Origin of the sequence: Luteimonas sp. MC1825, from assembly GCF_014764385.1 — a bacterium.
Taxonomy (GTDB): domain Bacteria; phylum Pseudomonadota; class Gammaproteobacteria; order Xanthomonadales; family Xanthomonadaceae; genus Luteimonas.
The window spans coordinates 1,640,339-1,698,009 of sequence record NZ_CP061714.1 but is presented as its reverse complement, the minus strand read 5'-3'; the positions used below and the strand labels follow the sequence as shown (position 1 = coordinate 1,698,009).

At 69.2% G+C, this 57,671-nt stretch carries 49 protein-coding genes and 2 tRNA genes (2 of these 51 running past the window's edge); 45 read left to right on the top strand and 6 right to left on the bottom strand.

What is annotated here, in order from left to right; all coding sequences use genetic code 11:
- From aroC to pnp, 36 genes are all read left to right on the top strand, one after another.
- A protein-coding gene (gene aroC / locus IDM46_RS07775; RefSeq protein WP_182820779.1) for a chorismate synthase crosses the window boundary here: on the top strand, positions 1–853 show its 3' portion. Its footprint begins 257 nt before the window's first position; the window shows 853 of its 1,110 coding nt (coding positions 258–1,110); the start codon falls outside the window, past its left edge; the stop codon is at positions 851–853.
- Positions 846–1,850, top strand: a complete 1,005-nt coding sequence (locus IDM46_RS07770) for a D-glycerate dehydrogenase (protein ID WP_182820781.1) — start codon at positions 846–848, stop codon at positions 1,848–1,850. Before aroC ends, IDM46_RS07770 begins: the two co-directional genes overlap by 8 nt.
- A gap of 53 nt (positions 1,851–1,903) precedes the next feature.
- Positions 1,904–2,920, top strand: a complete 1,017-nt coding sequence (locus IDM46_RS07765; protein WP_182820783.1) for an aspartate-semialdehyde dehydrogenase — start codon at positions 1,904–1,906, stop codon at positions 2,918–2,920.
- Between the two features lie 106 nt (positions 2,921–3,026).
- Entirely contained in the window at positions 3,027–4,829 is a 1,803-nt protein-coding gene (locus IDM46_RS07760; protein ID WP_223877931.1) for a FimV/HubP family polar landmark protein, read from the top strand.
- 52 nt (positions 4,830–4,881) lie between these two features.
- Positions 4,882–5,700: a tRNA pseudouridine(38-40) synthase TruA gene (truA, locus tag IDM46_RS07755; RefSeq protein ID WP_182820785.1), complete on the top strand. Its 819-nt coding sequence runs from the start codon at positions 4,882–4,884 to the stop codon at positions 5,698–5,700.
- Between the two features lie 12 nt (positions 5,701–5,712).
- Positions 5,713–6,399, top strand: coding sequence for a phosphoribosylanthranilate isomerase (locus tag IDM46_RS07750; RefSeq protein WP_182820787.1), 687 nt, complete (start codon positions 5,713–5,715; stop codon positions 6,397–6,399).
- Entirely contained in the window at positions 6,396–7,610 is a 1,215-nt protein-coding gene (trpB, locus tag IDM46_RS07745) for a tryptophan synthase subunit beta (protein WP_185115375.1), read from the top strand. The genes IDM46_RS07750 and trpB overlap by 4 nt, the downstream gene beginning before the upstream one ends.
- 8 nt (positions 7,611–7,618) lie before the next feature.
- Positions 7,619–8,443: a tryptophan synthase subunit alpha gene (gene trpA, locus IDM46_RS07740; RefSeq protein ID WP_182823661.1), complete on the top strand. Its 825-nt coding sequence runs from the start codon at positions 7,619–7,621 to the stop codon at positions 8,441–8,443.
- A 46-nt stretch (positions 8,444–8,489) separates the two neighbouring features.
- Positions 8,490–9,380, top strand: a complete 891-nt coding sequence (gene accD, locus IDM46_RS07735; RefSeq protein ID WP_185115374.1) for an acetyl-CoA carboxylase, carboxyltransferase subunit beta — start codon at positions 8,490–8,492, stop codon at positions 9,378–9,380.
- Positions 9,377–10,777: a phosphoglucosamine mutase gene (gene glmM, locus IDM46_RS07730; RefSeq protein WP_182820793.1), complete on the top strand. Its 1,401-nt coding sequence runs from the start codon at positions 9,377–9,379 to the stop codon at positions 10,775–10,777. Before accD ends, glmM begins: the two co-directional genes overlap by 4 nt.
- Positions 10,778–10,852: 75 nt before the next feature.
- Entirely contained in the window at positions 10,853–11,806 is a 954-nt protein-coding gene (locus tag IDM46_RS07725; RefSeq protein WP_185115373.1) for an isopenicillin N synthase family oxygenase, read from the top strand.
- Between the two features lie 65 nt (positions 11,807–11,871).
- Complete coding sequence (tpiA, locus tag IDM46_RS07720) at positions 11,872–12,624, top strand: triose-phosphate isomerase (protein ID WP_185115372.1); 753 nt, start codon at positions 11,872–11,874, stop codon at positions 12,622–12,624.
- 24 nt (positions 12,625–12,648) lie between these two features.
- Positions 12,649–13,095: a preprotein translocase subunit SecG gene (gene secG / locus IDM46_RS07715; RefSeq protein ID WP_182820799.1), complete on the top strand. Its 447-nt coding sequence runs from the start codon at positions 12,649–12,651 to the stop codon at positions 13,093–13,095.
- Between the two features lie 63 nt (positions 13,096–13,158).
- Positions 13,159–13,243 (top strand) — tRNA-Leu (locus IDM46_RS07710).
- Positions 13,244–13,331: 88 nt separating this feature from the next.
- Positions 13,332–13,688, top strand: a complete 357-nt coding sequence (locus tag IDM46_RS07705) for an NADH-quinone oxidoreductase subunit A (RefSeq protein ID WP_182820801.1) — start codon at positions 13,332–13,334, stop codon at positions 13,686–13,688.
- Positions 13,679–14,266, top strand: a complete 588-nt coding sequence (locus IDM46_RS07700) for an NADH-quinone oxidoreductase subunit B (RefSeq protein WP_182820803.1) — start codon at positions 13,679–13,681, stop codon at positions 14,264–14,266. The genes IDM46_RS07705 and IDM46_RS07700 overlap by 10 nt, the downstream gene beginning before the upstream one ends.
- Positions 14,259–15,041, top strand: coding sequence for an NADH-quinone oxidoreductase subunit C (locus IDM46_RS07695; RefSeq protein ID WP_185115371.1), 783 nt, complete (start codon positions 14,259–14,261; stop codon positions 15,039–15,041). The genes IDM46_RS07700 and IDM46_RS07695 overlap by 8 nt, the downstream gene beginning before the upstream one ends.
- Entirely contained in the window at positions 15,038–16,348 is a 1,311-nt protein-coding gene (locus IDM46_RS07690; RefSeq protein ID WP_182820806.1) for an NADH-quinone oxidoreductase subunit D, read from the top strand. The genes IDM46_RS07695 and IDM46_RS07690 overlap by 4 nt, the downstream gene beginning before the upstream one ends.
- On the top strand, positions 16,345–16,872 hold the full coding sequence (nuoE, locus tag IDM46_RS07685) for an NADH-quinone oxidoreductase subunit NuoE (RefSeq protein ID WP_185115370.1): 528 nt from the start codon (positions 16,345–16,347) through the stop codon (positions 16,870–16,872). The genes IDM46_RS07690 and nuoE overlap by 4 nt, the downstream gene beginning before the upstream one ends.
- Positions 16,873–16,886: 14 nt before the next feature.
- Positions 16,887–18,254, top strand: coding sequence for an NADH-quinone oxidoreductase subunit NuoF (nuoF, locus tag IDM46_RS07680; RefSeq protein ID WP_185115369.1), 1,368 nt, complete (start codon positions 16,887–16,889; stop codon positions 18,252–18,254).
- Positions 18,251–20,503: an NADH-quinone oxidoreductase subunit NuoG gene (gene nuoG / locus IDM46_RS07675; RefSeq protein ID WP_185115368.1), complete on the top strand. Its 2,253-nt coding sequence runs from the start codon at positions 18,251–18,253 to the stop codon at positions 20,501–20,503. The genes nuoF and nuoG overlap by 4 nt, the downstream gene beginning before the upstream one ends.
- A complete protein-coding gene (gene nuoH / locus IDM46_RS07670) occupies positions 20,500–21,600 on the top strand; it encodes an NADH-quinone oxidoreductase subunit NuoH (protein WP_182820814.1) in 1,101 nt (366 codons plus the stop codon). Before nuoG ends, nuoH begins: the two co-directional genes overlap by 4 nt.
- Positions 21,600–22,088 carry an NADH-quinone oxidoreductase subunit NuoI gene (gene nuoI, locus IDM46_RS07665; RefSeq protein ID WP_182820817.1) on the top strand — a complete coding sequence of 163 codons (489 nt, stop codon included), beginning with the start codon at positions 21,600–21,602 and terminating at the stop codon, positions 22,086–22,088. Before nuoH ends, nuoI begins: the two co-directional genes overlap by 1 nt.
- Positions 22,089–22,091: 3 nt before the next feature.
- Positions 22,092–22,742: an NADH-quinone oxidoreductase subunit J gene (locus IDM46_RS07660; RefSeq protein WP_182820819.1), complete on the top strand. Its 651-nt coding sequence runs from the start codon at positions 22,092–22,094 to the stop codon at positions 22,740–22,742.
- Entirely contained in the window at positions 22,742–23,065 is a 324-nt protein-coding gene (gene nuoK / locus IDM46_RS07655) for an NADH-quinone oxidoreductase subunit NuoK (RefSeq protein WP_182820821.1), read from the top strand. The genes IDM46_RS07660 and nuoK overlap by 1 nt, the downstream gene beginning before the upstream one ends.
- A 3-nt stretch (positions 23,066–23,068) precedes the next feature.
- Positions 23,069–25,153, top strand: coding sequence for an NADH-quinone oxidoreductase subunit L (gene nuoL, locus IDM46_RS07650; protein WP_185115367.1), 2,085 nt, complete (start codon positions 23,069–23,071; stop codon positions 25,151–25,153).
- Between the two features lie 13 nt (positions 25,154–25,166).
- Positions 25,167–26,678 (top strand): NADH-quinone oxidoreductase subunit M, encoded by a 1,512-nt coding sequence (locus IDM46_RS07645; RefSeq protein WP_182820825.1) that lies wholly within the window; start codon positions 25,167–25,169, stop codon positions 26,676–26,678.
- A 28-nt stretch (positions 26,679–26,706) separates the two neighbouring features.
- Entirely contained in the window at positions 26,707–28,164 is a 1,458-nt protein-coding gene (nuoN, locus tag IDM46_RS07640; RefSeq protein WP_182820827.1) for an NADH-quinone oxidoreductase subunit NuoN, read from the top strand.
- A gap of 62 nt (positions 28,165–28,226) precedes the next feature.
- Positions 28,227–28,303: transfer RNA gene (locus IDM46_RS07635), tRNA-Met, on the top strand.
- A gap of 184 nt (positions 28,304–28,487) precedes the next feature.
- Positions 28,488–29,087 carry a ribosome maturation factor RimP gene (gene rimP / locus IDM46_RS07630; RefSeq protein ID WP_182820829.1) on the top strand — a complete coding sequence of 200 codons (600 nt, stop codon included), beginning with the start codon at positions 28,488–28,490 and terminating at the stop codon, positions 29,085–29,087.
- 7 nt (positions 29,088–29,094) lie between these two features.
- Positions 29,095–30,606 carry a transcription termination factor NusA gene (gene nusA, locus IDM46_RS07625; RefSeq protein ID WP_182820831.1) on the top strand — a complete coding sequence of 504 codons (1,512 nt, stop codon included), beginning with the start codon at positions 29,095–29,097 and terminating at the stop codon, positions 30,604–30,606.
- 94 nt (positions 30,607–30,700) lie between these two features.
- Complete coding sequence (infB, locus tag IDM46_RS07620) at positions 30,701–33,277, top strand: translation initiation factor IF-2 (RefSeq protein ID WP_185115366.1); 2,577 nt, start codon at positions 30,701–30,703, stop codon at positions 33,275–33,277.
- Positions 33,274–33,660 carry a 30S ribosome-binding factor RbfA gene (gene rbfA, locus IDM46_RS07615; RefSeq protein ID WP_182820835.1) on the top strand — a complete coding sequence of 129 codons (387 nt, stop codon included), beginning with the start codon at positions 33,274–33,276 and terminating at the stop codon, positions 33,658–33,660. The genes infB and rbfA overlap by 4 nt, the downstream gene beginning before the upstream one ends.
- Positions 33,661–33,669: 9 nt before the next feature.
- Positions 33,670–34,653, top strand: a complete 984-nt coding sequence (gene truB / locus IDM46_RS07610) for a tRNA pseudouridine(55) synthase TruB (RefSeq protein ID WP_185115365.1) — start codon at positions 33,670–33,672, stop codon at positions 34,651–34,653.
- Between the two features lie 178 nt (positions 34,654–34,831).
- Positions 34,832–35,095 (top strand): 30S ribosomal protein S15, encoded by a 264-nt coding sequence (gene rpsO / locus IDM46_RS07605; RefSeq protein WP_182820839.1) that lies wholly within the window; start codon positions 34,832–34,834, stop codon positions 35,093–35,095.
- Positions 35,096–35,219: 124 nt separating this feature from the next.
- Positions 35,220–37,328 carry a polyribonucleotide nucleotidyltransferase gene (pnp, locus tag IDM46_RS07600; RefSeq protein ID WP_185115364.1) on the top strand — a complete coding sequence of 703 codons (2,109 nt, stop codon included), beginning with the start codon at positions 35,220–35,222 and terminating at the stop codon, positions 37,326–37,328.
- Between the two features lie 297 nt (positions 37,329–37,625).
- On the opposite strand, the gene IDM46_RS07595 is transcribed toward pnp, so the two are convergent.
- From IDM46_RS07595 to IDM46_RS07585, 3 genes are all read right to left on the bottom strand, one after another.
- On the bottom strand, positions 37,626–39,164 hold the full coding sequence (locus tag IDM46_RS07595) for a DUF1501 domain-containing protein (RefSeq protein WP_185115363.1): 1,539 nt from the start codon (positions 39,162–39,164) through the stop codon (positions 37,626–37,628).
- A gap of 10 nt (positions 39,165–39,174) precedes the next feature.
- Complete coding sequence (locus IDM46_RS07590; protein WP_185115362.1) at positions 39,175–40,914, bottom strand: DUF1800 domain-containing protein; 1,740 nt, start codon at positions 40,912–40,914, stop codon at positions 39,175–39,177.
- A gap of 119 nt (positions 40,915–41,033) precedes the next feature.
- Positions 41,034–42,437, bottom strand: coding sequence for a GntP family permease (locus IDM46_RS07585; protein WP_185115361.1), 1,404 nt, complete (start codon positions 42,435–42,437; stop codon positions 41,034–41,036).
- A gap of 170 nt (positions 42,438–42,607) precedes the next feature.
- Here IDM46_RS07585 and IDM46_RS07580 point away from each other — a divergent pair, with 170 nt between their 5' ends.
- From IDM46_RS07580 to IDM46_RS07570, 3 genes are all read left to right on the top strand, one after another.
- Positions 42,608–44,950: a TonB-dependent receptor gene (locus IDM46_RS07580; protein ID WP_185115360.1), complete on the top strand. Its 2,343-nt coding sequence runs from the start codon at positions 42,608–42,610 to the stop codon at positions 44,948–44,950.
- A gap of 109 nt (positions 44,951–45,059) precedes the next feature.
- Positions 45,060–48,428 carry a PAS-domain containing protein gene (locus IDM46_RS07575; protein ID WP_185115359.1) on the top strand — a complete coding sequence of 1,123 codons (3,369 nt, stop codon included), beginning with the start codon at positions 45,060–45,062 and terminating at the stop codon, positions 48,426–48,428.
- A 75-nt stretch (positions 48,429–48,503) separates the two neighbouring features.
- Positions 48,504–48,992: an 8-oxo-dGTP diphosphatase gene (locus IDM46_RS07570; RefSeq protein ID WP_182820851.1), complete on the top strand. Its 489-nt coding sequence runs from the start codon at positions 48,504–48,506 to the stop codon at positions 48,990–48,992.
- Positions 48,993–49,016: 24 nt separating this feature from the next.
- On the opposite strand, the gene IDM46_RS07565 is transcribed toward IDM46_RS07570, so the two are convergent.
- Entirely contained in the window at positions 49,017–49,688 is a 672-nt protein-coding gene (locus IDM46_RS07565) for a response regulator transcription factor (protein WP_182820854.1), read from the bottom strand.
- 31 nt (positions 49,689–49,719) lie between these two features.
- Positions 49,720–50,523: a 3-hydroxybutyrate dehydrogenase gene (locus IDM46_RS07560; RefSeq protein WP_185115358.1), complete on the bottom strand. Its 804-nt coding sequence runs from the start codon at positions 50,521–50,523 to the stop codon at positions 49,720–49,722.
- A gap of 142 nt (positions 50,524–50,665) precedes the next feature.
- On the opposite strand from IDM46_RS07560, the gene IDM46_RS07555 reads away from it, so the two are divergent.
- From IDM46_RS07555 to IDM46_RS07530, 6 genes are all read left to right on the top strand, one after another.
- The gene (locus tag IDM46_RS07555; protein ID WP_223878065.1) at positions 50,666–52,531 is read left to right on the top strand and encodes a D-(-)-3-hydroxybutyrate oligomer hydrolase; all 1,866 of its coding nucleotides are present in this window, start codon (positions 50,666–50,668) and stop codon (positions 52,529–52,531) included.
- A 68-nt stretch (positions 52,532–52,599) separates the two neighbouring features.
- Positions 52,600–53,232, top strand: a complete 633-nt coding sequence (locus IDM46_RS07550) for a phosphatidylcholine/phosphatidylserine synthase (protein ID WP_182820858.1) — start codon at positions 52,600–52,602, stop codon at positions 53,230–53,232.
- A 58-nt stretch (positions 53,233–53,290) separates the two neighbouring features.
- Positions 53,291–54,709: a class III poly(R)-hydroxyalkanoic acid synthase subunit PhaE gene (gene phaE, locus IDM46_RS07545; RefSeq protein WP_185115357.1), complete on the top strand. Its 1,419-nt coding sequence runs from the start codon at positions 53,291–53,293 to the stop codon at positions 54,707–54,709.
- Position 54,710: 1 nt separating this feature from the next.
- Entirely contained in the window at positions 54,711–55,775 is a 1,065-nt protein-coding gene (locus IDM46_RS07540) for a class III poly(R)-hydroxyalkanoic acid synthase subunit PhaC (protein WP_182820862.1), read from the top strand.
- Positions 55,772–55,969 (top strand): PspC domain-containing protein, encoded by a 198-nt coding sequence (locus tag IDM46_RS07535; protein ID WP_182820864.1) that lies wholly within the window; start codon positions 55,772–55,774, stop codon positions 55,967–55,969. Before IDM46_RS07540 ends, IDM46_RS07535 begins: the two co-directional genes overlap by 4 nt.
- A 41-nt stretch (positions 55,970–56,010) precedes the next feature.
- Complete coding sequence (locus tag IDM46_RS07530) at positions 56,011–56,439, top strand: hypothetical protein (protein WP_223878064.1); 429 nt, start codon at positions 56,011–56,013, stop codon at positions 56,437–56,439.
- 240 nt (positions 56,440–56,679) lie between these two features.
- Here the strand turns inward: IDM46_RS07530 and IDM46_RS07525 are convergent, their stop codons facing one another.
- A protein-coding gene (locus IDM46_RS07525; RefSeq protein WP_182820868.1) for an alpha/beta hydrolase crosses the window boundary here: on the bottom strand, positions 56,680–57,671 show its 3' portion. It continues 427 nt past the right edge of the window; 992 of the gene's 1,419 nt are visible here — the last part of the coding sequence; its start codon lies beyond the right edge, outside the window — the gene reads right to left on this strand; the stop codon is at positions 56,680–56,682.

Below are 57,671 nucleotides of genomic sequence, written 5' to 3'. Positions count from 1 at the left end.
CGACGCGCGCAGCAAGGACTACGCGTCCATCGCCACGCAGTTCCGTCCGGGGCACGCCGACTACACCTACTGGCAGAAGTACGGCATCCGCGACCCGCGGGGCGGCGGGCGCAGCTCGGCGCGCGAGACCACGATGCGGGTGGCCGCCGGCGTGGTGGCGAAGAAATGGCTGGCCGCGCGCCACGGCGTGCGCGTGCGTGGCCACCTCGCGCAGATCGGCGAGATGCTGCCGCGCGGCCACGACTGGAGCGCGGTGGAGGGCAATCCGTTCTTCTGGCCGGATGCCGCGCAGGTGGACGAACTCGAGGCCTACATGGATGCGCTGCGCAAGTCCGGCGACTCGGTCGGCGCGCGCGTCACGGTGGTCGCCGACGGCGTGCCACCCGGCTGGGGCGAGCCGGTGTACGGCAAGCTCGATGCGGAGCTTGCCGCAGCGATGATGTCGATCAACGCCGTCAAGGGCGTGGAGATCGGCGACGGGTTCGCGTCGGTGGCGCAGGCGGGCAGCGTGCATCGCGACGCGATGACGCCGGGCGGCTTCGCGTCCAACCACGCCGGCGGCATCCTCGGCGGCATCAGCAGCGGCCAGCAGGTGGTGTGCTCGGTGGCCTTCAAGCCGACCTCCAGCCTGCGCCTGCCCGTGGCCGGGCTGGATGCCGGCGGCAACGTCGTCGACGTGGTCACCACCGGCCGCCACGATCCCTGCGTCGGCATCCGCGCCACGCCGATCTGCGAGGCGATGCTGGCACTGGTGCTGGTCGACCAGGCCCTGCGCCACCGCGCCCAGTGTGGCGACGTGGGCATGGTGTCGCCGCGCATCCCGGCGGGCACCGACCCGGCCGGCGATGTCTGAAGCCAGGCCGCGGGTGTGGGTGTCCCAGCCCCTGTACGGGGACATCGAGGCGCGGCTGGACGACTGGTTCGACGTCAGCCGCACGGCACGCGTCACCGACCATGCGCCGGGGGCGATCGCCGCCGCGCTGGCCGACGTCGATGGCGCCCTGGTCACGCTCAACGACCGCATCGGCGCGGCCGAGGTCGCCGGCGCACCGCGGCTGCGCGCCGTGGCCAATGTCGGCGTGGGCTACAACAACCTCGACATCGCGGCGCTGGACGCGCGCGGCATCGTCGCCACCAACACGCCGGACGTCCTTACCGAAACCACCGCCGACTTCGGGTTCGCGTTGATGATGGCCACGGCGCGACGGATCACCGAGGCGGAGCACTGGCTGCGCGCAGGCAACTGGCAGGGCTGGGGCTTCCACGAGCTGCTCGGCACCGGGATCCATGGCAGCACGCTGGGCATCCTCGGCATGGGCCGGATCGGCCAGGGCATCGCGCGGCGCGCCCGAGGTTTCGACATGCGCGTGCTCTACCACAACCGCAACCGGCTCCCGGACAGCGTCGAGCGTGACTGCGCCGCGGCGTATGTCGACCGCGATACGCTGTTGGCGACGTCGGACCACCTGGTCCTGGTGTTGCCGTACTCCGCCGCGAACCACCACATCATCGATGCCGCCGCGCTGGCGCGCATGCGGCCCGGCGCCACGCTGACCAACATCGCCCGCGGGGGCCTGGTCGACGAGGACGCGCTTGCGGACGCGCTCGCGGGTGGGCGGCTCGCCGCGGCAGGGCTGGACGTGTTCGAAGGCGAGCCCGTCGTCAATCCGCGCCTGCTGGGCTGCCGCAACGTGGTGCTGACCCCGCACATCGCCAGCGCCACGCTGGCCACGCGCCGCGCGATGGTTTCTCTGGCGGTGGACAACCTGGTGGCGGCCCTGGGCCGGGGACCGCACGCCGGCCGTCCGCCGACGCCGATCCGGCCCCGCCCCGACGCCGGCCGCCGCTGACTGCGATAATCCACGCCCCCACGGCTCCGCCGCGGGAATCACGTGGAGCGACAATGGGCAGGCAGTACAGGGTGGCGGTGGTCGGTGCGACCGGCGTGGTGGGCGAGGCGATGCTGGCGCTGCTGGCCGAACGCGCGTTCCCCGTGGGCGAGCTGGTGGCGCTGGCCAGCGAACGCTCGGCCGGTGGGACGATCGATTTCGGCGACAACGAAGTGGTCATCCGCGATCTCGCGGGCTTCGATCCGGCGGGCGTGGACATCGCCCTGTTCGCCGCCGGCGGCGCGGTGTCGAAGGAATTCGCGCCGCGCTTCGCCGCGGCCGGCGCGGTGGTGGTCGACAACAGCTCGGCGTTCCGCCTGGACGACGACGTGCCGCTGGTGGTCGCCGAGGTCAATCCGGAAGCGGTGAAGTACCGCCCGCGCGGGATCATCGCCAACCCCAACTGCTCGACCATGCAGATGCTGGTGGCGTTGGCGCCGATCCATCGCAGCGTCGGCATCGAGCGCATCAACGTGGCGACCTACCAGTCGGTGTCGGGCGCGGGGCGCGGTGCACTCGAGGAACTCGGCCGGCAGACCGCCGCATTGCTCGGCTTCCAGGAAGCCGATCCGCAGCGTTTCCCGGTGCAGATCGCGTTCAACCTGATCCCGCATATCGACGAGTTCCTGGACAACGGTTACACCCGCGAGGAGATGAAACTGGTCTGGGAGACGCGCAAGATCCTCGGCGACGCCTCCATCCAGGTGAACGCGACCGCGGTGCGGGTGCCGGTCTTCTACGGCCATTCCGAGGCCCTGCACATCGAGACCCGCGGGCACATCACCGTCGCCGAGGCACGTGCACTGCTGGAGGCCGCCCCCGGCGTGGTGGTGGTGGACGAGCGCGTGGCGGGCGGCTATCCGACGCCGGTCACGCATGCGTCGGGCCGCGACGGCGTGTTTGTCGGCCGCATCCGCGAGGACTTCTCGCATCCCCACGGGCTGGACCTGTGGGTGGTGTCGGACAACATCCGCAAGGGCGCGGCGCTGAACGCCGTGCAGATCGCCGAACTGGTCGTGGCCGAAGGGTGAGGCCGCACCTCGCCAGCGGAGGTGCCGCACGGTGTGGTGGGCGCGCGCGCATTGCCAATCGCGCCTCCGCGCGGCTAGAGTCGACGCGGATTTGCCGGGGAAACGCGTGACCACGAAGCAGCGAACTAGAGGCCCGATCGCCTGGGCGGCCGCATTGGGGCTGGTGCTGGCACTGGTCGCCGGCCAGGTGCTGGCGCTCGGGCTGGGCCGCATCGAGGTCAAGTCGCAGCGCGACCAGCCCTTGCTGGCCGAGATCCAGGTCATCTCCAGCGATCCGGCCGAACTCGACCGCCTGCAGGCGCGACTCGCTTCGCCCGACACATTTGCCCGCATCGGGCTCGAGCCGCCGCGCGGAATCGTGTCCGACCTGCAGTTCGCGGTCGCGCTCGACGCCCGTGGCAATCCGGTCATCCGCGTCACCAGCCGCGCCCCGGTGACCGAGTCGCTGCTGACCTTCCTGGTCGAGGTCGACTGGGGGCAGGGCAGGCTGGTGCGCGAATACTCGGCGCTGGTGGATGCCCCGAGCACGGTCTCCGCGCCCGCGCAGCCGGTGATCCAGGCGCCGCGGGCCGCACCCACGGACGCCATCGTGCGTCCGGCCGAAGTGCCTGTCGCCACGCAGGAGATCGCCGAACCCGAGGCGATCGCCGCCACGCCGGCGCCCGCCGCGGCGCCGGCCCCGGTGCGCCCGGCACCGGCAGCCGTCGAGGCATCGCCCGGCGAGTACGGACCGGTGAAGGCCGGCGACACGCTTGGCGTGATCGCCGGTTCACTGGTCGGCGACGGCGTGAGCCGCGAACAGGCGATCGTCGCGCTGTTCCGCGCCAATCCGGCCGCCTTCATCGGCGGCAACCTCAACCTGGTCCGCCAGGGCGCGGTGCTGCGCATGCCGTCGCGCGACGAGGTCGCCGGGCAGGACATGGCCGAGGCGCGCGCGGTGCTGCGCGAGCAGGTGGCGCAATGGCGTGACACGCGCCGCCCGACACCACAGCCGGCCGCGGCCGCCACGGACGCCGCACCCGTCGCGGCGCAGGCCCCGGGCGAAGGCCCGGACGCGTCCGCGACCCGCGCCGCGGCCGCGCAGGCGCCGGGTGCCAGGCTTGAAATCGTGCCGCCGTCCGCTCCGGGCGGCCGGCAGGCAGGCGTACGATCCGGCATCCAGGCCGGTGGCGAGGGCGAGATGCTGCGACAGGAACTGCAACAGGAAGTGCTCCAGGGCCGGGAGGCGCTGGCCGCGCGCGAGTCCGAGGTGGCCGAACTCAAGGCCCGGGTCGCCGACCTCGAGCGCTTGCAGGCGCAGCAGCAGCAGCTGATCAGCCTGAAGGACAGCGAGCTCGCGGCGGCCCAGGACCGGCTTGCCGGCTCCAACGCCGACGCCGGCACCGGCACCGCCGCCAGCGCCGCGGTCGACGGCGCTGCGCCGGCCCAGCCGCGGCAGGATGGCGGGATGCCCTGGGCCTGGATCGGGCTCGGCCTGCTCGCGGCTGCGGTGATCGCCTGGCTGCTGGCCCGCCGCCGGCCCGCGCCGGCCAAGCGGCCCCGGTTTGTCACCGCCGCCGCGCTGGCGGTGTCCGACAGTGCCGAGGCACCCGCCGAGGGCGCAGCCGCACCGGTCGTGCCCGAGTACGGGGCCGGCCGCGGGGGCGAGGGCGCGAACGAAGCCTCCGCTCCGGTCGGAGCGCCGACGTGGCACGCCGGCGGTCCGGCGCTGCCGCAACATGCGGTGGATGCGCCGGGTGCCGCGGTCGCGGAACCGGCCGAGGGCGGCGTGGAACGGCTGGAGCTGGCCCGCGCCTATCTCGACCTCGGTGACGTGGACACCGCGCGCGGCCTGCTGCACGAAGTCGCCAACGGCGGCGAATCCGCGCAGCGCGCCGAAGCACTGCGCCTGCTGGACGGGATCGCCTGACGCCGACTCCAGCGCCGCGGCCTGCCGCGGCGCGGGCCGACATCTGCACGCCATGCGCTACGCCCTGGGCATCGAATACGACGGCAGCGGGTTTTCCGGCTGGCAGCGCCTGACGCGCGACGGGGTGGAAAGCACCCCGACCCTGCAGGGCGCGCTGGAAAAGGCCCTCTCGCGCGTCGCCGACGCGCCGGTCTCCACCGTGTGCGCCGGGCGCACCGATGCCGGCGTGCACGCGCAGTGCCAGGTGGTGCATTTCGACAGTGGGGCCGTGCGCGATCCGCGCAACTGGGTGCTGGGCACCAGCGCGCTGCTGCCGCCGGCGATGTGCGTGCGCTGGTGCCAGCCGGTGGCTGGCGACTTCAGCGCGCGCTTCTCGGCGCGCGCGCGACACTACCGCTACAGCATCCTCAACCGCGCCGTGCGCCCGGCGTTGGGGCGCCAGTACCTGTCCTGGGTGCGACGCCCGCTGGACGCCGACGCCATGCACCGCGCCGCGCAGGCCCTGGTCGGCGAGTTCGACTTTTCCGCGTTCCGCACCGTGCACTGCCAGGCCCCGCACGCGCGCCGCGACCTGCAGGCGATCGATGTCCGCCGCGCCGGCGAGCAGGTGGTGGTGGAAGTGCGCGCCAACGCGTTCCTGCATCATATGGTGCGCAACATCGTCGGCTCGCTGCTCGAGGTCGGTTGCGGCGCCCGCCCGGAGGGCTGGATCGCCGAACTGCTGGCCGGTGGCGACCGCAGCGTCGCCGGCGCCACCGCGCCGCCCGATGGCCTGTTGTTCCTCGGCCCGCTGTACCCCGCCGAGTGCGGCCTGCCGGCCGAAGTCACGCTTCACCCCACCCCGGGGGCGCATGCTGTGCCCCTGTATTGAACAGCGAATGCCATGTCACGCACCCTGTACCGCACCCGCATCAAGTTCTGTGGCCTGACCCGCGCCGGCGATGTCCGCCTGGCAAGCGAGCTGGGCGTCGACGCCATCGGCTTCGTGTTCGCACACGGCAGCCCGCGCCTGCTGCACCATGCCGAGGCCCGCGCGCTGCGCCAGGCCCTGGCGCCACTGGTGGACGCGGTCGCGGTGTTCCGCGACAACCCCGCAGACGAGGTGCGCGAAATCGTCAAGCAGGTGCGGCCCAGCCTGCTGCAGTTCCATGGCGACGAAGATGACGCGTTCTGCCGCGGCTTCGGCGTGCCCTACATCAAGGCCGTACCGATGGGCGGCGGCGCCACGGTCGACCCGCGCGCCATCGAGGGCGGGCACCCGGCCGCGGTGGCGTTCCTGTTCGACAGCCACGGCGGCGGGCAGACCGGCGGCAGCGGTCGCGTGTTCGACTGGGCGCGGCTGCCGCGCATCGGCAAGCCGGCGCTGGTGTCGGGCGGGCTGCATGCGGGCAACGTCTTCGATGCCATCCTGGCCACCTTGCCATGGGGCGTGGATGCCAGCAGCGGCATCGAATCGGAAGCCGGTATCAAGGACGGCGAGCGCATGCGCGCCTTTGTCGAGGAAGTGCGCCGCGCCGACTGCCACGTGGACCCCGACACCGATGCCGTCGCACGGGAGGCCGCGCGATGACCCGCATGCCCGATGATTTCCACGCCTTCCCTGACGCGCAGGGCCACTTCGGGCGCTACGGCGGCCGCTTCGTCGCCGAAACCCTGGTCGGGCCGCTCGAGGAGCTGGCCGCGGCCTACGATGCCGCCCGCGTCGACCCGGCGTTCATTGCCGCGTTCGAGGACGACCTGCGCAACTACGTCGGCCGGCCGAGTCCGATCTACGAGGCCACGCGTCTGTCGCGCCACGTCGGCGGCGCGCGCATCCTGCTCAAGCGCGAGGACCTGAACCACACCGGCGCGCACAAGATCAACAACACCATCGGCCAGGCGCTGCTTGCCAGCCGCATGGGCAAGACCCGGATCATCGCCGAGACCGGTGCCGGCCAGCACGGCGTTGCGTCCGCCACCGTGGCCGCGCGACTGGGCCTGGAGTGCGTGGTGTACATGGGCGCCACCGACATCGAGCGGCAGAAGATCAACGTCTACCGCATGAAGCTGCTCGGCGCCTCGGTGGTGCCGGTGACCAGCGGCTCGGCGACGCTCAAGGATGCGCTCAACGAGGCGATGCGCGACTGGGTGACCAACGTGGCCGGCACCTTCTACATCATCGGCACCGTGGCCGGCCCCGATCCCTATCCGCGCATGGTCCGTGATTTCAACGCCGTGGTCGGCCGCGAGGCGCGCGCGCAGATGCTTGATGCACACGGTCGCCTGCCGGATGCCATCACCGCCTGCGTCGGCGGCGGCAGCAATGCCATCGGCATCTTTCATGCCTTCCTCAACGACCGCGCGGTGCGCCTGGTCGGTGCGGAGGCGGCGGGCGACGGCATCGAGACCGGCCGCCATGCCGCATCGATCGCCGCCGGCCGCCCGGGCGTGCTGCACGGCAACCGCACCTACCTGCTGTGCGACGACGACGGCCAGGTGATCGAGACGCACTCCATCTCCGCCGGGCTGGACTATCCGGGCGTCGGTCCGGAACACGCCTTCCTCGCCGACAATGGCCGCGCCGAGTATGTCGGCGTGACCGACGACGAGGCGCTGGAAGCGTTCCACCTGCTGGCGCGCACCGAAGGCATCCTGGCCGCGCTGGAATCGAGCCATGCGATCGCCCAGGCGATGAAGCTCGCACGCACGATGCCCAGGGACGCGATCGTGCTGTGCAACCTGTCGGGTCGTGGCGACAAGGATGTGCACACCATCGCCGCGCGCGAAGGAGTGGAGGTTTGAACGCCGGCATCGCGCGCATCGACGCGCGCTTCGCCGCGCTGCGCCAGGCGGGCCGCAAGGCGCTGATCCCGTTCATCACCGCCGGCGATCCGGGTTTGGCCGATACCGTGCCGGTGATGCACGCGCTGGTGGCGGCGGGCGCGGACGTGATCGAGGTCGGCGTGCCGTTCTCGGACCCGATGGCCGACGGTCCCACCATCCAGCGCAGCTCCGAGCGCGCGCTCGCGCGTGGCGCGGGCATGGCCTGGGTGCTGGACCAGGTGCGCGCGTTCCGTGCGCGCGACACGACCACGCCGGTGGTGCTGATGGGTTACCTCAACCCGGTCGAGGTCCGTGGCCCCGAGGCCTTCGCCGCCGCCGCGAGTGCCGCGGGCGTCGACGGCATGCTGCTCGTCGACCTGCCGCCCGAAGAGGCCGCCGACGTCCGCGCCGGTTTTGCCGTGCACGGCGTGGCGCTGGTGCTGCTGGCCTCGCCAACCACCGCGCCGGCGCGCGTCGAGCTGCTCTGCGCACAGGCGCAGGGCTACCTGTATTACGTCAGTTTCGCGGGGGTGACCGGCGATTCGGCGCGCCTGGATGCCGACGCCGCGTCGCGCCAGCTTCGCGCCATCCGCGCCGGCAGTACGGTGCCGGTGGTGGTGGGGTTCGGCATCCACGACGCCGACAGCGCCGTGGCCATGGGCCGCGATGCCGACGGCGTGGTGGTCGGCAGCGCCCTGGTCAAGGCCATGGCCTCCGCGGGCGAGGGGCATGGCGCCGAAGCGGCGGCCGCGTTCCTGGCGCCGCTGCGCCAGGCGCTCGACGCCGCGGGCGGCTCCGGGGCGCTGCGCTAGACTACCCGGCTTGTCGCGGCCTGGCCGCAAAGGATTCGAGTACCGCATGTCCTGGCTGAAGAAACTCACGCCCGCCCGCATCCGCACCGACAGCGGTCCGGCGCGCAAGCGCAGCGTCCCGGAAGGGCTGTGGGAAAAATGCGACAGCTGCGGCGCCGTGCTGTACCGCCCCGAACTCGAGGAAAACCTCGAGGTCTGCCCGAAGTGCGCCCACCACATGGCGATCCGCGCCCGCGCGCGCCTGGCCGCGTTGCTCGATGCCGGCAGCGGCCGCGAGATCGGTGCAGCGCTCGGCCCGGTCGACGTGCTGCGCTTCCGTGACCAGAAAAAGTACTCCGAGCGCATCAAGGCCGCGCAGAAGGCCACCGGCGAGCGCGACGCGCTGGTGGCGTTCGAGGGCACGCTGAAGGGCCACGCCATCGTCGCCAGTGCCTTCGACTTCGCCTTCATGGGCGGCTCGATGGGCTCGGTGGTCGGTGAACGCTTCGCCCTGGCCGCCGAACGCGCGCTCGCGATCGGCTCGCCGTTCGTGAACTTCTCGGCCAGCGGCGGCGCGCGCATGCAGGAAAGCCTGTATTCGCTGCTGCAGATGGCCAAGACCTCGGCCGCGCTGGGGCGCCTGCGCGCCGCGGGCCTGCCCTACATCTCGGTGATGACGCACCCGACCACCGGTGGCGTGTCGGCGTCGTTCGCCATGCTCGGCGACATCAACCTCGCCGAGCCCAAGGCGCTGATCGGCTTCGCCGGCCCGCGCGTGATCGAACAGACCGTGCGCGAAACCCTGCCCGAAGGCTTCCAGCGCTCGGAGTTCCTGCTCGAGCACGGTGCGATCGACCAGATCTGCGACCGCCGCGAACTGCGCGACCGGATCGCCGCGCTGGTCGCGTTGATGATGCGATACCCGCAGGCGGCAGACGAGGACACCCGGACGGCATGAACATCGCGAACACACCCGTGCCCGACGTCGCCACGGCCGGCAGCAAGCGCCGCTGGTTCGGTACCGACGGCATCCGCGGCCGCGTGGGCGAGGGCCCGATCTCGGCCGACTTCGTGCTCCGCCTCGGCAACGCGTATGGCCACGCGCTGGTCGCCGCGGTCAAGGCCGGCGACGAGTGGCGCAAGCCGCTGGTGCTGATCGGCAAGGACACGCGGATCTCGAACTACATGTTCGAGGCGGCGCTGGAGGCCGGCCTGGTCGCCGCGGGCGTCGACGTGCAGCTGATGGGCCCGATGCCCACGCCGGCGGTGGCGCACCTCACGCATGCCATGCGCGCCGACGGCGGCATCGTGATCTCCGCATCGCACAACCCGCACCACGACAACGGCATCAAGTTCTTCTCCGCGCAGGGTGAGAAGCTCGACGACGCCACCGAACTCGCGATCGAGGCCTCCCTGGAGCAACCGTTCCAGACCGTGGCCTCGGACCTGCTGGGCAGGGCGCTGCGCACCCGCGATGCCGTGGGCCGCTACCTCGAGGCCTGCAAGGGCACCGTGCCGCGCAGCTTCGACCTGGATGGCATGCGCATCGTGGTCGACTGCGCGCATGGCGCGACCTACCAGGTCGGGCCGATGGTGCTGCGCGAGCTCGGCGCGCGCGTCGAGGTGATCGGTGCCGAGCCCAACGGCCTGAACATCAACGACGGGGTCGGCTCCACGCATCCGCAGGCCCTGGTGGAACGCGTGCGCGCCAGTGGCGCCGAACTCGGCATCGCCTTCGACGGTGATGGCGACCGCGTGCTGTTCGTGGACGACGCCGGCACCATCCGCGACGGCGACGACCTCGTCTACCTGCTGGCCTGCGACTGGCAGCGCACAGGCCGTCTGCGCGGCCCGGTGGTCGGCACGCTGATGACCAACTACGCGCTGGAGCAGGCGCTGGCCGCGCGCGGCATTGCATTCATGCGCAGCAAGGTCGGCGACCGCCACGTGCACCAGGCGCTGGTCGAGCACGGCGGCATCCTCGGCGGCGAGGCTTCCGGCCACCTGATGTGCCTGGACCGAACCACCACCGGCGACGGCATCGTCAGCGCCCTGCAGGTACTGGAAGTGCTGGCGCGCACCGGCGTGTCGCTGCGCGATGTCCTGCGCGATCTGCAGAAGGCGCCGCAGCAGACCATCAACGTGCGCTGCGGCAACGGTGCCAGGCCGGCTGAAGCGGCCAGTGTGCAGCTCGCGTTGGCCGAGGCCCAGCAGGCCGTGGCCGGGCGGGGCAGGGCGTTCCTGCGGCCGTCGGGCACCGAGCCGGTGGTCCGGGTGACCGTCGAGGCCGATGACGAGGCGCTGGTGCGGGCCACCGTCGAGCGCCTCGCCGAGGCCGTGCGCGCCGCCGCCTGAGCCGCGGCCCCGGCGGCGGTATCATGTGCGGCCTGCGCCCGCGATCCTGCGGGCGCGTTGCCACAGAGACCCGTCATGGCCGCGCAGATCCCCACCCTCGACATCCGCCGCTTCACCCAGCCGACCAGCGCCGAAGACCGCCAGGCTTTCATCGACGAGCTCGGTGCCGCGTACCGCGAATGGGGATTCGCCGGCATCCGCAACCACGGCATCGGCCAGCCGCTGATCGATGACGCCTACGCCGCGTTCAAGGCGTTCTTCGCGCTGCCCGACGACGTCAAGAAGCGCTACCACGTGGCGGGCGGCGGTGGCGCGCGCGGCTACACGCCGTTCGGCGTGGAGACGGCCAAGGACTCCAAGCACTTCGACCTGAAGGAGTTCTGGCACATCGGCCGCGAGATCGCCGCCGACTCCCCGTACCGCGACGTGATGGGCGACAACGTCTGGCCCGCCGAAGTGCCTGCGTTCCGTGAGGCAGGCTACGCGCTGTACCAGGCGCTCGACGCGCTCGGCTCGCAGGTGCTGCGCGCGCTGGCGCTGCACATCGAGCTGCCGGAAGACTATTTCGCCGACAAGACCGACTCCGGCAACTCGATCCTGCGGCCGATCCATTACCCGCCGATCACCGCCGACGACATCCCCAACGTGCGCGCCGGCGCGCATGGCGACATCAACCTGATCACCCTGCTGGTTGGCGCGAGTGCGGCGGGCCTTGAAGTGCTGTCGCACCAGGGCGAGTGGGTCCCGTTCACCTCGGATGCCGACACCATCGTGGTCAACATCGGCGACATGCTGCAGCGCCTGACCAACCACGTGTATCCGTCCACCATCCACCGCGTGGTCAATCCGCCGGGCGAACTGGCGCGCCAGCCGCGCTACTCGGTGCCGTTCTTCCTGCACCCCAACCCCGATTTCCTGATCGACGTGCTGCCCTCGTGCGTGACCGCCGACAATCCGAGCCGCTACCCCGAGCCGATCACCGCGCAGGGCTACCTCGAAGAGCGCCTGCGCGAGATCAAGCTGAAGTAGGCGGCTACCCCTTCCGCGGCCGGACGGCCTAGAATCTCCGGCCCGTCCGTCCCCCGAGGTCCGCAATGCGCCAACGCATCGTCGCCGGCAACTGGAAGCTGCATGGCAGCCGCGAATTCGCCAGCGGGCTGGTCGCCCGCATTGCCGATGGCCTGGCGGGTGACGCGGTCGAGGTGGTCGTGCTGCCGCCGATGCCGTACCTGGGTGCGCTGGCCAGGCAGTTCGCCGGGCGCGGCCTGGCGTTCGGCGCGCAGGACGTCGGCGTGAACGGCGAGGGTGCGTATACCGGCGAGGTTTCCGCGGCCATGCTGGCCGACGTCGGCGCGCGCTATGTGCTGGTCGGGCATTCGGAACGCCGCGAGTACCACTGCGAGGACAGCGCCCTGGTGGCCGCGAAGTTCCAGGCCGCGCTGGCCGCGGGGCTGCGGCCGATCCTCTGCGTGGGCGAGTCGCTGCAGCAGCGCGAGTCCGGGGCGGAGGAAGAGGCGATTGCGGCGCAGCTGCGCCCGGTGCTGGACCTGGTCGGCGCCGAAGGGTTCGCCGATGCGGTGGTCGCCTACGAGCCGGTCTGGGCGATCGGCACCGGCCTGACCGCCACGCCGGCACAGGCGCAGGCGATCCATGCATTCATCCGTAGCGAGGTCGCTTCGCGGGATGCTAGAATTGCGAATTCCCTGCCCCTGCTTTACGGCGGCAGCGTGAAGCCCGCCAACGCCGTCGAGCTGTTTTCGCAGCCAGACGTCGATGGAGGCCTGATCGGCGGTGCATCGCTGGTGGCCACGGACTTCCTGGCCATTGTTGCAGCGGCGGCCGCGTAAGCGGCGCACAAGAGAGTCGAGAACATGCTTCCCCTCATCCTCAACGTGGTCTTCGTGCTCATCGCCATCGCGATGGTCGCCCTGATCCTGATGCAGCGCGGCGCCGGTGCCTCGGCGGGCTCCGGCTTCGGCGGTGGCGCCTCGGCGACGGTGTTCGGCTCGCGCGGCGCATCCAATTTCCTGTCCAAGTCCACCAAGTGGCTGGCCATCTCGTTCTTCGCCATCACGCTGTTCATGGCGTGGCAGGCCACCAACTCCGCGCGCCAGCAGGGCGCCACGCAGGTCGACCTGGGCGTGATGTCCGAGGTTCCGACGGCACCCGCGCCTGTCGCGGCCCCGCAAGGCACGGTCCCGGCCGCGCCGTCGACCGTTCCCGAGCAATCCCCGGTGCCCACGGCACCCGACGCGCAGCCTCCGGCTGATGCGCCCGCGCAGCCCGTTCCGGCGCAGGAGGGTCCGCAGGGCGGCTGATAGCGATTACAATGTCGCGGTCCCGCAGCGCTGCTGCGCGGGCGAGGCGGACACAGAAGATTTGCCCAGGTGGCGGAATTGGTAGACGCACTACCTTGAGGTGGTAGCGGCTTAGGTCGTGGGGGTTCGAGTCCCCCCTTGGGCACCACACACATCGCGAAACGCGGCCGGTCCGGTCGCGCTGCGCGGTAGAAGAGCAACGGCCGCCCTCGCGGCCCGTAGCCGAGAGAACACACGTGCTGGCCGAATATCTGCCGACCCTATTGTTCCTGATCGTCGCCACGGGGATCGGCATCGCCCTGATCCTGGTCGGCAACCTGCTGGGGCCCAAGCACCCCACCGTCGAGAAGCTCTCCGCCTACGAATGCGGCTACGCGCCCTTCGAGGACGCGCGCATGCCGTTCGACGTGCGCTATTACCTGATCGCCATCCAGTTCATCGTCTTCGACCTGGAAATCATCTTCATCGTGCCGTGGGCCACCGTGTTCCGTGAGCTCGGCGTGCTCGGCCTCATCGAGATGGGCATCTTCGTGGGCATGCTGCTGCTCGGTTTCATCTATGTCTGGAAGAAGGGAGCGCTGGAATGGGAGTGACCCGGGCGATCCGCGCGATTGCGGACTCCGCGAGCAACCCGCTGCCTGAAGGCCGCGTCGACGACATCCTGCGTCCCGCGGGCGACAACCCGCTGCTGGAGCAGGGCTTCGTCACCACCAGCTCGGACATCCTCCTCAACTGGGCGCGCACCGGCTCGATGTGGCCGGTCACGTTCGGCCTCGCCTGCTGCGCGGTCGAGATGATGCATGCCGGCGCCGCGCGCCTCGACATGGACCGTTACGGCGTGATCTTCCGCCCGTCGCCGCGCCAGTCCGACGTGATGATCGTGGCCGGCACCCTGGTCAACAAGATGGCCCCGGCGCTGCGCAAGGTCTACGACCAGATGCCCGACCCCAAGTGGGTGATCTCGATGGGCAGCTGTGCCAATGGCGGCGGCTACTACCACTATTCGTATTCCGTGGTCCGCGGCTGCGACCGCGTGGTGCCGGTGGACATCTATGTCCCGGGCTGCCCGCCGACGGCCGAGGCCCTGGTGCACGGCATCCTGCAGTTGCAGAAGAAAATCCGCCGCTCCACCAATTTCGGCGAGAACAAGGTGGGCCAGCGCAATGGCTGAGTCCGCGACCGCGTTCGCCGCGCGCCTGCGCACGCGCTTCGCCGCCGCTGCCGTGCATGTCGCGCTCCCGCGTGGTGAAGTCGCCATGGTCGTCGCGCCGGCTGACTGGCACGCGAGCTGCCAGGCGCTGCGCGACGAGTTCGGCTTCGAGATGCTGATTGACCTGTGCGGCATCGACTACCTCGGCTACGGCAGCGACGAGTGGGACACCGACGTCTCCTCTGAAGGCTTCAGCCGCGGCGTGGAGGGCAAGGGGGCAGGGCGCTTCGCCTTCGGCGAGCAGCACACCCAGCAGCTCGCGCAGCCCGATGGCGAAGGCGCGATCACCGTTCCCGTGCAGCGCTTCGCGGTGGTCGTGCAGCTGCTGTCGATCGCCAACAACCGCCGCGTGCAGGTGAAGTGCTTCGCGGCCGATGACGCGCTGCCGGTCGTGGCCTCGGTCAATGACCTGTGGCCGGGCGTCAACTGGTTCGAGCGCGAGGCGTTCGACCTGTTCGGCATCATGTTTGCCGGACACCCCGACCTGCGCCGCATCCTCACCGACTACGGCTTCATCGGCCATCCGTTCCGCAAGGACTTCCCGCTGATCGGCAACGTCGAGGTCCGTTACGACGCCGAGAAGCAGCGCGTGGTGTACGAGCCGGTGACTTCGGTCGAGCCCCGCGTCGGCGTGCCGCGCGTGATCCGCGACGACGCACGTTATGCAACCGCCGCCGGCGAGGACCGCGACCTGAAGGTCGGCGCTGCCCGCACCGGCGCAGGAGAGGCGAAATGAGCGCGCATCCGCACGCCGCCGGCAGTGGCTTCGCCAGCAATCCCGGCGAGGCGCGCCAGGAAATCCGCAACTACACGATGAACTTCGGCCCGCAGCATCCGGCCGCGCACGGCGTGTTGCGCCTGATCCTGGAGATGGACGGCGAGACCGTGGTCCGCGCCGACCCGCACGTCGGGCTGCTGCACCGGGGCACCGAGAAGCTGGCCGAGTCCAAGCCGTTCAACCATTCGATCGGCTACATGGATCGCCTCGACTACGTGTCGATGATGTGCAACGAGCACGCCTATGTGCGCGCCATCGAGTCCCTGATGGGCATCGAGGCACCCGAGCGCGCGCAGTGGATCCGCACGATGTTCGACGAGATCACGCGGATCCTGAACCACCTGATGTGGATCGGCTCCAACGGCCTCGACCTCGGCGCGATGGCGGTCATGCTGTATTCGTTCCGCGAGCGCGAAGAGCTGATGGACGTCTATGAGGCGGTCAGCGGCGCGCGCATGCATGCGGCGTACTACCGCCCCGGTGGCGTGTACCGCGACCTGCCCGACCACATGTCGAAGTACCGCGAGTCGCCGTGGCGAAAGGGCGCCAAGCTGAAGCGCTTCAACGAGTCGCGCGAAGGCACGATGCTCGATTTCCTCGAGGCGTTCACCCGCGACTTCCCGGGCCGCGTCGACGAGTACGAGACGCTCCTCACCGACAACCGCATCTGGAAGCAGCGCACCGTCGGCATCGGCGTGGTCAGCCCCGAGAAGGCCATGGCCTGGGGCATGACCGGCGCGATGTTGCGCGGTTCGGGCGTCGAGTGGGACCTGCGCAAGAAGCAGCCCTACGCGCGCTACGACCAGGTCGACTTCGACATCGCGGTCGGCACCAACGGCGATTGCTACGACCGTTATCTGGTGCGCGTCGCCGAGATGCGCCAGTCCAATCGCATCATCGCCCAGTGCGTGGCGTGGCTGAAGGCCAATCCTGGCCCGGTGATGGTCGACAACTTCAAGGTCGCGCCTCCCTCCCGCGAGGAGATGAAGGACGACATGGAAGCCCTGATCCACCACTTCAAGCTGTTCTCCGAGGGCTATTGCGTGCCGGCCGGCGAGACCTACTGCGCGGTCGAGGCGCCCAAGGGCGAGTTCGGCTGCTACCTGGTCAGCGACGGCGCCAACAAGCCCTTCCGCGTGCACCTGCGGGCGCCCGGCTTCGCGCACCTGTCGTCGATGGACGCGGTGGTGAAGGGCCACATGCTGTCCGACGTCGTGGCGATGATCGGCACCTATGACATCGTTTTCGGGGAAGTAGACCGATGAGAGCCACCGGCAACTTCGAGAACGCGCGCAACGTGGACCCGATGGTCGCGTTGAGTGACGACACGCGCGCGCACATCGACCACTGGTTGACCAAGTTTCCCGCCGATCGCAAGCGTTCGGCGGTGCTGCAGGGGCTGTTCGCGGTGCAGCAGCAGAACAATGGTTTCCTCACCGACGAACTGATCGCGGCGGTGGCGAAGTATCTCGACCTGCCGCCGGTGTGGGCGTACGAGGTCGCGACCTTCTACTCGATGTTCGAGACGAAGCCGGTCGGCCGCAACAACGTCGCCATCTGCACCAACATCAGCTGCTGGCTCAACGGCGCCGAAGACCTGGTCGCGCATGCCGAGAGGAATCTCGGCTGCAAGCTCGGCGAATCCACCGCCGACGGCCGCGTCTACCTCAAGCGCGAGGAAGAGTGCGTCGCGGCATGCTGCGGCGCCCCGGTGGTCGTGATCAACGGCCATTACCACGAGAAGCTCGACGCGGCGAAAGTCGACGAGCTGCTCGACGGATTGAAGTGAGGCTGGACACCGGCATGGCGCAGCATCAACACCACGTCTCCGAAGGCTACGGCCCCGTCGGCCCCGCGCCGAAGGAGCACCAGGCCGTCTACACCACGCTGCATTTCGACAAGCCGTGGTCGTACGAGAACTATCTCAAGACCGGCGGCTACAGCGCGCTGCGTCGGATCCTGGAAGAGAAGATGGACCCGACGGCCGTCATCGAGATGGTCAAGCAGTCGGGCCTGCGCGGCCGCGGCGGCGCGGGATTCCCGACCGGGCTGAAGTGGAGCTTCATGCCCAAGGGCAGCGGCATGCAGAAGTACATCCTCTGCAACTCCGACGAGTCGGAGCCGGGCACCTGCAAGGACCGCGATATCCTGCGCTACAACCCGCATTCGGTGATCGAGGGCATGGCGATCGCCTGCTACGCCACCGGCTCCACGGTCGGCTACAACTACCTGCGCGGCGAGTTCCACCACGAACCCTTCGAGCACCTCGAGGAAGCCACTGCCGAGGCCTATGCCAATGGCTGGCTGGGCCGCGACATCCTCGGCTCGGGCACCGACATCGAGATCCACAACGTGCTCGGCGCCGGCGCCTACATCTGCGGCGAAGAAACCGCGCTGATGGAGTCGCTGGAAGGCAAGAAGGGCCAGCCGCGGTTCAAGCCGCCGTTCCCGGCCAACTTCGGCCTGTACGGCAAGCCGACCACCATCAACAACACCGAGACCTTCGCCTCGGTGCCGGCCATCGTGCGCAACGGCCCGGAGTGGTTCGCCAACCTCGGCAAGCCCAACAACGGCGGCTGCAAGATCTTCTCGGTCTCCGGCCAGGTCACGCGCCCGGGCAACTACGAGATCCGCCTGGGCACGCCCTTCAGCGAACTGCTGGAGATGGCCGGCGGCATGCACCCGGGGCGCCGCATCAAGGCGGTGATCCCCGGTGGCTCGTCGATGCCGGTGCTGCCCGGCGACACCATGATGGGCCTCACCATGGATTACGACGCGCTGCAGAAGGCCGGCTCCGGCCTCGGCTCGGGCGCGGTGATCGTGATGGATGACACCGCCTGCATGGTCCGCGCCTGCCAGCGCATCGCACGCTTCTATTTCCAGGAATCCTGCGGCCAGTGCACGCCCTGCCGCGAAGGCACGGGCTGGATGTACCGCATGATCACGCGCATCGTCGAGCGCCAGGGCACGCTGTCCGACCTCGAGATGCTGCGCGCCGCGGCCGGCCAGATCGAGGGCCACACCATCTGCGCGTTCGGCGAAGCGGCGGCATGGCCCGTGCAGGGCTTCCTGCGCCATTACTGGGACGAATTCGAGTACGCGATCGTCAACGGCCGCTTCCTGGTCGACGACCAGCGCGACGGCACGGTCGTTGCGAAGGTGGCCGCATGAGCGCCCAGCCCGTGAATCCCAACCTCGCGCCCGACCACGTCACCGTCTTCATCGACGGCGTGGAGATGGCCGCGCCCAAGGGCTCGATGATCATCCAGGCCGCCGACAAGGCCGGCATCCCGATCCCGCGCTTCTGCTACCACGACAAGCTCGCCATCGCCGCCAACTGCCGCATGTGCCTGGTCGACGTGGAGAAGATGGGCAAGCCTGCGCCCGCCTGCGCCACCCCGGTGATGGACGGCATGCGCGTGCAGACGCGCAGCGAGAAGGCGCTCAAGTCGCAGCGCAACGTGATGGAGTTCCTGCTGATCAACCACCCGCTCGACTGCCCGGTCTGCGACCAGGGTGGCGAATGCGAGCTGCAGGACCTGTCGCTCGGCTACGGCCGTTCGGTCAGCCGTTTCAGCGAGCGCAAGCGCGTGGTGGCCGACGAGGACATGGGTCCGCTGGTCGCCACCGACATGACGCGCTGCATCCAGTGCACGCGCTGCATCCGCTTCACCGCCGAAATCGCCGGTACCTATGAACTCGGCGGCATGCAGCGCGGCGAAAGCCTGCAGATCGGCACCTACGACGGCAAGCCGCTGACCACCGAACTGTCCGGCAACGTGATCGACGTGTGCCCGGTCGGCGCGCTCACCAACAAGGTGTTCCGCTTCCGCGCGCGCCCTTGGGAGCTGATCGCACGCGAGTCGCTGGGCTACCACGACGCGCTCGGCAGCAACCTGTTCCTGCATTCGCGCCGCGGCGAGGTGATGCGCGCGGTTCCGCGCGACAACGAGGCCGTCAACGAGTGCTGGATCTCGGACCGTGACCGCTATTCGCACCAGGGCCTGTACGCCGACGACCGCGCCAGCCGACCGCTGCTGCGCGTCGCCAGCAATGGCGATGACGGCGACTGGCGCGAGGCGTCATGGGACGAGGCGCTGGCGCGTGCCGCGCAGATCCTGCGCGACAATGCCGCCGACGACCTCGGCATCCTGGTGCATCCGGCGACCTCCAACGAGGAGGGCGCGCTGCTGGCGCGCCTGGCCGAGGCCCTTGGCACCGGCAACCTCGACCACCGCATTTCCCAGCGTGACCTCTCCGACGCCGCGGTGGCCGAGCCGTTCGCCATGCCGGTGGAAGACATCGAACAGGCGGACGCGATCGTCATCGTCGGCAGCCACCTGCGTTACGAACTGCCGTTGCTGCACCAGCGCGTGCGCAAGGCCTGGGTCCGTGGCGCGCGCGTGCACGTGGTCAATCCGGTGGACTTCGAGTTCGCCTTCGACATCACGTCGAAGACGATCGTCGCGCCGTCCCGCATCGCCGCCGCGCTCGGCTCCGTGGAGCTTGCCGCCGCACTGAAGGACAGCGCGCGCGTGGTGGTGATCGTCGGTGGCGTGGCCGAGAACGGCGCGCATGCCGCGGACATCCGCGCCGCGGCCGCCGCGCTTGCCGCCTCCGGCAACGGCGCGCTGTGCCGCATCCCGCAGGGCGCGAACGCGCTCGGCCTGGCGCGCAACGGCGTCCTGCCGGCTTCGCGTGACGCGGGCACGATGCTGGCGCAGCCGCGCAGCGGCTACGTGACGTACGGCGTCGAGCCTGGACTCGACTTCGCCGACCAGGCGAGTGCGATGGCCGCGCTTGGCGGCGCGCAGGTCGTGGCCTTCAGCCACTTCGCCTGCGCATCGACGCGCCGCGTGGCCGATGTGATCCTGCCGATCGGCCTGCTGCCCGAGATCGACGCCACCCTGACCAACCTCGATGGCCGCGAGCAGCGCGCCGTCGCCGCCGGCAAGTTGCCGGATCAGGCGCGACCAGGCTGGAAGGCCCTGCGTGCACTCGGCGGGCTGCTGGCGCTGCCGGGCTTCGATTTCGTCGATCTGGCCGAAGTGCGCGCCGGCATGGCGCCGCGCAGCGTCGCGGTGTCGGCCTCCGCGACCACGGTGGGCGAGGGCGGCGGCGAAGGCCTTGAGCTCGCCGTGTCGCAGGCGATCTACCGCACCGACGGCGTCACGCGTCGCGCGGCCGCGCTGCAGGCACATCCGCTCACCGCCGGTCCGCGCATCACGCTCCACCCCGACGATGCGTCGGCGGCGGGCGTGGCCGATGGCGCCATGGCCAAGGTGTCCAACCACGCCGGCACCGCCACCCTGCAGGTAGTCGCCAGCGACCGCGTCGCGCGGGGCGCGGCGTGGGTCGAATCCGGGTACGGCGCCACGGCGGCGCTTGCCGGCGGCCGCGCCAGGGTGGTGGCCGCATGAGCACGACCAATACCGCAAGCCTGGTGCTCGACGCCGTTTCGCCGTTCCGCGAATGGCTCGATGCGCTCGGCCCCATCGGTACCGTCATCTGGCTGGTGCTGCTGATCCTCTGTATCGCCATGCCGGTGATCATCGCCGTGGCGTTCTACGTGGTCTGGGAGCGCAAGCTGATCGGCTGGATGCACATCCGCCACGGCCCGATGTATGTCGGCTGGGGCGTGCTGCAGGCCTTCGCCGACGTCTTCAAGCTCCTGTTCAAGGAAGTCATCCAGCCGACGCGCGCGCACCCGGTGCTGTACGTGCTGGCGCCGATGATCACCATGGTCCCGGCGCTCGCCGCCTGGGCGGTGGTGCCGTTCGACGCGCAGATGGTGCTGTCCAATGCCAACGCGGGCCTGCTGTACCTGCTGGCGGTGGTCTCGCTCGGCGTGTACGGCATCATCATTGCCGGCTGGGCGTCGAACTCGAAGTACGCGTTCCTCGGTGCCATGCGCGCCGCGGCGCAGATGGTGAGCTACGAGATCGCGATGGGCTTCGCGCTGGTCGGCGTGATGGTCGCTTCGGGCAGCCTCAACCTGAGCGCCATCGTGATGGCGCAGTCCGGAAACGCCGGCTTCCTCGAGTGGTTCTGGCTGCCGCTGCTGCCGCTGTTCGTCATCTACTTCATCTCCGGCGTGGCCGAGACCAACCGCTCGCCGTTCGACGTGGTCGAGGGTGAGTCCGAGATCGTCGCCGGGCACATGGTGGAGTACTCCGGCTCGGTGTTCGCGCTGTTCTTCCTGGCCGAGTACGCCAACATGATCCTGGTGAGCGTGCTCACCGCGATCTTCTTCCTGGGCGGCTGGCTGTCGCCGTTCCAGGGCTGGTTCGCCGGCGTGCCGGTGCTCGAGTGGCTGGCGGTCGACGGCTGGTGGTGGCTGATCGCCAAGGCGTTCTTCTTCGCGAGCTGCTTCGTGTGGTTCCGCGCCACGTTCCCGCGCTACCGCTATGACCAGATCATGCGCCTGGGCTGGAAGGTGTTCATCCCGCTGGCGATCGCGTGGATCGCGGTTACCGCGCTGATGGCGTACTTCGGCGTGTTCGAGGCAGGTGCGTGATGGGCAAGATCCTTTCCTGGGCGAAGAGCCTGCTGCTGCTGGAGATGTTGGCCGGCATGTCGCTGACGCTGCGGTACCTGTTCCGTCCCAAGTACACGATCATGTACCCGATGGAAAAGACCCCGCAGTCTCCGCGCTTCCGCGGACTGCACGCGCTGCGCCGCTATCCCAACGGCGAAGAACGCTGCATCGCATGCAAGCTGTGCGAGGCCGTGTGCCCGGCGCTGGCGATCACCATCGATTCCGAGCAGCGCGAGGACGGCACGCGCCGGACCACGCGCTACGACATCGACCTGTTCAAGTGCATCTTCTGCGGATTCTGCGAAGAGTCGTGCCCGGTGGACTCGATCGTGGAGACGCATATCCACGAGTACCACTTCGAGAACCGCGGCGAGAACATCGTCAACAAGCAGCAGCTGCTGGCCATCGGTGACCGGCTCGAGGCCGAGATCGCCGAGCGCCGCACCGCCGACGCCGGATACAGGTAAACCATGGACTTCGCCCTTCTCGCTTTCCTGGCATTCGCCGCGGTCACCGTGGTCTCGGCGGTGGCCGTGATCAGCGTCCGCAACCCGGTGCACGCCGCACTGTTCCTGGTGCTGACCTTCTTCACCGTGGCCTGCACCTGGATCATCGCCGGCGCCGAGTTCCTGGGCGTCGCGCTGGTGCTGGTGTACGTGGGCGCGGTGATGGTGCTGTTCCTGTTCGTGGTGATGATGCTCGACATCGACGAAGAGCAGATGCACAAGGGCTACGTGCGCCACCTGCCGGTGGGCCTGCTGGTCGCAGTGGTGATGCTGGTCGAGATCCTGACGCTCATCGGCGTCAAGGCGTTCGTCGCCACCCCGTTCGCAGCGGAGGCCGCGGTGGACGGCGAGCAGGTGTCCAACACGGTGTGGATCGCGCGCCGCCTGTTCACCGACTTCCTGCTGCCGTTCGAGGTCGCCGCGGTGATCCTGACCGTGGCCGTGATCGCGGCGGTCACCCTGACGTTGCGCCGCCGCGAAGGAACCAAGCACCAGAATCCCGCGCAGCAGGCGCGCGTGCGTGCAGGCGATCGCCTGCGCATGGTCAAGATGCCGTCTTCGGTGCACGTGGCCGACGACACCCCGGCGCCCGACGCCGGTGGGGAGGAGAAGTAATGGAGTTCCTGGGACAGGGCCTGGCCCTCGGCCACTACCTGGCGCTCGGCGCCGTGCTGTTCTGCATCAGCGTTGCCGGCATCTACCTCAACCGCAAGAATGTCATCGTGCTGCTGATGTCGCTGGAGCTGATGCTGCTCGCGGTGAACATCAACTTCGTGGCGTTCTCGCGCGAGATGAACGACGCGGCCGGCCAGGTGTTCGTGTTCTTCATCCTCACGGTGGCCGCGGCCGAGGCCGCCATCGGCCTGGCCATCCTGGTCACCCTGTTCCGCAACCGGCGCACCATCAACGTCGCCGAACTCGACACGTTGAAGGGCTGACCGATGCCTGTCACGGAAATCCTCATCTCGAAGACGGTGCTGCTGGCGATCGTGCTGGCGCCGCTCCTGGGCGCGATACTCGCCGGCCTGTTCGGCCGCCAGGTCGGGCGCGCCGGCTCGCACACCATCACCATCCTCGGCGTCGCGGTGAGCTGCGCGCTGTCGGGCCATGTGCTCTGGCAACTGGCAGGGCAGGGTGCCTCGCCGTTCAACGAGAACATCTACACCTGGTTCCAGGTCGCGGGTTACGAGGCCCACGTCGGCTTCATGGTCGACAAGCTGACCGCGATGATGATGGTCGTGGTGACCTTCGTGTCGCTGCTGGTGCACGTGTACACGATCGGCTACATGGCCGAGGACCCCGGCTACCAGCGCTTCTTCAGCTACATCAGCCTGTTCACGTTCTCGATGCTGACCCTGGTGATGTCGAACAACTTCTTCCAGCTGTTCTTCGGCTGGGAAGCGGTGGGACTGGTGTCGTACCTGCTGATCGGCTTCTGGTTCAAGCGTCCGTCGGCGATCTTCGCCAACATGAAGGCGTTCGTGGTCAACCGCGTTGGCGACTTCGGCTTCCTGCTCGGCATCGCCGGCGTGCTGTACTGGTTCGGCACCCTCGACTACGCCACGGTATTCGCCAACGCCAGCGACCGCATCGGCGGCGGCCAGGTGATCGAGATCTTCGACGGCCACGCCTGGTCGGCGGCCACGGTGGTGTGCATCTGCCTGTTCGTGGGCGCGATGGGCAAGTCGGCACAGGTGCCGCTGCACGTCTGGCTTCCCGACTCGATGGAAGGCCCGACCCCGATCTCCGCGCTGATCCACGCCGCGACCATGGTCACCGCCGGCATCTTCATGGTGGCGCGCATGTCGCCGCTGTTCGAGCTGTCGGAGACCGCGCTGCAGTTCGTGCTGTTCATCGGCGCCACGACCGCGTTCTTCACCGGCCTGATCGGCATCGTGCAGAACGACATCAAGCGGGTGATCGCGTACTCCACGCTGTCGCAGCTGGGCTACATGACGGTGGCCCTGGGCGTGTCCGCGTACTCGGCGGCGGTGTTCCACCTGATGACCCACGCCTTCTTCAAGGCGCTGCTGTTCCTCGGCGCCGGTTCGGTGATCATCGCCCTGCACCACGAGCAGGACATGCGCCGCATGGGCGGCCTGCGCAAGTACATGCCGGTGACGTTCTGGACCATGCTGCTCGGCACGCTGGCACTGATCGGAACGCCGTTCTTCAGCGGCTTCTACTCCAAGGACACGATCATCGAAGCGGCCAAGCACGCTTCGGCGAACATGGGCTGGGTGGGTACCTACGGCTACTGGGCGGTGCTGGCGGGCGCGTTCGTGACCTCGTTCTACAGCTTCCGCCTGCTGTACCTGACGTTCTTCGGCCGCGAGCGCTTCCGCGACGCGCCGGTCGACGACCACGGCCATGACGCAGCCCACCACGGCGACGACCACGCCCACCACGGCCCGGTCGAGCCGCGTGAATCGCCGTGGGTGGTCACGCTGCCGCTGGTGTTGCTGGCGATCCCGTCGGTCCTGATCGGTTTCTTCACCGCCGGCCCGATGCTGTTCGGCACCGACTGGAGCGGCCACCGCGAGGTGCTGCCGTTCTTCCTCGGCGCGATCGACGTCGCCGCCGCGCGCGACACGGTCGCAATGGTCGGCGAGGCGCTGTGGCACGGCCCGGTGGCATTCGCCACGCATGGCTTCATGGCACCGGCGTTCCTGCTGACCGTGGCCGGCTTCGTGCTTGCGACCGTCATGTACTGGTGGAAGCCGGACCTCGCGTCCAGGGCGCGGCGCGTGTTCGCGCTGCCGGTCAAGGTGCTGGAGAAGAAGTACTGGGCCGACGACCTGTGGATCGGTGGCCTGGCTGGCGGCAGCCTGCTGCTGGGCGAGGCCTCCGACCTTGTGGACCGCCGCGTGATCGACGGGGCCATTGTCAACGGCTCCGCGAACAGCGTCGGCCTGGCGGCGCGCGTACTGCGCAAGCTGCAGACCGGGCGCCTGCCCGACTATGCATTCGCGATGATCCTCGGCCTGATCGTGCTCCTGGCCGTTGTCATCCACTACTGGACCTGACGGAAGACGATACGTGTCGAACTGGCCTCTCCTCAGCATCCTCATCTGGCTGCCGATCCTCGGTGGCGCGCTGGTGCTCGCGCTCGGCAACAGCCGCGCCAACGCCGCCCGCTGGCTGTCGCTGGCGATCGCGCTGGTGGCGTTCGCCATCAGCATCCCGTTGTTCACCGGCTTCGACCACGCCGTGGTCGGCATGCAGTTCGTCGAGGCGCGGGAGTGGATCCCCGCCTACGACATCCAGTACCACCTGGGCGGCGACGGCATCTCGGTCGCGCTGATCATCCTCACCACGCTGGTCACCGCGCTGGTGCTGGTCGGTGCCTGGACCTCGATCGACAAGCGCGTCAACCAGTATTACGCCGCCATGCTGATCCTCGAGGGCCTGATGATCGGCGTGTTCTCGGCGGTCGACGCCATGCTCTTCTACGTGTTCTTCGAAGGCATGCTGATCCCGATGTTCATCATCATCGGCGTCTGGGGCGGCCCGCGGCGCGTGTACGCGTCGGTGAAGTTCTTCCTGTACACCTTCCTCGGCTCGGTGTTCATGCTGGTCGGGCTGATCTACCTGTACCTGAAGGCCGGCAGTTGGCAGCTGCCCGACCTGTACGCGCTTCCGCTGGATGCCACCGAGCAGGCCTGGCTGTTCTTCGCCTTCCTGATCGCGTTCGCGGTCAAGGTGCCGATGTTCCCGGTGCACACGTGGTTGCCGGATGCGCACGTCGAGGCGCCGACCGGCGGCTCGGTGATTCTGGCGGCGATCATGCTGAAGATCGGCGGCTACGGGTTCCTGCGCTTCAGCCTGCCGATCGTGCCCGACGCCGGCCACGAGTGGGCCTGGTTGATGATCGCGCTGTCGCTGATCGCCGTGGTCTACGTGGGCATGGTGGCGCTGGTGCAGGACGACATGAAGAAGCTCATCGCCTATTCGTCGGTCGCGCACATGGGCTTCGTGACCCTGGGCACCTTCATCGCCTTCGCGCTGGTGCGCGATGTCGGCAACACCGATGCGGCGCAGCTCGGCCTGCAGGGTGCGATGGTGCAGATGGTCTCGCACGGCTTCATCTCCGGCGCGATGTTCAGCTGTGTCGGCGTGCTCTACGACCGCATGCACACGCGCATGATCCGCGACTACGGCGGCGTGGCCAACGTGATGCCTTGGTTCGCCGTGCTGTTCGTGTTCTTCGGCATGGCCAACGCCGGCCTGCCGGGCACCTCGGGCTTCGTGGGCGAATTCATGATCGTGCTGGCGTCGTTCCAGCACCACCCGCTGATCGCCTTCACCGCCGCGCTCACGCTCATCATCAGCGCCGGGTACACCCTGTGGCTGGTCAAGCGCGTGCTGTACGGCGAGATCGGCAATGCCCATGTCGCCGGGCTGAAGGATATCAACGGCCGCGAGATCCTGGTGTTGGGCGTGTTCGCCGCCGGCGTGCTGCTCATTGGCGTGTGGCCGAAGCCCCTGATCGACCTGATGGAACCGTCCATCGCGCAACTGGCGAGCGTGCTCGCCAACAGCAAGCTTTGAGGAAGACCCCGCGATGATGCCTGGAGCAATGACCCCGCCGATCCGGACGCTGGCCGACATCGCGCCGCTGGCGCCCGAGTTCGTGGTGGTGCTTGGCGCGTTCGCGCTGCTGATGCTTGACCTGTTCATCGGCGAGCGTCGCCGCGTGGTGACTCACGTGCTCGCCGTGCTGCTGCTGGTGGTCGCGGCGGCAATGGCGTTCGCCGGCGTGGGCGGGCAGGGCACGGTGCTGGGCGGCATGTTCGTACGCGACCCGGTCGCCGACGTGCTGAAGACGGTGCTGGTCCTGCTCAGCGCCGCGTCGCTCGTTTACGCATGGTCGTACATGCGCGAACGCGACCTCTACAAGGGCGAGCTGCCGGTGCTGGTGATGTTCGCCACCGCGGGCATGATGCTGCTGGTTTCCGCCGGCAACCTCACCCTGGTCTATGTCGGTCTCGAACTGCTGGCCCTGTGCCAGTACGCCCTGGTGGCGATCGATCGTGACAGCCCGGTCGCATCCGAGGCCGGCATGAAGTACTTCGTGCTGGGCGCGCTGGCCTCGGGCCTGCTGCTGTACGGCATGTCGCTGGTCTACGGCGCCACCGGTACCCTGGACCTGGCGACCCTGCGCGAGACCGCAATGGGTCTCGAAGGCGGCACGGCCACCCTGCTGCTCACCGGCACCGCGTTCATGGTGGTCGGCATCTGCTTCAAGTTCGGCGCCGCGCCGTTCCACATGTGGCTGCCCGATGCGTACCACGGTGCGCCCACGCCGATCACGCTGTTCATCGGCTCGGCACCCAAGCTTGCCGTGTTCGGCATGGCCTATCGCCTGCTCGAGGACGGCTTGGGCGGCGGGGCGCTCCAGGACCAGTGGCAGCTGCTGCTGGCCGGCATCGCCGCGCTCTCGCTGGTGGTCGGCAACCTGTTCGCGATTGCGCAGGCCAACCTGAAGCGGATGCTGGCGTACTCCACCGTGTCGCACGTGGGCTTCCTGCTGCTCGGCTTCGCCGGCGGCGGAGTGGAGGGCTACGCGGCGGCGATGTTCTATGCGATCAGCTACGCGCTGATGGCGGCGGCGGGGTTCGGCGCGATCATCGTGCTGTCCAACCGCGGCTTCGAGGCCGACCGCATCGACGACTTCCGCGGCCTGAATGCGCGCAGCCCGTGGATGGCGGCGCTGGTGCTGTGCATCATGGCTTCGATGGCCGGCGTGCCGCCGTTCCTCGGGTTCTGGGCCAAGCTGGCGGTGCTGCGTGCCGCCCTGCAGGGCGACCTGATGTGGCTGGCGATCGTCGGCATCGTGTTCGCCGTGGTGGGCGCGTTCTATTACCTGCGCGTCATCAAGGTCATGTATTTCGACGAGCCGGTGGGTGCGCCGCTGGAGGCCCGTGCCGACGCGCCACTGCGCACCCTGTTCGCGGTGAATGCGCTCGCCCTGCTGGTGCTGGGCGTGTACTGGAACCCGGTCATGGCCTGGTGCCAGGCGGCGTTGGCCGCATAGGCATCCGGGAACGTCCGAGGGCTTGCATTGCCCGGGGCGTTCCTTCATAATTCCGCTTCTGCTGCGGGGTGGAGCAGTCTGGCAGCTCGTCGGGCTCATAACCCGAAGGTCGCAGGTTCAAATCCTGCCCCCGCTACCAGCTTTTCGCGGTCGACGAAAAGCCTCCAAGGAGGCTTTTTTCGATTAAGGAAAGTTTGGGCTCGTCCGGTGCGCAATGAGGCGCGCCGGCACCGGATCCAGCAGTATCGGACAAGGGCCCATTGGGCCCTTTGTTTTTTTTTGGCGCCGCCAAAGCGCGACCGCATCTGGAGGAGGAGGCAAACGTGACGGACAAATCAACCGACATCGCCAACCTGCTGTCTCCGACCGTCGCCGCGCTGGGGCTGGAGTTGCTGGGCGTGGAATACCTGTCGGCGCCCGGCAGTGCCGTGGTGCGGCTGTACATCGAGCGACCCGGTGCCGAAACGTCCGCGGACACGCAGGGCGTGGGGATCGAGGACTGCGAGGCCGTGAGCCGCGAGGTCTCGGCCCAGCTCGACGTCGAGGATCCGATCAGCGGCAACTACACGCTGGAAGTGTCGTCGCCCGGCGTTGACCGGCTGCTGTTCAAGGCGGCGCACTTCGCGCGCTTCATGGGCGAGCAGGCCAAGGTCACCCTGCAGCTGCCGCAGGACGGCCGTCGTCGCCTGACGGGACGGATCGCCGCGGTGGAAGGCGAGACCATCACATTTGATGTCGACGGCCAGCCGATTGCGGTGGCCGCCGGCAATATCGAGAAGGCGCGGCTGGTACCCGACTGGGTCGCCCTCGGCTACGGGCCGGCGAAGGACGCCTCCGGGCGTGACGACCGCCCCGGCAAGGGCACGCCGCACAACAGACAAACCAACAAGCCGGCGGCCTCCAAGCCGTCCCGTGCGGAGTAATACAGGAATGAGCAAGGAACTGTTGCTGGTCGTCGACGCCGTCGCCAATGAAAAGGGCGTGCCGGAGTCGGTCATCCTTGAAGCCATCGAGGCCGCGCTGGCCACCGCGGCCAAGAAGCGCTACCTCGACCAGGACGTGCTGACGCGCGTGACCATCGATTCCAAGGACGGCAACTACGAAACGTTCCGCCGCTGGGAAGTGGTGGCCGACGACGTGGTGATGGAGTCCCCGGACCGCCAGATCCGCCTGATGGACGCGGTCGACGAAGCCGAAGGGGTCGAGGTCGGCGACTACATCGAAGAGCAGATCGACAACGTCGACTTCGGGCGCATCGCCGCGCAGGCGGCCAAGCAGGTGATCGTGCAGCGCGTGCGCGAAGCCGAGCGCCAGCAGGTCGTCGATGCCTGGAAGGATCGGGTGGGCGAGCTGGTCACCGGCGTGGTCAAGCGCGTCGAGCGCGGCAACGTCTTCGTCGACCTCGGTGGCAACGCCGAAGCCTTCATCCCCAAGGACAAGGCGATCCCGCGCGACGTCGTGCGCGCCGGGGACCGCATCCGCGGTTACCTGTACGACGTGCGCAGCGAGCCCCGCGGCCCGCAGCTGTTCATCAGCCGCGCCGCCCCTGAATTCATGATGGAGCTGTTCAAGCTCGAAGTGCCGGAAGTCGGCCAGGGCCTGGTCGAGATCAAGGCCTGCGCGCGTGATCCCGGCGACCGCGCCAAGATCGCCGTGGTCGCCTACGACACCCGCACCGATCCGATCGGCGCCTGCATCGGCATGCGCGGTTCGCGCGTGCAGGCCGTGAGCAACGAGCTCAACGGCGAGCGCGTCGACATCGTGCTGTGGTCCGACAACCCGGCGCAGTTCGTGATCAACGCCATGGCGCCGGCGGAAGTGCAGTCGATCGTGGTCGACGAAGACAAGCACTCGATGGACCTCGCGGTGGCCGAAGACCGCCTCGCGCAGGCGATCGGCAAGGGCGGCCAGAACGTGCGCCTCGCCAGCCGCCTGTCGGGCTGGCAGCTCAACGTGATGACCCAGGACCAGGTGGCCGCGAAGTCCGATGCCGAGCAGGCCACGGCGCGCGCCCTGTTCCAGGAGAAGCTCGAGGTCGACGAGGAGATCGCCACCATCCTCGTCACCGAAGGCTTCAGCACGGTCGAGGAAATCGCGTACGTGCCCGTCGGCGAGCTGCTGGCGGTGGAGGGCTTCGACGAGGACATCGTCGAGGAACTGCGCGCCCGCGCCCGCGACGCGCTGCTCAACGACGCGCTGGCCGACGCCGAGGAACTCGACGAGAACGCCCCGGCGGACGACCTGCTGCAGCTCGAAGGCATGGACGACGAGACCGCGTTCGCGCTGGCCGCGCACGGCGTGCGCACCAGCGAGGACCTGTCCGACCTGGCCGCCGACGAAGTGCTGGAGTTCGGCATCGAGGGCCTCGAGCTCGATCGTGCCGCCGCGCTGATCCTTGCCGCGCGGGCCGAAGAGATCGCGCGCCTGGAAAGCGAAGGCTGACAGTCAGGGGTCCAGGCCCCCGACCAGCAAGCACCCAGAATTGATCCATCTCCATAGCGCGGCACATGCCGACGCCAAAGGAACCGGAAGCCGAATGTCGCAGCAAACCACCATCCGCAAGCTGGCCGAACTGGTGAACACGCCGGTCGAGAAGCTGCTTGAGCAACTGTCCGAAGCGGGCATGTCGTTCAACAATCCCGACCAGGTCGTGACCAGCACCGAGAAGGTGAAGCTTCTCGGCTTCCTGCGCCGGACCCATGGCCGCACCGAAGCGGTGGCCGAGGATCCGGTCGCACCGAAGAAGATCACCCTCAACCGCAAGAGCACGCTCACCGTGGGCGGCGGCAAGAACAAGCCGACCGTCGACGTAGTCGTGCGCAAGAAGGTCACGCTGGTGAGGCCCGGTACGGGCCCGCAGGGCATGACCGAGGACGAGGAGCGCGCCGACATCCTGCGCAAGCTCGAGGAGTCGCGCCAGCACAACCGGGACGAGCAGGAGCGCCTGGCCGCCGACGACCGCCGTCGCGCCGAAGAGATCGAGGAGCGCAAGCGCGTGGCCGCCGACGCCGAGGCCGCGCGCCTGCGCGCCGCGGCAGCCCCGGCCGCGCCCGTCGCGGGCGACGACGATGCCGTGCGCAAGCCCGCCGCGACCCACGGCCATGGCCATCCCAAGCCGGCGCCGCCGCGCAGTGATGACCGTGGCGCCGCCAAGCCCAAGGGTGCACGCGGTTCGCACCAGGCACCCGCCGGTGGCGAGGACGACGACAGCGCCGCGCGTTTCGCCGGCAAGATGCATCTTTCCGCAGCCGACCGCGCGCGCCGCAGCACCGCGCGCCCGAAGGCACGCCCGCAGCGCGGCAACAACCGCGACCAGAGCCGCACCGGTACCGGGTTCACCCGGCCGATCGCGCCGGTCGTGCGCGAAGTCGCGATCGGCGAAGCGATCACCGTGGCCGACCTTGCGCAGAAGCTGGCGATGAAGGGCGGCGAAGTGGTCAAGGCGCTGTTCAAGATGGGCGTGATGGCCACCATCACCCAGTCCATCGACCATGACACGGCGATGCTGGTCGTCGAGGAGCTCGGACACACCGCCGTGCGCGCCGACGCCGACGATGCCGAGAGCGAGCTGATCGCGCATGGCGAAGGCGTGCAGGGCGACAAGGTCGCGCGTCCGCCGGTGGTCACCATCATGGGCCACGTCGACCACGGCAAGACCTCGCTGCTGGACTACATCCGCCGCACCAAGGTCGCCACAGGCGAAGCCGGCGGCATCACCCAGCATATCGGCGCGTACCACGTCGATACGCCGAAGGGCGTCATCAGCTTCCTCGACACGCCCGGCCATGCCGCGTTCAGTTCGATGCGTTCGCGCGGCGCCAAGCTCACCGACATCGTGGTGCTCGTGGTCGCCGCCGACGACGGCGTGATGCCGCAGACCATCGAGGCGATCCAGCACGCCCGGGCCGCCAAGGTCCCGCTGATCATCGCCATCAACAAGATCGACAAGTCCGAAGCCGACCCGCAGCGCATCAAGAACGAGCTGCTGACACACGAGATCGTGGCCGAGGAATTCGGCGGCGACACGCAGATGGTCGAGCTGTCGGCCAAGACCGGCGACGGCGTGGACGACCTGCTGGACGCGATCGGCCTGCAGGCCGAAGTGCTCGAGCTGAGCGCGGTCGCCGATGGCCGCGCCTCGGGCGTGGTGATCGAGTCCTCGCTGGACAAGGGCCGCGGCCCGGTGGCCACGGTGCTGGTGCAGCAGGGCATGCTCAACAAGGGCGACTACCTGGTGTGCGGCATCGAGTACGGCCGCGTCCGCGCGCTGTTCAACGAGAGCGGCGTGCAGGTCGATGGCGCCGGCCCGTCCATCCCGGTGCAGGTGCTGGGCCTTTCGGGCGTGCCCGATGCCGGCGACGACTTCGTGGTGGTCGAGGACGAGCGCCTCGCCAAGGACGTGGCCCAGCAGCGCGAGACCAAGCGCCGCGAGCAGCGCCTGGTGCAGGCTGCCGGCAACCGCATGGAAGACATCATGGCGCAGATGGGCGGCGGCCAGCAGCTCGAGCTGCCGCTGGTGGTCAAGGCCGACGTGCAGGGTTCGGTGGAAGCACTGCGCCAGGCACTCACCGCGCTCTCCAACGACGAGATCCGGGTCAACATCATCCGCTCCGGCGTGGGCGCGATCACCGAGTCCGACGCCAACTCCGCCGCCGCCTCCAAGGCCACGATCATCGGCTTCAACGTCCGCGCCGATGCGTCGGCGCGCAAGCTGATCGAATCCACCGGCCTCGACCTGCGTTACTTCTCGATCATCTATGACGTGATCGACCAGGTGAAGCAGGTGGCGTCGGGCATCCTCGGCGTCGAGATCCGCGAGGACATCATCGGCACCGCCGAGGTGCGCGAGGTGTTCCGCAGCTCCAAGTTCGGCGCGGTCGCCGGCAGCATGGTCATCGAGGGCGTGGTCAAGCGCCACAAGCCGATCCGCGTGCTGCGCGACGAGACGGTCATCTTCGAGGGCGAGCTGGAATCGCTGCGCCGCTTCAAGGAGAACGTCGACGAGGTCCGCGTCCACACCGAGTGCGGCATCGGCGTGAAGGCGTACAACGACGTCAAGCCCGGTGACAAGATCGAGTGCTTCGAACGCGTCGAGGTCCAGCGCACGCTGTGAAGAAGTCCTTCCACAGAACCGACCGCGTGTCCGCCCAGCTCCGCCGCGAGCTGGGCACCCTCGTGCGCGACGCGGTCGCGCAGCACGGCCTGCCGTCGCTCAGCGTCTCCGACGTCGAGGTCACCCGTGACATGGCGCACGCCAAGGTCTTCGTGACCGCGCTCGACCCCGAGCGCGCCGCCGAGGCCATGAAGGGCCTGAAGGCGGTGGCGTACGAAGTCCGCTACCGCCTTGCGCATACGGTGAAGATGCGCCACGTGCCGGAGCTGCATTTCCATTACGACGACTCCGTCGACCGCGGCGAGCGCATCGAGAACCTGCTGCGCGAAGCGGGCGGGCCGGGCGACCGCGATGACTCCGGCGAGCCCGGCAGCGGGGACTGATCCCCCGCGATGACTGCCAAGCCACGTACGCGCTTCCGCAAGCTCGACGGCATCCTGCTGCTCGACAAGCCGCGCGGGCTGAGTTCCAACCAGGCACTGCAGCGCGTCCGCCACATGTTCCGCGCCGAGAAGGGCGGGCATACCGGCAGCCTCGACCCGCTGGCCACCGGCCTGCTGCCCGTGTGCTTCGGCGAAGCCACCAAGATCGCCGGTGGCCTGCTGGGTGCGCGCAAGGCCTACGACGTTGTCGCGCGCCTGGGACAGGTGACCGACACCGACGATGCCGACGGCCAGCTGCTGCGCGAGCGCCCGGTGCCGCTGCTCGATGTCGCCACCCTCGATGCCGCGCTGGCGGCGCTCACCGGCCACATCCAGCAGCGGCCCCCGATCTATTCTGCACTCAAGCGCGGCGGCGAACCGCTGTACGCCAAGGCCCGGCGCGGCGAGCCGGTGGAAGTCGAACCGCGCCCCGTGGACGTGCACGCCTTTACGCTGCTCTCGGCCGCCGATCTGCTCGACGTGCCCGGCGATGGCCGTCCGCCGCACATCCTGCGCCTGCGTGTTGAATGCGGGTCCGGCACCTACGTGCGCAGCCTGGTGCGCGATCTCGGTGAAGCACTGGGCTGCGGCGCGCACGTGTCCGAGCTGCGGCGCCTGTGGGTGGACCCGTTCAGGGACCCGCGGATGTGGACGCTCGACGACCTGGCCGCGCTCGCGGCACGCGGCGAGCACTGCCTCGAATCCTGCCTGCTGCCCATCGAATCCGGCATGGATGCCTGGCCACGGGTCGCCGTGGGCGCCGCCGACGCCGCGCGCCTGTCGTACGGGCAGGGCGCCCCCGGGCCATTCAGCCCGCAGGGGGAGGTGGCGATCCACGGTCCCGACGCGCGCGTGCTGGGTCTGGGCGAAGTGGATGCCGATGGCGCGTTGCGGCCGCGGCGCATGTTCGCCTGGGCCTGCGCCCAACCGACGGGCGGTGCCGCGACGGCGTGATCCGCCTTGTCCGCGGGGTGGCCCCCGGGCTACAATCTCCCGGCTTTTTCGTGTCAATTCCGGCGCTTCCGCGCCGATCACGCTCCACCGCTCGCGGCGGGTCACGTGGTGCCCGTGCATGCCAACCGGCGTGCCACGGTGTTCCTGCGGTCCACGCATCACCAGAAGGTTGCACAGCATGTCCACCATCGACACCGGCAAGATCATTGAAGACAACAAGCGCGGCGACGCGGACACCGGCTCCCCGGAAGTCCAGGTCGCCCTGCTCACCGCACGCATCGTGCACCTGACCGAGCATTTCAAGGCGCACAAGCAGGACCACCACAGCCGCCGCGGGCTGCTGATGATGGTCAACCGCCGCCGCAGCCTGCTCGACTACCTGCACCGCAAGGACAGCGCGCGTTACAAGGCGCTGATCGAGAAGCTCGGCCTGCGTCGCTGATCCACCCCACCGCGGCGCAGAGATGCGCCGCGGTTTTATTTCGGCACGCCGCCAGTGCGCGCCACCCGGCACGGGGCAAGGGTCCCGCCCGGTTCATCGCAAGAGTCATCAAGGAATCACCAACGTGGCAAAAGTGATCAAGAGCTTCGAGTACGGCAACCGCACGGTCACCATCGAGACCGGTGAAATCGCCCGCCAGGCCGGCGGCGCGGTCATGGTCTCGTGCGAGGGCACCGTGCTGCTGGTCAGCGCCGTCGCCAACAAGACCGCGCGCGAGGGGCAGGATTTCTTCCCGCTCACCGTCGACTACCAGGAGAAGTTCTACGCCGGCGGCCGCATCCCGGGCGGTTTCTTCAAGCGCGAGGGCCGCCAGACCGAGAAGGAAACGCTGATCTCGCGCCTGATCGACCGCCCGATCCGCCCGCTGTTCCCGGACGGCTTCCGCAACGAAGTGCAGATCATCGCCACGGTGATGTCGATGAACCCCGAGGTCGACGGCGACATCCTCGCCCTGATCGGTGCCTCGGCCGCGCTGTCGCTTTCGGGCGCGCCGTTCGACGGCCCGATCGGCGCCGCCAAGGTCGGCTACAAGGACGGCCAGTACCTGCTCAACCCGACCATCTCCGAGCTGAAGGATTCCGAGCTCGAGCTGGTCGTCGCCGGTACCGCCAACGCGGTGCTGATGGTCGAGTCGGAAGCCAAGGAGCTGTCCGAAGACGTGATGCTCGGTGCGGTGATGTTCGGCCACCAGCAGATGCAGGTCGCGATCAGCACCATCAACGAACTCGTCGCCGAAGCCGGCAAGCCCAAGTGGAGCTGGACCGCGCCCGCCGCGGACGAAGGCATCGTGCACGCCATCCGCACCGCCGTCGGCGAGCAGCTCGCGGCCGCATTCCAGGTGCGTGACAAGCTCGAGCGCAAGGACGCCATCTCGACCGTCAAGAAGGCGATCCTGAACGCGCTGGCCCCGCATGCCGAGGCCAATGCCTGGGCGCCGGGCGACCTCTCGAAGGAGTTCAGCGAGCAGGAATACCAGACCATGCGCAACTCGGTCCTCAAGACCAGGGTCCGCATCGACGGCCGCGCGCTCGACACGGTCCGCCCGATCGCCAGCCGCGTCGGCATCCTGCCGCGCGTGCACGGCTCGTCGCTGTTCACCCGTGGCGAGACCCAGGCGATCGTCGCCGTGACGCTCGGCACCGCCCGCGACGGCCAGATCATCGATGCCGTGTCCGGCGAGTACAAGGAACACTTCCTGTTCCACTACAACTTCCCCCCGTACTCGGTCGGCGAAGCCGGCCGCATGATGGGTCCGAAGCGTCGCGAGATCGGCCACGGCCGCCTTGCCAAGCGCGGCGTGCTCGCCGTGATGCCGACGATGGAAGAGTTCCCGTACACCATCCGCGTCGTGTCCGAGATCACCGAGTCGAACGGTTCGTCGTCGATGGCGTCGGTCTGCGGTTCGTCGCTGGCGCTGATGGACGCGGGCGTGCCGATCAAGGCGCCGGTCGCCGGCATCGCGATGGGCCTGGTGAAGGAAGGCGACGACTATGTCGTGCTGTCCGACATCCTCGGTGACGAGGACCACCTCGGCGACATGGACTTCAAGGTTGCCGGCACCACCAACGGCATCTCGGCGCTGCAGATGGACATCAAGATCCAGGGCATCACCGAAGAGATCATGAAGGTCGCGCTGGCGCAGGCCAAGCAGGGCCGCCTGCACATCCTCAAGGAAATGGAAGCCGCGCTGACCGCGCCGCGTTCGGAGCTCTCCGAGTTCGCGCCGCGCCTGATCACCATCAGGATCCACCCCGACAAGATCCGCGAAGTGATCGGCAAGGGCGGTTCGGTCATCCAGGCGATCACCAAGGAAACCGGCACCCAGATCGACATCCAGGACGACGGCACGATCACGATCGCATCGGTCGACGCCGCCGCCGGCCGCGCCGCCAAGGAGCGCATCGAGCAGATCACCTCCGACGTCGAGCCGGGCCGGATCTACGAGGGCAAGGTCGTCAAGCTGATGGACTTCGGTGCCTTCGTCACCATCTCCCCCGGCAAGGACGGCCTGGTCCACGTGTCGCAGATCTCCAACGAGCGCGTCGAGAAGGTCGGCGACGTGCTCAAGGAAGGCGACATGGTCAAGGTCAAGGTGCTGGAAGTCGACAAGCAGGGCCGCATCCGCCTGTCGATGAAGGCGGTCGAGGAAGGCGAGGGCGTGGTCGGCGAGTAAGCCGCACGCGTCGCTGCCCGGTTCACGCCGGAAACCAGAAGAGCGGGCTCAGGCCCGCTCTTTTTTTGGTTTGTTTACCGGCGCAGGAGAAACGTTCCCGTGGCAAGGAACGTCTGCTTGTTCGCCGCGCGTTGACCTGGAGGCCCCTTGGCTTCGCGCCTTCGCGCCTTCGCGAGAGCCAGGGATTTGCGCAGGAGCAGGGGTCTCGCGAAGGCGCGAAGGCGCGAAGAAGGCCGCGGTGCAACCTTCTTTGTCCGGGCGCCCGCCGTTGGCGGAGGGCGGCGGGGGTGGCGCGTGTCAGGACGCCAGGCGGGCGAGCGCTCGCTGCACGCGCATCCTGGCGCGTACCGCCTTGCGACGCAGGGCACTGAGGCCGCGTGCCAGGCGGTTCCCACCCGTGTCCGCGGTGGCGCGCATGCCGCCCTGGATCGATTCGCCGTAGGCCGGCTGGCGGTGGCGCGCCAGCGCCCGCAGGCGCGTGCGCGAGGAGGGTGGCGTGCCGTACTCCGGCGGCATGTCATTGCCCTGGAACAGGCCGAGCGGCGCGTAGCCGGCGTAGGCGGGAAACACCTGCCCGAGGCGGTTGTTGCCCATCCGCCGGATCAGCAGCTCCGACACGACCCGACGGAAGTCGGTGGCGACCGGGATGTCGCCGAAGTAGGGCGACAGCACCTCGGGATCCAGGCCCATCCACTGGCCATAGAAGCGACGCCCGTTGACCGGCCCGCCGAGCACCAGCATCGGATTGCCGTAGCCGTGGTCGGTGCCTCCGCTGCCGTTCTGGCGCACACGCCGCCCGAACTCCGATTGCACCACCACGGTCACCCGCGACGCCTCGCCACCGGCGGCCATCTCGACGTAGAACGCGGTGAGGGCCTGCGAGAGTTCGGCGATCTTGTTCTGGTAGTAGTGGTAGCCGCTGCCCGCCGTGCCCTGGCCTTCGTGGGTGTCCCAGCCGCCCAGGTCCACTGCCGCATAGCGCAGGCCCACGCCGAAGCGGATCGACTGCGCGACCGTCCACAGCTGGCGCGCGAAGGTGCTGGTGGGCCAGCCGGCGGGCAGGGCGGCGCTGTAGGGCTGCGCACGCACCATGCGCAGCGACTGCTCGGCCAGCGCGGCCTGGCGTTCGACTGCGCTGCGTCCTGCCAGGTATTCCGCCAGCAGGTCGTTGACACCGAGCACCCCGGCGGCGCGTCCGCCACCACCTTCGCGCCACTGCCAGGGACCGGCGTTGAGCGCGAAGTCGGTGGGCGTGCCCATCGACAGCGCATCCGTGCCGCCCAGCATGTTCGCGGGCTGCCGGCTGTTGACCGCCAGCATCGGCATGGGCGTGTTGTCCGCCGCGCCGTGATCGCTGTTCCATGCGCGCGTCAGCCAGCCGGTGCCGCCGCCCTGCTGCCCCGGCGTGCCCAGGTCGCAGTACAGCTGCGCATCGAAATGGCTGCGCGTGACCGTGGTCTGCATGCCGCAGCCATGCACGATCGCCAGCTTCGACTCGCCCCACAGTTCGTGCAGCCCGATGGCCGACGGATGCAGCCCGAAGCCGGTGGCGGCGCCGCCAGCCAGGCTGAGCGGCAGCGCCGCGTAGGGCCCCGTGGCGGCGATGGCCAGCGAAGGGCGCGCCTGCTCGTAGTGGATGCGGTCCTCGCCGGCGGTCGGCACCACCAGGTTCAGGCCGTCGATGCCGCCGCGCAGGAACACGTGGACCAGGGTGTCATGCGGAGTGCCCGCGAACGCCGGGCGCGAGTACAGCAGCGCGGGCGCGGCGCCGGCGATCGCGGCGGTGGCACAGCAGCCCTTGAGGAATTCGCGGCGCGAGAGTTCGATGTCGACCATGCCTGCGTCCTCAGCGGGTGGAGAATTCGGGGGACATCAGCAGCATGGACACCATGCTGCGCAGCCGGTCGTGGTTGTAGTGCCCTTTCAGGTCGCTGCCGCGCCACGCGTTGTCGTCGAGGATCACGCTGGTGTCGATGCTGCCGTTCTGCGCCATGAACCGGTAGAGCAGCTGCAGGCGGGCTGCCGCGGGGGCATGGCCGAGGACGCGCTGGCACCAGAAGTCAACCAGCGCGCGCGGCGTCCACTGCGCCACGGCTGCCCGCGACGTCTCCACGATCGGCATCAGCCGCTGCGTGCCGTCGCTGGTTTCCGCCAGCCAGCCGAGCATCTTCCAGGTCATGGCAAAACTGTTGGCGCCGGACCAGGCCGTGGCCGTGTCGGGGTAGCCGTTGGGCGCCGGCCAGTCGTTGGGCGAGTGGCCGGTGGCACCCAGGCGCCACATGAAGTCGTTGCTGCGGTCGTGGTCGGGGCGGAGGGTCCAGTCGGCGCCTGCGGCGCGCATGGCCGCCGCGACCACTTCCGATGGCCGGCGACGTTTTCCGTCCCAGCCCTCGCGGACGACTTCGGAGCGCAGGATGTGGCGCAGCACCAGGCGGAGCTGGTCGGGGTTCTGCCACTGCGCGCGGAACATCGCCGCGGCGCTGTTCACCAGCGACTGCGGCGGCGTGTCGGTGGCGAAGTGGCGGATCAGCTTGCGGCAGATGAACTTCGCCACGCGCGGATGGCTGGCAATGCGGTCCAGCACGTCGCGGCCGTCCTTCAGCGCGGCCTGTTCGGGCAGCAGGTACATGCCGAGCACCATCTTCGGCCCGGTGTCATGGTCGCTGGCGTTGTAGACGAACGTGCCGTCGCCGCCGGTGCCGGTGCGCACGCTCCAGCCGGTGAATGCGGCCGCGGTCTCGTACACGTCGATGTCGGTGTAGCCGATCGGGTAGGTCGGGTCCTCCGGACACGGCGGGACCGCGGACGGGTTGACGAAGCCCAGGTAGTTCTCCGCGCCGAAGGTATGCAGCTCCAGCAGTTCGCGCGCGAAATTCTCGTTGGGACCCGAGCGCCGGTTGGTGCGGTTGTCGAGGAAGAACATCATCGACGTGCTGCGCGCCATCGCCTCGAGCATGGTGCGGAAGTTGCCCATCGCATGGCTGCGCATGACATCGCGGTTGTAGTGCACGTACACGGGGCCGGCGTCGTAGTCGCTGAGCATGACGTTGAAGTGGTCGTGCCAGAACGTGGTCATTCGCTCGTGCAGCTGGCGGCGCGAGAACACCGCGCGCACCAGCGAGGCGCGCTGCACCTCCCACGCCGGGAGCATCCGCACTTCGTACGCCGGCCCGCTTGCGACATGATCGGCCCAAAGCTGGGGCAGGGTCTTGGCGAGGGTGCTGTAGCCGGCGGCGGCCAGGCGTGCATCCAGCGCGGAGTCGCTGATCGACTCCCAGGCCAGCTGCTGCTCGAGCATCGCCTCGTAGCGGGCGACATCGTTGCTGCCGAGTGCGTCGAACTCCTGCTTCGCGGTCGGTGTGATGCCGTAACCGAGGCGGTGCCATGCGCGCACCCATGCCGGCGGGGGGGCGAGCGCTTCGTGCGGGGGGCGCGGACGGGGACCAGGCGCGCCGGGCGGCGGCGGAGGCGCCGGTGGAATGTCACGGGGCGGGCGCGTGGCCGCCTCGATCGAGTATCCGCCATAGCGCCGCGCCGGCACGTTGCCCATCGCGCCGCGGCGGCTTGCCACCCTTGTTTCGGCCATCTTCGATCCCCGGTCAGGCCGGACGCAGCCCCTCGGCGACTATTGCGGATTCGCGCCGCGGGGGATGTGACCCAGTGCCGGGATCATGCACCAGCGCGCGGGTCCGCCGGCTTGCCGGGTCAGACCCAGCCGGTGAGATAGAACGTGGCGATGATGAAGAATACCGCCATGGTCTTGATGATGGTGATCGCGAAGATGTCCTTGTAGGCCTGCCGGTGGGTCAGGCCGGTCACCGCGAGCAGGGTGATCACCGCGCCGTTGTGGGGCAGGGTGTCCATGCCGCCGGAGGCCATCGAGGCGACGCGGTGCAGCACCTCCATCGGGATCCCGGCGGCGTTGGCGTTGGCGATGAAGCTGTCGGCCATCGCGGCAAGCGCGATCGACATGCCGCCAGACGCCGAGCCGGTGATGCCGGCCAGCGCGGTCACCGTGACCGCCTCGTTCACCAGCGGATCCGGAATCGAACCGAGCGCGTTGGCCACGACCAGGAAGCCGGGCAGCGCAGCAATCACCGCGCCAAAGCCATACTCGGACGCGGTGTTCATCGACGCCAGCAGCGCGCCGCCGATGGCCGATTTGGTGCCTTCCGCGAACTGCGCGAACACCGTGCGCCAGGCGAACACCAGCACCGTGGCGATGCCGATCAGCAGCGCGCCCTGTACGGCCCAGATCGCCGAGATCTTCGCGACTTCCTGCACCACCGGCGCGGGGTTGCCGACGACCGCGGGAATGAAGCTGTGGCTGGCGCCGTATACGCCGGGCAGCAGGCGCGTCAGCACCAGGTTGGACACGCCCACCATCACCAGCGGCAGCAGCGCGACCAGCGGATTGGCGAGCTTTCCACCGACGAACTCGACGGGTTCGTTGAGGAGCGTCGCCGGATCGCCGTAGCCTTCGCCTGCGCGTTGCGCCACGCGTCGCCGCCATTCCAGGTACAGCATGCCGAGGATGATGATGAACACCCCGCCCAGCGTGCCCAGCACCGGTGCGGCCCAGGTGTCGGTGCCAAAGAAGGCGGTCGGAATGATGTTCTGGATCTGCGGTGTTCCAGGCAGTGCGTCCATGGTGAAGGTGAACGCACCGAGCGCAATGGTGCCGGGGATCAGGCGCTTGGGGATGTCGCTCTGGCGGAAGAGTTCGGCCGCGAACGGGTACACCGCGAACACCACCACGAACAGCGACACGCCGCCGTAGGTGAGCAGCGCGCAGACGATCACGATCGACAGCATCGCCCGCTGTGCGCCGACCACGCGGATGGTCGCCGCCACGATCGACTTGGAGAAGCCCGAAATCTCGATCAGCTTGCCGAATACCGCGCCCAGCAGAAAGACCGGGAAGTACAGCTTCAGGAACCCGACCATCTTGTCCATGAACAGGCCGGTGAACATCGGCGCGACCAGCGACGGGTCGATCAGCAGCACCGCGCCCATGGCGGCGATGGGGGCGAACAGGATGACGCTGTAGCCGCGGTAGGCCACCAGCATCAGGAATACCAGTGCCGCGAGCACGATCAGGAACGACATCGACGGGTCCTTGCGATCGTGCCACGCACGATTCCACGGTCGACAGTGTCGTCAGCGGCCGGCATCGCGGCCCATTGTCCGAAGGTACGATGCCGCCGTGCGCGGGCCGTCCCTACGCTGTCACCACGTCGGCGACCGGCCGTACGCGAAGCCTATTCCTTGGGGACACCATGAAGCCTGCCCACATCCGTTGCACCACCCTCAGCCTGGCGATCGTCATGGCACTGGCCGCTCCGGCGCTCCAGGCGCAGGACGCCCCTGCCGACGAGGCCCCGGCCGCGCGCACCGCCGCCACCCAGCTGGACGCGATCACCGTCACCGCGCGCCGCCGCACCGAGTCCATCATGGACGTGCCGGTCGCGGTCAGCGCATTCGGCGAAGAGCAGCTCAAGGACCTCCAGGCCACCGACATCAGCGGCCTGCAGGGCGCCGTGCCCAACCTCAACATCGTGCAGGGCCGCGGCTCCTCGAACACCGTGAACGTGTTCATCCGCGGCATCGGCCAGCCCGATTCGCTGCAGACCTTCGACCCGGGTGTCGGCATGTACGTCGACGACGTCTACTACTCGCGCATCAACGGCGCGCTGTTCTCGCTGTTCGACGTGCAGCAGGTCGAAGTGCTGCGCGGCCCGCAGGGCACGCTGTACGGCAAGAACTCCACCGGCGGCGCGATCAAGGTCGCCACCAAGAACCCGTTCGACGACCAGGGTGGGGCGGTCGAGGTCGGTGTCGGCAGCTTCGGCCGCACCGATTTCCGCGCCTATCTCGGCGAGCAGCTGTCCGAGCGCGCTGCGTTCAGCATCGCCGGCGCGTACCTTCAGAACGATGGCTATGTGGACGACCCGGTCACCGGCGAAGACTACAACGGCGAAGACACGCTCGCGTTCCGCGGCAAGCTCGCTCTGCGCCCGAGCGATACCTTCAGCGCGACCCTGTCGGCCGACTACACCCGCCAGGACAATGCCCTGACCTTGGGCCAGCCGACTGCGCCGCTGTTTCAGACGAGATTGCAGTCCGGTCCGGGTATCGCTCCGGGTATCAATTTCCTGCACCTGCCGGATCCCAGTGACTACGATTTCAAGAGCCGCACTTCTTTCGGCCCCAACCAGGGCCAAGAGATGACGCACAAGGGATTCAGTGCGAACTTGCAGTGGGATCTCAGCGAGCAGTGGACGGCCAAGAGCATCAGCGCGTGGCGCAAGCTCGACACGAGCTCCTTCATCGACATCGATGCCTCGGAGTGGGAGCTTGGCGATGTGCTGGTCGAAGTCGACCAGGAGCAGATGAGTCAGGAACTCCAGCTGCAGTTCGACAATGGCAGCAATGTCCAGGCGATCTTCGGCGCGTACTACATGAACGAGACGCTGCCGTCTTACCAAGAGGCGTATGCCGACGATCTCTTTGTCAATGGATCGGCTCCGGTCGGCTTCCTCCGCACTATCGCTGATGACCTGGAAACCACCAGCGTCGCCGCTTTTGCGCACATCAATTGGGAGTTTGCCCCGACCTGGACGCTGGCCGCGGGCCTGCGCTATTCGCGGGACGAGAAGGACTACGATCGCACCACCAGCACGTTCTGGACGTCCAATTCACTGTTTTACCTGGCGGCATTCAACCTGTACGTCCCCTTCCAGGCGCTCAACGAAACCGTGGCCTTCAGTGGCAAGCAGAGCTGGGATGCCTGGACGCCGTCGCTGAGCCTGCAGAAGGCCTTCAGCGACAACGTGATGGGCTACGTGTCCGCCAATCGTGGCTTCAAGTCCGGCGGCTTCAACGGCCGCGCGAACACCGCGCTGGAGACCACGTCGGCCATGTTTGATCCGGAGTTTGTCTGGACCTATGAGGCGGGAGTGAAAATGCGTTCGTCCGACGGTCGATTCACGGCAAATGTGGCTGCGTTCCACAGCAGCTACGAGGATTTTCAGGCACGCGTGTCTGAAGTGCTGAACCCCAATTCACCGACGCCGACGTTTTCGTTCCCGGTGCTCAACGCCGCCGAGATGGAAATCAACGGATTCGAGTTCGAGGGCGTTGCCAGGCTGGGTGATGCCACCCTGCTCAGCGGCCAGGTCGGCTGGATGGATGCCAGCTACAAGTCGTTCGCGGACCTGCGCACGACCGATCCGTCAAATCCGGCCTACAACCCGACGCTGCACGAGCACGTGCCGTTCTCGCCGGACTGGACGGCCCGCGTCGCCCTGCAGCACACCTTCCAGCTGGGTGGCAGCGGTGCGCTGACCGTCGGCGGCGACGTCGCCTACCGTGGGGACACCTGGCTGTCGGTCGACAACCGCCCGGGCCTGATGCAGGAGGGCTACACCACCGCCGGGCTGTTCACGGCGTGGGATTCCCCGCAGTACGCGTGGCAGATCCGCGCTGGCGTGCGCAACGCCACCGACGAGCTGTACAAGACGGAAGGCCAGGAATTCTCCTCGGTGGCCAACATCCAGACGGCGTACTACGCACCGCCGCGCAACTGGTACCTGTCGGTCCGTCGCAACTTCAGCTTCTGATCCGAGCCGGGACAGCGAGCCAAGGTGATTCCAGCGGCGGGCTTCGGCCCGCCGCTGCGTTATGCTCGCCGGCGGTCTTGCAGGCGGGTCCGGTGGCGGAGATGGGGGAATGCTGAGCGTCGGCATCGTGGTCACCGCGGCGCTGCTGTGGCTGGCCGTGCTGTTCGGCACCGCGGTGTACGCAGAACGCCGGCCCGGCGTGCTGGCCCGCCACTGGCATCACGTCTACGCGCTGTCGCTGGCGGTGCACTGCACCTCGTGGACCTTCTACGGCACCGTCACCCAGGCGGCCCGCTACGGCTGGCCATTGCCACCGACCTTCCTCGGCGCGATCCTGTTCTACGCGGTGGCCGTGGGCTTCATGCTGCGGCTGGTGCAGCTGGCGCGCGAAAGCAACGCCACCTCGATCGCCGACCTGATTGCCACCCGCCTGGGCAAGGATGCCTGGCTTGCGGCCACGGTCACGCTGGTGGCGGTGCTCGGCCTGGTGCCGTACATCGCGCTGCAGCTCAAGGCGGTCACCATGAGCTTTGCCGCCGTGACCGCGGGCGGGGTGGTCGACCCGGACATGCCGGCATGGCGCGACGGTGCGCTGTACGTGGCGGTGGCGATGGCGGTGTTCGCGATCGTGTTCGGCACGCGGCGGGCGAGTGCGGCCGAGCACAACCGCGGCCTGGTGCTTGCCATGGCGTTCGAATCGCTGTTCAAGCTGGCGGCGATGCTGGCGCTGGGCGCCTTTGTCTGGTTTGGCATCGACGCATTGCCCGAAGCGCCGCCGCCGCCGCCGGAGCCGGTCGGCGGCTTTGCGCCGCTGGTGCTGCTGGGCGCGCTGGCGATGTTCATCCTGCCGCACCAGTTCCACGTCGGCGTGGTGGAGTGCCGCGACGAGCGCCACGTGCGCACCGCGCGCTGGCAGTTCCCGCTGTACCTGCTGCTGATCGCGCTGCCGGCGCTGCCGCTGGCGCGCGCGGGCGCCGCGCTGCTTGGCGACAGCGTGCCGTCGGACATGTACGCGCTGGCGCTGCCCGCCGCGCATGGTCACAACGGCGTGGCGCTGTTCGCGTTCCTGGGCGGCCTGAGCGCGGCCACCGGCATGGTGGTGGTGAGCACGCTCGCGCTCAGCCTGATGATCGGCAACCACTGGTTTGCACCGGGCCTGCTGCGTGGCGCGTGGTCGGCGGCGCGTGGCGACGACCACCGCGGCGCGCTGCTCACCCTGCGGCGTGGCGGCATCCTCGCGATCATGCTGCTGGCATGGGCCTACAGCCGCCTGATCGGCGGCAGCGAGGCGCTCGCGGATGTCGGCGCGGTGTCGTTCTCGGCGCTGGCGACGCTGGCGCCTGCGCTCGCCTGCGCGGTGTGGCGCACGCGCACGCCGCCCCAGGCGGCTGCCTGGGGCATCGCGCTGGCGTTCGCGGCCTGGGGCTGGGTGATGGTGTCGCCGATGCTGGTGGCCTTGAACGGGGGCGACGGCACGTGGCTGGTCGACGGTCCCTTCGGCCTGGCCTGGCTGGCGCCGGACGCGCTCTTCGGGCTGACCAGCTGGAGCCGCCTGGGGCGCGCCGTGGGCGTCAGCCTGTTCGTTGGCATCGTTGCGACCCTGCTGCTGTCGGCGTGGTTGGCGGCACCTCGCCGCGACGTCGCGCGCGGCTCGGACCTGCGCACGCTGCGCAACGCCGGCCGCCGTTTCCTGTCCGCGCGCACCGTCGACGACCTGTTGCGCGGTGCACCGGGCAGCGGCGCGGTGCCGGCGGTGATCGAAGCGCGCCTGGAGCGCGAGCTGGCGGCGGTGCTGGGCAGCGCCTCGGCGCGCCTGTTGCTGGATGCCGCGCGCCGCGAGGCGGGACCGGACCTCGACACCGTCGCCGCCATCGTCGGTGAAGCCTCGCAGGACCTGCGCTTCAACCAGCGGCTGCTGGAGGCTGCGATGGAGAACATGAGCCAGGGCATCAGCGTGGTTGACCGCGAGCTGCGGCTGGTGGCCTGGAACAGCCGCTACGCCGAACTGTTCGGCTACCCGCGGGGACTGCTCCGCGTTGGCGTGCCGGTCGCCGAGCTGGTCGCGCACAACCTGCGCAGCGGGCTGGTTGGCCGGGTGGGCGGCAGCGTCGAGGCCGAATCGGGCAAGCGCCTGCGCCATATGCAGGCCGGCACGCCCTACGTCAGCGAGCGCGTGTTCCCCGATGGCGGCATTGTCGAGATCCGTGGCAACCCGATGCCGGGTGGCGGCTTCGTCGCCACCTTCAGCGACGTCACCGCGTTCCGCCGCACCGAGGCCGAGCTCAAGCGCAGCAACGAGACCCTCGAGCAGCGCGTCGACGAACGCACCGCGAGCCTCGACCAGGCGCGCCGCGAGGCCGAGCGCGCCAACGAGGCCAAGAGCCGCTTCCTCACCGCAGTCGGCCACGACCTCCTGCAGCCGCTGCATGCCGCACAGTTGTTCACGGACGCGCTGGCGTCGCAGCTCGACGGCGCGCCGCGCGCATCGCTCGGCCAGATCCGCGGCGCGCTGGACTCCACCACCGACCTGCTCACGGGCCTGTTCGACATGGCGCGCCTGGAGGCCGGCGGGCTGGTGCCGCAGCCGCGCGCGTTCCCGCTGTCCGACGTGCTCGAGCCGCTGGCCTCGGAATTCCAGGCGCTGGCCGAAGAGCGCGGCCTCGCGTTCACGCTGGTGGCGACCTCCGCCTGGACGGACAGCGATCCGCAGCTCCTGCGCCGCGTGCTGCAGAACTTCCTGGCCAACGCCGTGCGCTATGCGGGGCGCGGTCGGATCCTGCTCGGCGTGCGCCATGTCGGCGGCGCGCTGCGCATCGAGGTGCACGACACGGGGCCCGGGATCGCCCCGTTGCAGCAGCAGCTGATCTTCGAGGAGTTCCGCCGCGGCGACGGCGTGGCGGGGCAGGGACTCGGGCTGGGCCTTGCCATCGCCGACCGCATCGCCGGTCTGCTCGGCACCGGCATCGTGTTGCGCAGCACGGTGGGCAGGGGTACGGCGTTCTCGATCACCCTGCCGCGCGTCGCGGGCACGTCACAGTCGGCGCTGGTGCCGCGCCTGCGCCCCGGGCTGGTCGATGCCCGCGTGCTGGTGGTCGACAACGATCCGCTGGCGCTCGAGGCCTTGCGCACGCTGCTCGCAGGCTGGGGTGCGGAGGTGGTCGCGGTGCCCGACGGCGCTGGCGCGGAAGCGGCGCTGGCCACACGGTCGGCTGCGCTGTGGCTGCTCGACTACCACCTCGATGACGGCGACACCGGCATCGAGCTGCAGCAGCGCCTGGCCGCGCGCTTCGGTGCCGCGCCTGCGCTGGTGCTCAGCGCCGATGCCACCGATCAGGTGCGTCGCCAGGTGGCCGAGCGTGGCCTCGGCCTGCTGCAGAAGCCGGTGCGGCCGCTGGCGTTGAAGTCGATGCTTGGCCGGCTGCTGGCGATGCGCACCACGACGGACCGCGAGCCGGCCGCGGAAGCGTTCGAGGAATGAGTCGTGGGTGCCTGTGCTGCACGGGCGGCACTTGCCGCCGCCCTACAATGGCCGAAACTTCCACGCGGTCGCGCAATGCCCTATACCCCCATCCTCGCCACCCTCGGCTACATCCTTTCGCCTGACCGTCGCCAGGTGCTGCTGGTGCACCGCAATGCGCGCGACGACGACCAGCACCTCGGCAAGTACAACGGCCTGGGCGGCAAGCTGGAAGCCGATGAGGACGTGGTGGCCGGCATGCGCCGCGAGATCATGGAAGAGGCCGGCATCCACTGCACCGACCTGCAGCTGCGCGGCACCATCAGCTGGCCGGGCTTCGGCAAGCAGGGCGAGGACTGGTTCGGCTTCGTGTTCCTCGTCACCGGCTTTACCGGCACGCCGCCGGCGTCGAATCCGGAGGGTACGCTGGAGTGGGTCGACGTCGACCGCATCCTTGAACTGCCGCTGTGGGATGGCGACCGCCGGTTCCTGCCGCTGGTGTTCGACGCCGATCCGCGCGCCTTCCACGGGGTAATGCCGTACCGCGACGGGAACATGGTGTCGTGGGCGGTGTCGCGGATCTAGGTGCGTCGCCGTGCATTGCCGGCTTCAACCGTCGTCCTTCACCTGGCGCGACGGGTCGCTGAGCTCCAGCTCGCGCAGGATCACGCCGGCCTGGGTGCGGTTGCGTGCGCCGAGCTTGTCGAAGATCGCCGACAGGTGCGCCTTCACCGTGCGCTCCTGCACGTCCAGCCGGTCGGCGATCTGCTTGTTGAGCAGGCCTTCGGCGACCAGCACCAGCACCCGGAACTGCTGTGGCGTGAGGCTGGCAAGGCGCGCGGCGAGGTCGGCGTCGCGCGGCGCGGAATGGGCACGCGCCACCGCGCCGCGAAGCGCCGGCGGCAGCCATTCCTCGCAGGCCAGCACGGTGGCGATGGCCTCGCGCATCTCGTCGAGTCCGGCGCTCTTGGGGATGTAGCCGGCGGCACCGTGGTCGATCGCGCGGCGCACCACGTGCGGATCCTCGTTGGCCGACACCAGCACCACGGCGACCGCCGGGAACTGCGCGCGGATCGCCGCCAGGCCGGCCAGCCCATGGTTGCCCGGCATGTGCAGGTCGAGCAGCACCAGGTCGATGTCGGTGCGCGCCTCGAGGGCGGCGATGGTCTCGTCGAGCGTCCCGGACTCGAGCGTCTCGATGTCTTCGGCAGCCTCGCGCGCGGCGCCACGCAGCGCGGCGCGGAACAGCGGGTGGTCGTCGGCGATCAGCAGGGTGGGCATGGGCGGTGCGCAGGCGTTGCGCGCTGCGGGCTTACTGCGCGGACCAGCCGCCGTCGACCGGGAATGCGGCACCAGTGACGTTGTGCGCCTCGCGGCGGCACAGCCAGATGGCCAGCGCGCCGATCTCGGCGGGCAGCGTCATGCGCAGGCTGGGCTGCTTCTCGGAGAGCAGGGCGCGCACCCCGTCGTCGCGGCTGCCGCCGTCGCGGCGAGCCTCGATCTGCGGCTCGATCAAGGGGGTTTCCACCCAGCCGGGGCAGATCGCATTGACGGTCACGCCACCGCTGTCGCGACTTCCCGAAGCCGCGTACTCCAGCGCTGCCACCTTGCCCAGGCCCAGCACGCCATGCTTGCTGGCCACGTACGGCGCCTTGTTCACCGATCCCACCAGTCCGTGCACCGAGGCCACGTTGATGACCCGGCCAAAGCCGCGCGCGGCCATGCCAGGCATCGCCAGGCGCATGGTGTGGAAGGTGGCGCTGAGGTTGATGGCGATGATGTCGTCCCACTTGGCCAGCGGCATTTCGGCGAGCGGCACGGCGTGCTGGATGCCCGCGTTGTTGACCAGCACGTCCAGCGGCGACCATGCCTCGATCTCCGCCATCATGGCTTCGATGGCGGCGGGGTCGCGCAGGTCGGCGTTGAAATGGCGGACGTCGGCCGCGCCGGCGGCGCGCACCGCGGCGAGTGCCGCATCCACCTGCGCCTGGTCGCCGAGGCCGTTGATCGCGACGCGCGCACCGGCGGCCGCCAGTGCCTGGGCAATGCCGAGGCCGATGCCGGAGGTGCTGCCGGTGACCAGTGCGGTGCGGCCGGAGAGGAAGGTGTCGGTCATGGCGTGGGGCGTCGGAGGGGCAAGGCGGCCAAGTTAGCAAATACGGCACGGCCAGCGCGGCGTACAAAGGTACGATGCCCGCGCCGCGCGTGGCTGCTACGGTGCCGGCATACCCCGGTTTTCCAAGGATCGCGCCGTGCGCATGCCCATCACTGTTCCCCGGCGCGTCGATTCGCGCCTCATCGCAAAAAGCGCGGGTTCGCTCGCGCTTGCCGCGATCCTCGCCGGCTGCGCCTCCAGCGCCGGGCGCACCGCCACCTCGGAAGCGACCATGTTCGAGCACCCGCGCCACACCACGCATCGCGATGGCGACGACCTCCTGAGCGCCGGGCTCGGCCTCGACAGCCTGCGCCTGATGGTGCCGCCGGCATTTGCCGACGCCGCCGCCCCGACCGCCGGGGAACTGCGCCGCCGCGCGATCTGGAGCAGCTGGCGCGGCATCGCCGACCTGACGCCCGCGGGCGGCTACGGCAGCCTCTATGGCAGCGTGGCCGGCGTGCCCGGCCGCGAGTTCTCGGCCTATGCGCGGGTGCCCGGCGCCACGCATCCGCACCGCGTGCTGGTGCAGGTGCCTGACGCGTTCGACGCGGCGAAGCGCTGCGTGGTGGTGACCGCCTCGTCCGGCTCGCGTGGCATCTACGGCTCGATTTCCGTAGCGGGCGCCTGGGGCCTGCCGAAGGGCTGCGCGGTGGCCTACACCGACAAGGGCGCCGGCAGCGACTACTTCGACCTCGACGCGCGCGCGGGCGCCACGGCCGACGGCCGCGTGGCAGGCGCGGGCGACGCCGACGACCTGGCGTTCGTGCCGGATGCGGCCGAGGGCGCATCCGGCGTCGCGTTCAAGCACGCGCATTCGAAGGACAACCCCGAAGCCGACTGGGGCCTGCATGTGAAGCAGGCGGCCGAGTTCGCGCTGCACGCGCTCGACGAAGCGCTGCCGGCAGGGGCACCGTTCACCTTCGCCAACACCCGCGTGATCGCGGTCGGCATCTCCAACGGAGGCGGCGCGGTGCTGCGCGCGGCGGAGCTGGAAGGCGACTGGCTCGATGCGGTGGTGGCCGGCGAGCCGAGCATCTATTCCAGCGGCAACGGCAGTCGCGCGCTCTACGACTACACCACCGAAGCCGCGCTGCTGATGCCCTGCGCGCTGCTGCACATGCAGGACCTGCCGCAGCCGCCGGTGACGGCACAGGTGGCGCCGTTCTGGTCCGCACGTTGCGCATCGCTGGAAGCCGCGGGGCTGGTGACCGGCGACGACACGGCCGCGCAGGCGCGCTCGGCGTACGACACGATGCGTGGTGCCGGCTGGACCGATGCCGCCCTGCGCGCCGGCGCGCTGTCGGCCGGCTTCGACCTGTGGCGCGCGGTGGCGGCGACGTACGCATCCGCCTATGGCCGCTACGGCGTGGGCGAGGGCCCGTGCGGCTTCAGCTACTCGGCGCAAGGCACGGACATGGCGCCGCGCGCCGCGACCGCCGCCGAGCGCGTGGCCTGGTGGTCGGACGCCAGCGGAATCCCGCCGGGCGCCGGCGTGGGCCTGGTTGACAGCGGCATTGCGCCGCCCGACCTGACGCTGGCCGGGCTGCAGTGCCTGCGCGGCCTGTGGACAGGCGACAGCGAGGCTGCGGTCCGGGTCCGTGACGGCATTGCCGCGACCCGCGCCGCGCCGCCGCGCGCCGGGCTCCCGGTGATCGTGGTGCACGGTGCCGACGACGGCTTGATACCGATGGCGTTCACCAGCGCGCCCTACGTTGCCAGTGCGCGCTCGGCCGGCCGCGAGGTGAGCTTCTGGCAGGTGCGCAACGCGCAGCACTTCGACGCCTTCCTGATGCTGCCCGACTACGGTTCACGTTACCTGCCGCTGCTGCCTTACGTGTACGCCGCGCTGGACCGGGTCGATGCACATCTCGACAGCGGCGCGGCGCTGCCCGCGGACGCCGAGATCGAGACTCGCGTGCGCCCGGCGGGCACCGCGCTGGAGGCGGCGCACCTCGCCATTCCGCGCTGAAGATCGCGCGCCGCGACGGCGCTGGCCGGATTTGGCATGCTGGGGGTCCCGCAGTGCACGGAACGCCCATGCCACGCCAGCGCCATTTCTCGATGCTCCGCGATTTCCATCTCGCGGACTGGTTCACCCTCGCCAACGCCATCTGCGGCACCGGCGCGATCTTCGCCGCCATGCGCTACCTTCAGGAGGGTGCGGCCGAGGGGGGCATCCGCGACCTGATGCTGGGCATGGCGTTGATCCCGCTGGCGTTCGTGTTCGACGCGCTGGACGGACGCATCGCCCGCTGGCGCAAGGTGTCGTCGACCCTCGGCCGCGAGCTTGATTCGCTGGCCGACGTCATTTCGTTCGGCGTCGCGCCGGCCGCGCTGGCCTATGCCTGCGGCATGCAGGGCGGCTGGGACTGGGTGGTGCTGAGCTGGTTCGTCGCCTGTGGCGTGAGCCGCCTTGCGCGCTACAACGTCACGGCGGAGACGCTGGCCGACGGCGGCGACAAGGTGAAGTACTTCGAGGGCACGCCGATCCCGAGCAGCGTGGTGATCGTGCTGTTGCTCGCTGTGGCCGCGTGGCAGGGCGCGATCGGCGATGCGTTGTGGCTCGGAAGCGTGCAGCTCGGACCGTGGCAGCTGCACCCGCTGGTGCTGGTGTACGCGCTGTCGGGCTCGCTGATGATCAGCAAGACGTTGCGCATTCCCAAGCCCTGATCGCGCTGGCGCGGTCGGCGGCGGTTGCTATGATCGGGCGACATGACGGAGGCGGGCGATGCCGGTGAACCAGCAGGATGATTTCGAGGCGCTGTCACGGCGCTACTGGGCTGCCTGGGGCGACGCGCTGCGCAGCGCCGCGGGCTCCACGGGCGCGATGCCGGGCATGCCGGACCCGTACGCAATGGCGGGCATGGGGCCGTTCGCCGGGATGGCGGGTATGCCTGGAATGGCAGGGATGCCCGGCATGACCGGGATTCCGGGCATGACCGGGATTCCCGGGATGGCCGGAATGCCTGGCATGTCGGGGCTACACGGCATGGACGGGGCGCACGGTGCGGCGGCCGCACAGGGCTGGCACGAAGCGATCGACTGGTGGTCGCGCCTCGCGCATGGCGGGCGGGGCCAGGTCAACGACGCGCTGGAACGATTCAATACACAGGCGCGGCAGTGGTACGGGCAGATGCAGCAGGTCGCCGGCCGCTTCGCCGGACAGGATGCCAGTGCCGCCGATGTCGCCCGCGCCTGGAAGGAAGCACTCGGTGCCGCGGGTGAGAACCCGTTCCCGGAGATGCTGCGCACCATGCGCGGCCACGGCATGCAGGGCCTGGACCAGTGGGTCGAAGATGCTTCGCCATGGCTGCAGTCCATGCGCAGCGAGGCCGGTGCGGCGTTGCGCATGCCCACGTTCGGTTTCGCGCGCGAGCACCAGGAACGCCAGCAGGAACTGCTGCGCGCGCAGCTCGAGTACCAGCACGCGACCAGCGCCTACAACGCGCTGATGCTGAAGGCCTCGCAGGAGGCCTACGAGATCTTCGAGACCAGGCTCGAGTCGCACGAGGAACCGGGCCGCCAGATCCAGTCGGCACGCGCGCTGTTCGACACCTGGATCGATGCCGCCGAGGAGGCCTATGCGCGCATCGCGCTGTCGCCGGAGTTCCGCAAGGTCTACGGCGATATGGTCAACGCGCAGATGCGCGTGCGCGCCTGCGCGCAGCGTGCGGTCGAGGACGCCTGCGCGCAGGTGGGCATGCCGACGCGCAGTGAGCTCGACGGCGCGCATCGCAAGGTGGCGCAACTCGAGCGCGACGTCCGCAAGCTGCGCGATGCCGTGGCGCAGGGGCAGGGGCAGGCTGGCGGGACACCGGCGGCGCCAGCCACGCGCGCGGCGCGCACCGCGGCGGACACCGTCGCCGGAGCGACACCCGCCAAGGCACCCAGGCTTGCGAAGAAGGCTGCGAAGAAAGCCGTGAAGAAAGCCGTGAAGAAAGCCCTGAAGTCGTCGGCGAAGAAGTCCGCGAAGAAGTCCGCGAAGAAGTCCGCCGCCGCCAGTCCCGGCACCTCGCGTGCTACCTCCGCCAGGACCTCGCGTTCGAAGGCGGCAGGGTTCGGCAGCGTGATCGCGAACACCATCCCCAAGGCGCCGCGACCGATGCCGTCGGGCAGTGGCAAGTCGCCGGCGAAGAGGAAGCGCTGACATGCAGGGTCCCCTCGATATCACTCCGGCCGGCCTCGTGGCCGAGTTCACGCGCCTGCAGCAGAAGCTGGGCGCCGGCCTGCAGACCCTGCGCGTGGTCGACGACGTCGACTTCGGCGCTACCCCGCGGCAGGAGGTCTGGCGCGACGGCAAGGTGGTGCTGTACCGCTTCATCGGCGCCAAGGCACCGACCGCGCAGGTGCCGCTGCTGATCGCCTACGCGCTGGTCAACCGCCCGTACATGGTCGACCTGCAGGACGACAAGTCGCTGGTGCGCCAGCTGCTCGCCCGCGGCGAAGACGTATACATCATCGACTGGGGCTACCCGGACCGTTCCGACCGGTACCTCACACTCGAGGACTACATCGAACGCTTCATCGGCGGCGCGGTCGACCACCTGCGCGCCACGCACGGCCTGGACGCGATCAACCTGCTCGGCATCTGCCAGGGCGGCGCGTTCTCGCTGAGCTACGCCGCGCTCAACCCGGCCAAGGTGCGCAACCTGGTCACCATGGTCACGCCGGTGGATTTCCACACCGACGACAACATGCTGTCCAACTGGACGCGCGGTATCGACGTGGACCTGTTCGTCGACACGCTCGGCAACGTGCCCGCCGACATGATGAACCTGTGCTACCTGACGCTGAAGCCATGGCGGCTGTTCGTCCAGAAGTACGTCGGCCTTGCCGACATACTCGACGACAAGGCCGCGCTGGAGGATTTCCTGCGCATGGAGAAGTGGATCTTCGACTCGCCCGACCAGGCAGGCGAGGCATTCCGCCAGTTCATCAAGCAGTTCTACCAGGGCAACGGCTTCGTCAACGGCGGCATCGTCATCGGTGGCCGCGAGGTGCACCTGGGCCTCGTGGAGATGCCGGTGCTCAACATCTACGCCGAACAGGACCACCTGGTGCCGCCGTCGGCATCGCGGCCGATGGGCGGCCTGGTGGGTACCGACGACTATTCGGAGCTGTCGTTCCGCGGCGGGCATATCGGCATCTACGTGTCCGGGCGCGCGCAGAAGCTGGTGCCCGACGCCATCCACGGCTGGCTGGCCGAACGATGAGCACCCGTCCCGGGCTCAGCCGTTCGCGCGAGGACCGCGTGCTCGCCGGGGTCATCGGCGGCATCGCGCGCCGCTTCGGCTGGAACTCGACGCTGCTGCGGATCATCTACGTGCTGGTCGCCGCGGCGTCGATCGCATTCCCCGGCATCCTGGTGTACCTGGCGCTGTGGCTGCTGGTGCCCGAGGACGATTGAACGCGGAGCGTGCGCTGCGCCCGCTGGCGCATGTGCTCGGGATCGCCTGGGCGCTGCCGTACACGCTTGCCGGCGCCGTCGCCGGATGCGCCGCGCTGCCGTTCGGCGCACGCCTGACAGTGCGGCCGCGCGATCTCGCGCTGGTGTTCGACCGTGTCCCGTGGGGCCCCGGCGGCGCATTGACGCTGGGCAACGTCATCCTGCACACCGGCGACACGCTCGACTGCGCCTGCCATACCTACGCGCACCGCGCGGGACTGGGCGAGGAGCCGTCGATCGCTCTTGCCGACCACGAGCGTGCCCACGTGCTGCAGTACATGGTGCTGGGCGTGCTGTTCCTGCCGCTGTATTTCATGTGCGGAGGCATCAGCGTGCGCAACCGCTTCGAGCGCGCGGCGGACCGCTACGCGCAGACCGGTCGCGGATGGTGGCCGTGGTCGGCTGGTCGGACGAACGGTCGACGCAGTTGACGTCCGGGTAACACGCGCTGCGATACCCTGCTCGCGTCGAAGAACAAGCGGAAGGCGAAAGCCCGACGCAATCGCTTCGACAACGGAAGGCTCAGCCCGCCGGGGAAAACCCGACCGACTGGGCCTTTCTTTATGCGGGCCTCGTGTACGGGGAAAAGCGCGGCGCGGATGTGACGCGGGTGCCGGATGCCAAGGGCCTTTGCGCCCAAGCAGTTCATCCGGAACGGCGGGCAGAACGACTCATTCTTGCGGCACCGCCACGCCGCGCCGTGGGCTGATGCGTGCAGCGGTCGCCACGTCCGGCAACTGCAGGTCGTGGATCCAGCCTGCCAGCAGCGCGTGGTAGCCCTCGGGATTGCGCAGGTCGACGCGCTCGCCGTCGACTTCGGTGAATTCGTGGATGCCGTGGTCGGTGCCCGGGTAGAGCACGATGTCGATCGGCCGCTGCTGCGCCTGCAGTTCCTGCAGGCGTGCGAGCGTGTTGGCCGGCGGCGCCTCGCGATCGTCTCCCGCCAGCACCCAGAGCTGTGGCACCTGCAGGCTTGCGAGCACCGGCAGCGGGTCGTGATGCCACGGCGTGCCCACGTCGCGACCCCGCGCCATGCTGCGCACCAGCCATTGCGGCAACCATGCGGGGATCCGCAGCAGTTCACCGCTGAACTCGCCCTCGACATCGTCCAGCCAGGCCTCGCCGGCGTAGCGTGCGCGCACCGTCGCAAGCTGGTCGAAGCCGCGCGTGAAGCCCGATGCCATGACCTCGCCGCTGGCGTCGGTGAGTTCGCGCGCCTTGCGCAGCACGTCGTCGCCGTGGCCGCGCGCCCGCAGCACCGACATGACTTCCTCGCGATCTTCCGCCAGAGGGCTTTCCGCCAGGCCGTACAACGCCACCACGTAACCCGCCTTGCCGCGCGACGCCGCCAGCGGCGCCACCCAGCCGGCCTGGCTGCCGCCCACGAAACCGGCATGCGAATACTTGCTGCCGGCCATGCGCCGCGCCTCGGCCATCGCCGCGACCGCGTCATCGGCGAGCACCTCGAAGTCCTGCGTGTAGCTGCCCTGCGACGCGCCGGTGCCACGCTTGTCGTACACGAACGTCGCCACCCCCTGCGCCGGCAGCAGGTACTGCAGTGCCTGCCTGTCCACCGCCGACCATGACTCCGAGCCATGCACCAGCACGGCCAGCGGCAGCGGCGAGCGCGTTGGCAGCGGCAGGACCAGGCGTCCGCGCAGTT

What these genes read in the sequence shown, in the direction of transcription:
- IDM46_RS07770 (WP_182820781.1), top strand. Translation starts at nt 846, where the DNA reads ATGTCTGAAGCCAGGCCGCGGGTGTGGGTGTCCCAGCCCCTGTACGGG.
- IDM46_RS07765 (WP_182820783.1), top strand. Translation starts at nt 1,904, where the DNA reads ATGGGCAGGCAGTACAGGGTGGCGGTGGTCGGTGCGACCGGCGTGGTG.
- truA (WP_182820785.1), top strand. Translation starts at nt 4,882, where the DNA reads ATGCGCTACGCCCTGGGCATCGAATACGACGGCAGCGGGTTTTCCGGC.
- IDM46_RS07750 (WP_182820787.1), top strand. Translation starts at nt 5,713, where the DNA reads ATGTCACGCACCCTGTACCGCACCCGCATCAAGTTCTGTGGCCTGACC.
- trpB (WP_185115375.1), top strand. Translation starts at nt 6,396, where the DNA reads ATGACCCGCATGCCCGATGATTTCCACGCCTTCCCTGACGCGCAGGGC.
- accD (WP_185115374.1), top strand. Translation starts at nt 8,490, where the DNA reads ATGTCCTGGCTGAAGAAACTCACGCCCGCCCGCATCCGCACCGACAGC.
- glmM (WP_182820793.1), top strand. Translation starts at nt 9,377, where the DNA reads ATGAACATCGCGAACACACCCGTGCCCGACGTCGCCACGGCCGGCAGC.
- IDM46_RS07725 (WP_185115373.1), top strand. Translation starts at nt 10,853, where the DNA reads ATGGCCGCGCAGATCCCCACCCTCGACATCCGCCGCTTCACCCAGCCG.
- tpiA (WP_185115372.1), top strand. Translation starts at nt 11,872, where the DNA reads ATGCGCCAACGCATCGTCGCCGGCAACTGGAAGCTGCATGGCAGCCGC.
- secG (WP_182820799.1), top strand. Translation starts at nt 12,649, where the DNA reads ATGCTTCCCCTCATCCTCAACGTGGTCTTCGTGCTCATCGCCATCGCG.
- IDM46_RS07700 (WP_182820803.1), top strand. Translation starts at nt 13,679, where the DNA reads ATGGGAGTGACCCGGGCGATCCGCGCGATTGCGGACTCCGCGAGCAAC.
- IDM46_RS07695 (WP_185115371.1), top strand. Translation starts at nt 14,259, where the DNA reads ATGGCTGAGTCCGCGACCGCGTTCGCCGCGCGCCTGCGCACGCGCTTC.
- IDM46_RS07690 (WP_182820806.1), top strand. Translation starts at nt 15,038, where the DNA reads ATGAGCGCGCATCCGCACGCCGCCGGCAGTGGCTTCGCCAGCAATCCC.
- nuoE (WP_185115370.1), top strand. Translation starts at nt 16,345, where the DNA reads ATGAGAGCCACCGGCAACTTCGAGAACGCGCGCAACGTGGACCCGATG.
- nuoF (WP_185115369.1), top strand. Translation starts at nt 16,887, where the DNA reads ATGGCGCAGCATCAACACCACGTCTCCGAAGGCTACGGCCCCGTCGGC.
- nuoG (WP_185115368.1), top strand. Translation starts at nt 18,251, where the DNA reads ATGAGCGCCCAGCCCGTGAATCCCAACCTCGCGCCCGACCACGTCACC.
- nuoH (WP_182820814.1), top strand. Translation starts at nt 20,500, where the DNA reads ATGAGCACGACCAATACCGCAAGCCTGGTGCTCGACGCCGTTTCGCCG.
- nuoI (WP_182820817.1), top strand. Translation starts at nt 21,600, where the DNA reads ATGGGCAAGATCCTTTCCTGGGCGAAGAGCCTGCTGCTGCTGGAGATG.
- IDM46_RS07660 (WP_182820819.1), top strand. Translation starts at nt 22,092, where the DNA reads ATGGACTTCGCCCTTCTCGCTTTCCTGGCATTCGCCGCGGTCACCGTG.
- nuoK (WP_182820821.1), top strand. Translation starts at nt 22,742, where the DNA reads ATGGAGTTCCTGGGACAGGGCCTGGCCCTCGGCCACTACCTGGCGCTC.
- nuoL (WP_185115367.1), top strand. Translation starts at nt 23,069, where the DNA reads ATGCCTGTCACGGAAATCCTCATCTCGAAGACGGTGCTGCTGGCGATC.
- nuoN (WP_182820827.1), top strand. Translation starts at nt 26,707, where the DNA reads ATGACCCCGCCGATCCGGACGCTGGCCGACATCGCGCCGCTGGCGCCC.
- nusA (WP_182820831.1), top strand. Translation starts at nt 29,095, where the DNA reads ATGAGCAAGGAACTGTTGCTGGTCGTCGACGCCGTCGCCAATGAAAAG.
- infB (WP_185115366.1), top strand. Translation starts at nt 30,701, where the DNA reads ATGTCGCAGCAAACCACCATCCGCAAGCTGGCCGAACTGGTGAACACG.
- truB (WP_185115365.1), top strand. Translation starts at nt 33,670, where the DNA reads ATGACTGCCAAGCCACGTACGCGCTTCCGCAAGCTCGACGGCATCCTG.
- rpsO (WP_182820839.1), top strand. Translation starts at nt 34,832, where the DNA reads ATGTCCACCATCGACACCGGCAAGATCATTGAAGACAACAAGCGCGGC.
- IDM46_RS07595 (WP_185115363.1), bottom strand. Translation starts at nt 39,164, where the DNA reads ATGGTCGACATCGAACTCTCGCGCCGCGAATTCCTCAAGGGCTGCTGT.
- IDM46_RS07590 (WP_185115362.1), bottom strand. Translation starts at nt 40,914, where the DNA reads ATGGCCGAAACAAGGGTGGCAAGCCGCCGCGGCGCGATGGGCAACGTG.
- IDM46_RS07585 (WP_185115361.1), bottom strand. Translation starts at nt 42,437, where the DNA reads ATGTCGTTCCTGATCGTGCTCGCGGCACTGGTATTCCTGATGCTGGTG.
- IDM46_RS07580 (WP_185115360.1), top strand. Translation starts at nt 42,608, where the DNA reads ATGAAGCCTGCCCACATCCGTTGCACCACCCTCAGCCTGGCGATCGTC.
- IDM46_RS07575 (WP_185115359.1), top strand. Translation starts at nt 45,060, where the DNA reads ATGCTGAGCGTCGGCATCGTGGTCACCGCGGCGCTGCTGTGGCTGGCC.
- IDM46_RS07570 (WP_182820851.1), top strand. Translation starts at nt 48,504, where the DNA reads ATGCCCTATACCCCCATCCTCGCCACCCTCGGCTACATCCTTTCGCCT.
- IDM46_RS07565 (WP_182820854.1), bottom strand. Translation starts at nt 49,688, where the DNA reads ATGCCCACCCTGCTGATCGCCGACGACCACCCGCTGTTCCGCGCCGCG.
- IDM46_RS07560 (WP_185115358.1), bottom strand. Translation starts at nt 50,523, where the DNA reads ATGACCGACACCTTCCTCTCCGGCCGCACCGCACTGGTCACCGGCAGC.
- IDM46_RS07555 (WP_223878065.1), top strand. Translation starts at nt 50,666, where the DNA reads ATGCCCATCACTGTTCCCCGGCGCGTCGATTCGCGCCTCATCGCAAAA.
- IDM46_RS07550 (WP_182820858.1), top strand. Translation starts at nt 52,600, where the DNA reads ATGCCACGCCAGCGCCATTTCTCGATGCTCCGCGATTTCCATCTCGCG.
- phaE (WP_185115357.1), top strand. Translation starts at nt 53,291, where the DNA reads ATGCCGGTGAACCAGCAGGATGATTTCGAGGCGCTGTCACGGCGCTAC.
- IDM46_RS07540 (WP_182820862.1), top strand. Translation starts at nt 54,711, where the DNA reads ATGCAGGGTCCCCTCGATATCACTCCGGCCGGCCTCGTGGCCGAGTTC.
- IDM46_RS07535 (WP_182820864.1), top strand. Translation starts at nt 55,772, where the DNA reads ATGAGCACCCGTCCCGGGCTCAGCCGTTCGCGCGAGGACCGCGTGCTC.